Below are 56467 nucleotides of genomic sequence, written 5' to 3'. Positions count from 1 at the left end.
CGGCTACGCCCTCGTACAGCCCAGTGAGCTCATGCCGCCGCAGGGTGCGCAGATCGGCCAGGGCCTGGCCGCCCAGTACGGCTTCGGCCAGCACGGCGCCCACGCGCAGAACCAGGGCAACATCTGGACCAACTGAGGTCCGGCCGACGCACGGCATGCGTAAGGGGCGGTCACCAAGGGTGACCGCCCCTTACCTCTGCTTCCGAAGGCGCATGCTTTTACAGCCGCGCCAGCGTGCGCCGCACCAGCTGGACGACCGACTCGTCGGCCACCTCCGCGACCTCGTCGTACGCGAACCAGCGCAGGTCCAGCGACTCGTCGCTGATCGCCTCGACCGCGCCCTGCGGCACCAGCGCCGCGTACTGCACGTCCAGGTGCCAGTTGCAGGGGGCCGGGATCGGGTGCCGGTCCAGGCGCACCGGGCCGCCGGGCAGCAGCGTCAGACCCGCGATGCCGGACTCCTCGGTGGCCTCCCGCAGGGCCGCCTCCTCCACGGTGGCGTCACCGGGCTCGCAGTGGCCGCCCATCTGCAGCCACATGCCCAGCTTGCGGTGCAGGGTGAGCAGCACCTTGCCGCGCTCGGGGTCGATCACCAGGGCGCTCGCGGTGACGTGGCCGGCCTCGCACGGCTTCCACATGCCGTCCGGATGGGCCGCCAGGTGGTCCAGGTAGACGCCGCGCAGCTCGTCCTGGTCCGCGTACTCCTTCAGCACGCGGACCGCGTTCTCGTGCAGGCTCACTTCTTCTCGTCACCCTCGCCCCGGGCGTCGCCCTCGTCGCCCTCCGCCGGCTCCTGCGTGCCCTTGCCCTGCGCGGCCTCGCCGAGCATCTTGTCCAGCTCGGAGAAGTCCAGGTGCTCGCGGTGCACGAAGCCGTCCGGGTCGTCCAGGTCGGCGGCCGTGGGCAGCATGTCCGGGTGCTCCCACAGGGCGTCGCGGCCCTCGGTGCCCCGGGCGTCGGCCAGCGACGCCCACAGCCGCGAGGCGTCCCGCAGCCGGCGCGGGCGCAGCTCCAGGCCGATCAGGGTGGCGAAGGTCTGCTCCGCCGGGCCGCCGGAGGCGCGGCGGCGGCGCAGGGTCTCGCGCAGCGCGCCGGCCGACGGCAGGTGGGGCTGGGCCGCAGCGTGCACGACCGCGTCCACCCAGCCCTCGACGAGCGCCAGCGCGGTCTCCAGGCGGGCCAGGGCGGCCTTCTGCTCCGGGCTGTCCTCCGGCTGGAACATGCCCTGCTGCAGGGCCTCCTGCATCTGCTCCGGGTGCGTCGGGTCGAGCTGGCCCACGACGTCCTCGAGCTTGGCCGTGTCGACCTTGATGCCGCGGGCGTAGCCCTCGACCGCGCCGAACAGGTGCGAGCGCAGCCACGGCACGTGGGCGAAGAGCCGCTGGTGGGCGGCCTCGCGCAGGGCCAGGTACAGCCGCACCTCGTCCTGCGGGACGCCCAGGCCCGCGCCCAGCGCCTCGATGTTCACCGGCAGCAGCGCGGCCTTGCCGGGCGGGGTCAGCGGCAGGCCGATGTCGGTCGAACCGACGACCTCGCCGGCGAGCACGCCCACGGCCTGGCCGATCTGGGTGCCGAACATCGCGCCGCCCATGCTGCGCATCATGCCCAGCAGCGGGCCCGCCATGGCCTGCATCTCCTCGGGCAGCACCTCGCCCATGGCCGCGCCGACGCGCTCGGCGACCGGGTCGACCAGGTCCCGCCACACGGGCAGGGTCGCCTCGACCCACTCCGCGCGGCTCCAGGCCACGGCGCTGCCCGCGCCCGAGGGCAGCGAGGTCACGCCGTCCAGCCACAGGTCGGCCAGGCGCACGGCCTCCTCGACCGCCGACCGCTCGCCGGCCGTGACGCTGGCGTCCTTGCTGCCGCCGGCGGTGCCCTGGGCCACCGTCTGGCGGGCGATCTGCTTGGCCATGTCCCAGTTCACCGGGCCGCCCTCGTAGGAGAGCATCTGGCCGAGCTGCTGGAAGGCGGCGCCGAGATCGTTGGGGTTCATGGAGCCGAACATCGCGGCGAACGGATTGTCCGCACCGCCGGCCGCGCCGAACCCGAAGGGATTCGCGGGCCCCTGGCCGCCTCCCTGGCCACCGCCCTTCTTCTTGCCGTCGTCGCCGTTCTCCGGCTCCTCCGGCGGAAGACCGAATCCGAATGGGGTGTCACTCACGGGTTTCCTCGGCTCGTAGGGCCACCGGCTCCGGACCGGCGGCGAATGCCCGACAACACCACCAAGCGTAGACACCCCGCCGCTATCCGGGCTTGGTGCTCCGCCCGCCCGGGGCCTGCGGCAGGATGGACGTCACCTGGTCCGTACGCGTCACGAAGAACGTGGCGTGCACGTACTGAAGACAACCGCTGGAGACGCCCGGTGAGTTCCCCCGACCGAGAAGCCGACCGAGAAGTTCGCGCAGCGCGAAACGGTTCCGCGCCCGACGACGCGCTGCGCACGTCCGCCGTGCCCGCGCCCGGCCCGGGCCGCGACGGCCGCCGCCCGGTGGTCGCGGTCACCGGCGCCGCCCGCGGCGTCGGCGCCCTGCTCACGCGGCGCCTGGCCGCGTCCGAGGAGATCAAGCACCTGATCGCCATCGACGAGCGCCGCGGCGACGTCACCGAGGCGCAGTGGCACGTGCTGGACGTGCGCGACCCGGCGATCGCCGAGCGGCTGCGCGGCGCCGACGTGGTCGTCCACCTCGCGCTCGACCTCGACCTGGAGGGCGACCCGGCCGCCCGTACCGCCTACAACGTGCGCGGCACCCAGACCGTGCTCACCGCCGCCGCGGCGGCCGGTGTGCACCGGGTGGTGCTGTGCACCTCCGCCATGGTCTACGGCGCCCGGCCCGACAACGACGTGCCGCTGTCGGAGGACGCCGAGCTGCGGGCCACCGCCGAGGCGACCGGCGTGGGGGACCTGCTGGAGATAGAGCGGCTGGCCAGGCGTGCGCCCCGGGCGCACCCCGGCCTGAACGTCACAGTGCTGCGGCCCGCCGTCCTGGTCGGCGGCACGGACACCGCCCTGACCCGCTACTTCGAGTCGCCCCGCCTGCTGGTCGTCGCCGGCTCCCGGCCCGCCTGGCAGTTCTGCCACGTCGAGGATCTGGTGAGCGCCCTGGAGTTCGCCGCGCTGGAGAAGGCCGAGGGCGAGCTGGCCGTCGGCTGCGACGGCTGGCTGGAGCAGGAGGAGGTCGAGGAGCTCAGCGGGATCCGGCGCATGGAGCTGCCCTCGGCCGTCGCCCTCGGCGCCGCCTCCCGGCTGCACCGCCTGGGCCTGACCCCCTCCCCGGCGGGCGACCTGGAGTACACGATGCACCCCTGGGTCGTCAGCGGCCACCGGCTGCACGACGCGGGCTGGCGGCCCCGCTGGACCAACGAGGAGGTCCTCGCGGAGCTCCTGGAGGAGGTCGCGGGCCGGCGCACGGTCGCGGGCCGCCGCCTGGGCCGCAAGGACGCCACCGCCGCGGGCGCCGCGGGCGCGACCGTGGCCCTGCTGGGCACCGCCGCGCTGGTGCGCCGGGCCCGCAAGGCCCGCCGCCGGCTCTAGACGGGCTCCAGAGGGGCCCCAGGGGAGTTCCAGGGGGCGCGCGGGGGAAAAGGGGGAGCGGGGGATTCGTACGATGGGCGCCATGGCGCCTACCCCCCACCATCCCGGCGAGCTCGCCGCCGACGACCCCGTCCGACTGCTCGCGGTGCGGGAGACCCCGCTCTCCCTGGACGAGGTCTTCGCGGCCGTGGGGGATCCCGCGGCCGGCGGCACCGCGCTGTTCGTGGGCACCGTGCGGGACCACGACGGCGGCGCGGACGTCGCCGCGCTCGGCTACTCCGCCCACCCCACCGCCGAGGCCGAGCTGCGCAAGGTGGCCGAGAAGGTGGCGGGGGACTTCCCCGTACGGGCCCTGGCCGCCGTGCACCGGGTCGGCGAGCTGGCCGTGGGCGACCTGGCGGTCGTGGTCGCCGTGTCGTGCGCGCACCGGGCGGAGGCGTTCGCCGCGTGCCGGCAGCTGATCGACGACCTCAAGGCGACCGTGCCGATCTGGAAGCACCAGCGGTTCAGCGACGGCACGGAGGAGTGGGTGGGCGCGTAGCGGGAGGCCTGAACGGCTGGATCTGTGTCAAAGTCGCCCACGAACGGGCCCTGCCTGGTTGCGTAACCGGGCCCCCGGCGTAAGCGTTGAGACCGAAGATGACTAATCTGCTCATCACTTCAGTTGCGATTGCGTGAGGGGTCGGAGGCCGGCATGGCGGCGCTCGCTTGGTTGCTGATTCCCGTGGTGGCGGCCCTTGCCGCCGCCCTGTGGGGAAGCTGGGCGGCCCGGAACCGCAAGACCGGCGATGTCGCGGAACTGGCCGGTTATGCAAAGTTCCGAGAGGCGATGGAGCGGACCGAGTCCGGATCCGGCTCGGCGGGCTAGCCGCGGGCCGGGGGCGGGCCGGGGGCGGGCGATTTCCGCACCCGGAAGCCCACCTGCCCCGTACGGACCGCCCCAGCAGTGGACTGCCGGACCCGTCCCGTACTGTCGTTCCATGCCCCGCCGCACCGCGACGATGCTCGCGTCCCTCCTGATGCTGATCGCGCTGCTCTGCGCAGGCGTGCTGATCCCCGTGCCCTACGCGGAGATGTCCCCGGGCCCGACGGTCAACACCCTCGGCGAGCACGGGGGCGAGCCGGTCCTGCAGATCTCCGGGCACAAGACGTACCCCACCAGTGGCCACCTCAACATGACCACGGTCCGCGTGACCGGCTCGCAGTACCGGATGAACCTGGTGGAGGCCGTCTACGGCTGGCTGGCCCACGACAACCTCGTCGTGCCGCACAGCACGCTCTACCCGGAGGACAAGTCGCCGGACGAGCTGAACCAGGAGACGGCGGAGGAGTTCAGCCAGTCGCAGGAGAGCGCCAAGGTCGCGGCCCTGAAGCAGCTGAACATCCCCGTCGGCACGCGCGTGATCGTCTCCTCGGTGGTCAAGGGCAGCCCGGCCGAGGGCACGCTGCACGCCGGTGACGTCATCCGGTCCGTGGACGGTACGCGGATCGAGCAGCCCGGCGACGTGGCCAAGCAGGTCACCCGGCACAAGCCGGGCGAGAAGGTGACCTTCGTGATCGTGCCCGCCAAGGAGGCGGCCGCGGCCGAGAAGGAGAAGCGCGAGCCCAGGGGCGAGCAGAGCGTCACCCTCGTCACGGGCAAGGCGCCGGACGACAACCGGGCGATCGTCGGCATCCAGGCCGGGACGGACCACACCTTCCCGTTCACGATCAACATCAAGCTGGCGGACGTGGGCGGCCCGAGCGCCGGCCTCATGTTCGCGCTGGGGATAGTCGACAAGCTCACGCCCGAGGACCTCACGGGCGGCAAGTTCGTCGCCGGCACCGGCACCATCGACGACGACGGCAAGGTCGGCCCGATCGGCGGCGTGGAGATGAAGACGGTCGGAGCCCGCTCCAAGGGCGCCCAGTACTTCCTGACGCCCAAGGACAACTGCGCGGCCGCCGCCAAGGACACCCCCTCGGGCCTGACCCTGGTCAAGGTGGACACGATCAAGGACGCGCTGGCGTCCCTGGAGAAGATCCGCAAGGGGGACCGGGCCGGCCTGCCGCAGTGCACGGCAGGCTAGCGGCCCACTGAAGGGGGGCTCCCGTCAGTCCGCGACCGTCAGTCCGCGAAGGTGGCGGCGAGGGCGTCGGCCAGGCCCGGCACCAGGTCGGCGCCGGTGAGGACCTCCTTGGCGGAGTCCTTCTCGCGCAGCCGCACGGCGGACTCGCGGGCGCCGTCGCGCAGCACCGCGACGGTCATCCGCACCTCCTGGCGGTCGGGGTGCTTGGCCACCCACTGGGCCAGCTGCTTCTCGCTGAGGTCGTGCGGAACGGACGCCTCGGCCGACGGCGGCAGCATCAGCCGCTCCACGGTCAGGGCGCAGCCCGCCACCGCGTCGGGCCAGGCGATCGTGGCGAGGAACTCGTCGAGCGCCGTGCCGGCCGGCAGCTCCTCCTGCTCGACGGGGGTGTAGGAGACGGCGGTGGAGGCCGCGGTGGAGTCGAGGCCGAGCTGGGCGGCCAGGCCGGGCTCCTGGGCCCGCAGCCTGGCGGTGTCGACCAGGGCGAACAGCCGTGCGGGCTGGTCCCAGCCGAGACCCGCGGTGTACTCGTCGATCTCGAGCACGGCACGGGTCAGCGGGCTGGCCGCCATGGGGACGTCGGGCTCCTGGGAGCCGGGAAGGTTCGAACCGGTATTGCTGGACATGGTCAATATCGTGCCCTGAGAGAGGCCGAAAACGGGAACCGAGTAAAGCCTCGGTAAGTTGCCACAGTGGGTCCTACTATCACCGGGGCCTTCAATCCCAGCTCCACCGACAGCGAACTTCGAGGTGCGCACCTTGGCTTTCCAGATGCCGGACCGCGGCGGAGGCCCGTCAGGGCCACGGATCAGAGTCGGCCGGCCCTCACGGCGCGTCCGGACCCTGCTGATGACCTTGGGCGTGCTGGCCGGCCTGGCCCTGCTCTTCGTCATGTTCGCCGGGTTCTGGACGGACTGGCTGTGGTACCGGTCGGTGGACTACTCGTCGGTCTTCACCACCACCCTCGGCACGAAGATCGGCTTGTTCGCCGTCTTCGGCCTGCTGATGGCGCTGGCCGTCGGCCTGAACATCTGGCTCGCGCACCGGCTGCGGCCGCCGCTGAGCGCGATGTCGGTGGAGCAGCAGAGCCTCGACCGCTACCGGATGGGCATCGCCCCGTACAAGAAGTGGGTGCTGCTGGCGGTCACCGCGCTCGTCGGCCTGGTCGCGGGGGCCTCGGCCGCCGGCCAGTGGCGCACCTGGCTGCAGTGGATCAACGGGGTCTCGTTCGGGCAGCGGGACCCGCAGTTCCACAAGGACATCTCCTTCTACACCTTCGACCTGCCCTGGTACCGGTTCCTGCTGAGCTTCGGCTTCGCGGCCACCGTGCTGTCTCTGATCGCCGCCGCCCTGGTGCACTACCTCTACGGCGGGCTGCGGCTGACCAGCCCCGGCCACCGGGCCACCGCGGCGGCCACCGGCCACCTGTCCGTGCTGCTGGGCGTCTTCGTCACGCTCAAGGCCGTCGCCTACTGGCTGGACCGCTACGGGCTCGCGGTGAAGTCCAGCGGGCTGAAGTCCACCGACGGCTGGACGGGTCTGCGGTACGTGGACGCCAACGCCTATCTGCCGGCGAAGACGATCCTGTTCATCATCGCGCTGATCTGTGCGGTGCTGTTCTTCGCCACCCTGTGGCGGCGCACCTGGCAGCTGCCGGTGATCGGCTTCGGCCTGATGGTGCTCTCGGCGGTGCTCATCGGCGGGCTCTACCCGGCGATCGTGCAGAAGTTCCAGGTGCAGCCGAACGAGCAGGCCAAGGAAGCGCCGTACATCAAGAAGAACATCGCGGCCACGCGCGAGGCGTACGGCATCGACGGCTCCGAGGTGCAGGACTACGCGGGCCGCAGCGACCTGCAGGGCAAGGACAAGCAGAAGCTGCGCGACGCCGCCGACTCCACCGCCAGCATCCGGCTGCTCGACCCCAACATCGTCTCGCCCACCTTCCAGCAGCTCCAGCAGGTCAAGGGCTACTACCAGTTCCCGTCCACGCTGGACGTCGACCGCTACAAGGTCGACGGCAAGGAGCAGGACACGGTCATCGGTCTGCGCGAGCTGAACATCAACGGCATTCCCGAGCGCAACTGGATCAACGACCACTTCAAGTACACCCACGGCTACGGCGCCATCACCGCCAAGGGCACCACGGCCGTCGGCGAGGGCGACCCGGACTTCACCGAGTCCAACCTGCCGACCAAGGGCAAGCTCGGCACGTACGAGCAGCGGGTGTATTACGGCGAGAAGACCACCCAGTACTCGATCGTCGGCGGCCCGCAGAAGGAGCTGGACTACTCCGGCGACAAGGGCGAGAAGAGCTACAGCTATCAGGGCAGGAGCGGGGTCAGCCTGTCCAACCCGGTCAACCGGGCCGCGTACGCGGTGGCCTTCGGCGAACCGCAGATCCTGTATTCGGGCGCCATCGGCGACGGTTCGCGGATTCTGTACAACCGCACGCCCAAGGAGCGCGTCGAAGCCGTCGCCCCGTGGCTGACGATCGACGGCGACGCCTATCCGGCGGTCGTCGACGGGCGCATCCAGTGGATCGTGGACGCCTACACCACGACCAACGGATATCCGTACGCCTCGCGCACCACGCTCGGTGACACCACCGCCGACTCGCTGACCACCGGGCAGCGCGCCGTCGTCGCCCAGCAGAACCAGGTCAACTACATCCGCAACTCGGTCAAGGCCACGGTCGACGCCTACGACGGCACGGTCACGCTCTACCAGTGGGACACCAAGGACCCGGTGCTCAAGACCTGGATGAAGGCCTTCCCCGGCACGGTGAAGGCCAAGAGCGAGATCAGCAAGGGTCTGCTGGACCACCTGCGCTACCCGCAGGACCTGTTCAAGGTGCAGCGCGAGCTGCTGACCCGCTACCACGTCACCAAGGCCGACACCTTCTACACGGGCAGCGAGCGCTGGGAGGTGCCGGACGACCCGACCAACAAGTCCGGCAATGCCGTCCCGCCGTTCTACCTGAGCATGCGGATGCCGGGTCAGCAGGCGCAGTCGTTCTCCCTGACCACGACGTTCACGCCCAAGGGCCGTGAGAACCTCGGTGCCTTCATGGCGGTGGACGCCGATGCGACCAGTGCCGATTACGGGAAGATCCGCATTCTGAAGCTGCCGTCGGAAACGACGACGTCGGGTCCGCAGCAGGTGCAGAGCAAGTTCAACGGCGATCCCGAGATCGCCAATAAGATCAATATTCTGAAGCGCGGCGATTCCGAGATCGAGTACGGAAATCTGCTGACCGTGCCGCTGGACGACGGGCTGCTGTACGTCGAGCCGGTCTATGTGCGCGGTGCGGGGTCCAACTTCCCGCGGCTGAAGAAGGTGTTGGTCACCTACGGCAACAAGACCGCCTTCGAGGACGACCTCGCCACCGCGCTCGACGCCGTGTTCGAGGTCAAGGGCGCCAAGCCCGGCACCCAGCCGCCCACCCCCGGCACCACCCAGCCGCCGGCGGCCAACCCCTCGGTCAAGGAAGCCGTCAAGGCCGCGCAGGACGCCTTCGACGCCGGCCAGAAGGCGCTCGACAAGAAGGACTGGACGGCCTACGGCAAGGCCCAGGAGGACCTCAAGGCAGCCCTCGACCGGCTCGCCAAGGCCGAGCAGGCCGCCGAGGCCGGTGGCGCCAAGCCCGGCAGCTGATCCGCCGCGGCCCCGCCCCGCGCCGTGGTACGGTTGTTCCACAACGGCGCGGGGTGGAGCAGCTCGGTAGCTCGCTGGGCTCATAACCCAGAGGTCGCAGGTTCAAATCCTGTCCCCGCTACTGAAGGACAAGGCCCGGAGTTCTCGCAACTCCGGGCCTTGTCGCATGCCGGGCCGGCCCGCTCGCCGCGGCCGGCCCCCGCCCGCCCGGGCGTTGGGGGCGCACGGGAGCCCGCGGCCCGCCACGCGGCGGACTGTGCGGGTTGTGTGCGGGGGTTTTGATTAGAGTTTGGAGCACCGCCGTGTCGGGAAGTCGGGAAGTCGACAAAACGCTGAAGTGACCTCACTGGCTGCGGTATTCCAGGTGTACGCAGGTTGCGGGAGTGCGACGATGGGACTTATGGGGGACAGGGCGAGGCTGTTGAGCACCCGTCGGCTTGTAGCGGCTCCCGGCAACGGGAGCCAGACGCCAGAGCAGGACCCGTCGCCGTACGCCCTGGGCGGCACCGCCCTGGCCACGGCCCCGGACCGCACCGCGACCGCGGCGGCCCCCGCCGCACCGGAGGCGGCCGAACCCCGCGCACCACAGAACCCCCGGGACCCCCGGGCCCCCCAGGACACAGCCTGCGCCACCGAGGCCGCCGACCTGGAGCTGGAGACCGCCCGCCGCCGCGCCGCCGAGTCCGGCGACCCCGCGTCGCTGAGCATGCTCGGCGCCCTGCTGCTGCGCCGCGGCGACCTCGACGGCGCCGAGCGCCACCTGCGCGCCGCCACCGCCGCCGGGGACCGCTCCGCCGCCAACAACCTCGGCGTCCTGCTGCACCAGCGCGGCTACGCCGACGAGGCCGCCGGCTGGTGGCGGGTCGCCGCCGTCGCCGGCTCCGCCGCGGCCGCCCACGCCCTCGGCCGCTACCACCGCGAGCGCGGCGACGAGCCCGCCGCCGAGTACTGGCTGCGGCAGTCCGCCGAGTCCGGGCACGCCCTCGGCGCGTACGCCCTCGCCGACCTGCTGGAGCACCGCAGCGACGTGGGCGCCGAGCGCTGGTTCCGCGCCGCCGCCGAGCGCGGCCACCGCGAGGCCGCCTACCGGCTCGCCCGCATACTCGACGGACGCTCGCCGCGGCCCCCGGCCGACGACGTCTGCGAGGGCCTGGCCGCCTCCCTCGGCCCGGCCACCCGCAACCGGCGGATCTCCGCCGGCGGCGGCGACACCTCCGTGCGCGAGCTGCGCGCCGCGGCCGCCGGCCGCCAGGACGGCCCGGCCGGCGAGGCCGAGCAGTGGTACCGGCAGGCCGCGGCCCGCGGCCACCGCCGCGCCGCCCTGCACCTGGGCACCCTGCTGGAGGGCCGGGGCGAGACCCAGGAGGCCGCCCGCTGGTACCTGACCTCCGCCAAGGACGGGGAGCCGCGCGCCGCCTGCGCCCTCGGCTTCCTGCTGCGCGACGCCGGCGACACCGACAGCGCCGCCGTGTGGTGGCGCCGCGCCGCCCAGGAGGGCGACGGCAACGCCGCCAACGCCCTGGGCGCCCTGCACGCCGACCGCGGCGAGCCCCAGCAGGCCGAGCGCTGGTACCGCGAGGCCCTCGACGCCGGCGACATCAACGGCGCGTACAACCTCGGGCTGCTGTGCGCCGAGCAGGGCCGCACCGCCCAGGCCGAGCAGTGGTACCGCCGCGCCGCCTACGCCGGGCACCGCGAGGCCGCCAACGCGCTGGCCGTCCTGCTGATGCAGGGCGGCGACGCCGCCGGGGCCGAGCCGTGGTTCTCCAAGGCGGCCGAGGCCGGCAGCGTGGACGCGGCCTTCAACCTCGGCATCCTCTACGCCGGCCGGGGCGAGGAGCACCTGGCCCTGGAGTGGTACGAGCGGGCCGCCGCGGCCGGCCACACCGAGGCCGCGCTGCAGGTCGCCATGGCCGTGCTGCGCGACGGCGGGCCGGGCGGCACCGAGGAGGCCGAGCGCCATCTGCGGGTCGCCGTGCAGGGCGGCAGCGCGGAGGCCGCCTTCCGGCTGGGCGCGCTGCTCGACCGCGACGACGAGCGCGGCGGCGAGAGCGAGCAGTGGTACGAGCGGGCCGCCCGCCAGGGCCACCGGCGCGCCCAGGTGCGCCTGGGGATGCTGGTGGCCGAGCGGGGCGACACCGCCGGGGCCGCGCACTGGTACCGGGAGGCCGCCGAGGCCGGCAGCCGCAACGGCGCCTTCAACCTGGGGCTGCTGCTGGCCCGCGAGGGCAGCGAGCCGGAGGCGGCGATGTGGTGGACGCGGGCGGCCGAGGCCGGCCACGGCCGGGCCGCCCTGCGCCTCGCCCTCCTCGCGGCCCGGCGCGGCGACCTCTCGGCCGGCAGGCAGTGGTGCGCGCGGGCAGTGGAGCTGGGCCCGGCGGAGGTCGCCGAGCGCGCGGCGCGGCTGCGGGACGCCCTGCAGCAGGAGCTGTCCGCCTGAGCGCCGGCGGGCGGTGTTTGCGCCGGGAGTCACGGACGGGTTAAGGTGGGACTACCGACGCGGGGTGGAGCAGCTCGGTAGCTCGCTGGGCTCATAACCCAGAGGTCGCAGGTTCAAATCCTGTCCCCGCTACTGAAGGCCAAGGGCCCGGATCCAAGGATCCGGGCCCTTTGTCGTGCCCTTATGCCGTCATGCCCTTATGTGGTCGTGCCCTTATGCCGTCCGCCCCCCCGGCGCCCCGGTCAGGGCGCCGCGCAGGACGGGCAGATTCCGCGGTAGGTCACTTCGACCGCCGACACCTCGAAGCCGAAGCGCTCGTCGGTGGGCAGCCCGGCCAGCAGGTCGCCGGCGGGGTGGACGTCGCGGATCGTGCCGCACCGCGAGCACACCAGGTGCTGGTGCGCGTGGTGGGCGTTGGGGTCGTAGCGCTTCGCGCGGCCGTCCGTGCTCACCTCGAGGACCTCGCCCAGCGAGACCAGCTCGCCCAGGGTGTTGTACACCGTCGCGCGCGAGATCTCCGGCAGCAGCTCGGCCGCCTTGGCGTGTACTTCGTCGGCGGTGTAGTGCACGTGGTCCCCGTCGAGCACTTCGGCGACGACGCGTCGCTGCGCGGTCAGCCGCCAGCCGCGTCCCCGGAGCCTTTCCAGCAGGTCACTCATGCCATTCACCTATCAGTCAGATAGGACCAAGCGTAGCAGCGGCGCCTGTCCACCCCTGGATCCCGTTTTTGTGTGGGAAGCATCTTGACTTAGACATAGTCCAATGTAGGATCGATCTCGGCTCAGGCCAAGGGGGTCCCACCCCCGGATCCCGGCGGGGCCGGTAGAGACGATGAGACGACGGAGGCGTAGGTGTCGGTGCAGGGCGAGACGACGACGGGCCCGCTGACCACGGAGTCCGGTGCTCCGGTCGCGGACAACCAGAACAGCGAGACGGCGGGTCTCGGCGGCCCCATGCTCATCCAGGACCAGCTGCTGCTGGAGAAGCTCGCGCACTTCAACCGCGAGCGGATCCCGGAGCGCGTGGTGCACGCCCGCGGCGCCGGGGCGTACGGCACCTTCACCGTGACCGCCGACGTCACGCGCTGGACGCGGGCGAACTTCCTCTCCGAGGTCGGCAAGCAGACCGAGGTCTTCCTGCGCTTCTCCACCGTCGCCGGCAACCTCGGCGCGGCCGACGCGGTGCGCGACCCCCGCGGCTTCGCGCTGAAGTTCTACACCGAAGAGGGCAACTACGACCTCGTCGGCAACAACACCCCGGTGTTCTTCATCAAGGACGCCATCAAGTTCCCCGACTTCATCCACACCCAGAAGCGCGACCCGTACACCGGCTCGCAGGAGGCGGACAACGTCTGGGACTTCTGGGGTCACTCGCCGGAGTCCACCCACCAGGTGACCTGGCTGTTCGGCGACCGCGGCATCCCCGCCTCGTACCGCCACATGAACGGCTACGGCTCGCACACCTTCCAGTGGAACAACGAGGCCGGCGAGGCCTTCTGGGTGAAGTACCACTTCAAGACCGACCAGGGCATCAAGAACCTCACCCAGGACGAGGCCAACAAGCTCGCCGGCGAGGACCCCGACAGCCACCAGCGCGACCTGCGCGAGGCCATCGAGCGCGGCGAGTTCCCGACCTGGACCGTGCAGGTGCAGATCATGCCGGCGGACGAGGCGGCCACCTACCGCTTCAACCCGTTCGACCTCACCAAGGTCTGGCCGCACGAGGACTACCCGCCGATCGAGATCGGCAAGCTGGAGCTCAACCGCAACCCGGAGAACATCTTCGCCGAGGTCGAGCAGTCGATCTTCAGCCCCGCCCACTTCGTGCCGGGCATCGGCCCCTCCCCGGACAAGATGCTCCAGGGCCGCCTCTTCGCCTACGGTGACGCCCACCGCTACCGCGTCGGCATCAACGCCGACCACCTGCCGGTCAACCGTCCGCACGCGACCGAGGCGCGCACCTACGGCCGTGACGGCCTGCTGTACGACGGCCGGCACAAGGGCACGAAGAACTACGAGCCCAACAGCTTCGGCGGCCCGGCCCAGACCGACCGCCCGCTGTGGCAGCCGGTCGCCGTCACCGGCGCCACCGGCAACCTCGCCGCTCCCTCGCACGCCGAGGACAACGACTTCGTCCAGGCCGGCAACCTCTACCGCCTGATGTCCGAGGACGAGAAGGAGCGCCTGATCGCCAACCTCGCCGGCTTCATCGCCAAGGTGTCGCGCGACGACATCATCGAGCGGGCGATCAACAACTTCCGCCAGGCGGACCCCGACTACGGCAAGCGGTTGGAGGCCGCGGTCCAGGCCCTGCGCGGCTGACAACCACTGGACGCTTGCCGTAAGAAACCGAAGAGGCCGGACGCCATGGGGCTCCGGCCTCTTCGGCCTTTTCCCTTCCGGGTTGCTTTTCCGGGGCGCCTCAGGCGGTGACCGCGGGGGCCTGGGCGCGGCCACGCAGGGGCAGCCAGCAGCGGATGATGTCGCGGACCGAGACCACGCCCACGGCCTCGTGCCGGTCCAGGACGATCAGATGGCGGAACTCGCCGCGCGACATCGCGGCCGCGGCCTCCTCCAGCGTCCAGTCGGGGGCTGCGAAGACCACGTCGGTGGTGGTGTGTCCGTGGGCCGTCTCGTGGTCGGGGTCGCGCCCCGCCCCGAGCGCGTTGAGGATGTCGCGCTCGGTGAGGATGCCGAGGCCGCTGGTGTCGGGGTCGAGGACGACGGCGGCGCCCACCCTGCGGGCGGACATCAGCCGGGCCGCCTGCCGGAGGGTGTGGGCGGGCCCTATGGTCAGGACCACCGTGCTCATGGCGTCGCGGACGAGCATGGTTGCAAGCCACCTCCTGGAGGAGCGAGGGCTTCACATGTTCACAAGCCTGTGGCCGTCATCGTCACATGCCCCGGGAGGGCGGACAAGGTCTTCAGAAGGCTGAATTTTGCCAGATTTTTACGACCATATGATGGGTTTAAGAACCCGGCGGTCGCAAATAGTTGAGCAGTTCGTCGTGCAGCAATCCGTTCGACGCCGCCGCGTTGCCGCTGTGCGGTCCCGGACGCCCGTCCAGGCCGGTGAAGCGACCGCCGGCCTCCTCCACGATGACGACGTTCGCCGCCATGTCCCACAGGGACAGCTCCGGCTCCGCACAGATGTCCACCGAGCCCTCGGCGACCATCATGTAGGGCCAGAAGTCGCCGTAGCCGCGCGTGCGCCAGCAGTCCCGGGTGAGGTTCAGGAAGCCCGGCAGCATGCCGCGCTCCTCCCACCCGGACAGCGACGAGTACGCGAACGACGCGTCGTCGATCCGCTCCACCCGCGAGACCTGCAGCCGGCTGGCGGACGTCAGACTGCGCCCGGTGAAGGCGCCCGATCCCTTCGCCGCCCACCAGCGCCGCCCGAGCGCCGGCGCCGAGACCAGTCCGACCACCGGCTGGTAGCCGCCCTGCTCCATCACCATCAGGGAGATCAGCGTGGCCCAGACCGGCACCCCGCGCACGTAGTTCTTGGTGCCGTCGATCGGGTCGATCACCCAGCGCCGCGGACCCGCGCCCTCGCTGCCGAACTCCTCGCCCAGCACGGCGTCCCGCGGGCGGGCACGCTGCAGCTGGCCGCGGATCAGCTCCTCGGCGGCCTTGTCCGCCTCGCTCACCGGTGTCATGTCCGGTTTGGTGTCGACCTTCAGGTCGAGGGCCTTGAACCGGTCCATGGTGGCCGCGTCGGCGGCGTCCGCCAGGACGTGGGCCAGACGCAGATCATCGTGGTAGTCGGACATGTAACGCACACTACCTGCGGCCGGGGCGGGGGCGCGTGCGCGGCGCGGCCGGCCGGGCCTCTTGACACCCTCTGGCGCTGCGTCAATTCTGTGGGCTGCCCCAACCGTCGTGCGGCCCCGCGGCCGAGGAGGCGACGATGCCCGCGGCACGAGAGCTCTTGCTGGACGCGGCCTTCACGGCACTCGCCGCCCGGCCCTGGCACGGGGTCCGGATGGTGGACGTCGCGGCCGCCGCCGGTGTGTCCCGCCAGACCCTCTACAACGAGTTCGGCAGCAAGGACGGGCTCGCCCGCGCCCTGGTGCGCCGCGAGGCGGAGGCCTTCCTCACCGGTGTCGAGCGCACCCTGAGCGACGCCGCGGCCCGCGCCGGCACCGACGCCGGTGACGCCCTGGCGGCCGCGGCCCTGTGGACGCTGCGCGCGGCCCGCGGCAACCCGTTCGTACGCGCCGCCCTGACCGGCTGCCGCGGCGACCGCCTGCCACCCGCCGCCGCACCCCCCTTACCGGGGCCGCGCACGCCGCGCGACGCGCGGCCCTTCCGCGGCGCCCCGCCCACCCCCGCCGCGCTCGCCGAGCGGATCCGCGTCAGCGCGGTGACCGCCCTCGGCGGCCCGCCGCAGCACCCCGAGGAGCTCCCGGAGGCCGGCGAGTGCGCCCTGTGCCGGGCCTGCGAGGCCGCCGTCCGGCTGACCCTGTCGTACGTCGTCGCCCCCGCCGCCTCGGACGACGAGGCCGCCGGCGAGGTCGCCCGGCTGACCCGGGCGCTGCTCGCGCCGGACAGGCCGTAGGCGTGACCGGCGGATCGTGCAGCGCCCCTTCGGGCGCGCTCAGTGCGAGGAGCCGGACAGCTGCAGTCCGATCACCCCGACGATCACCAGGCTGATCGAGACGATCTTGAGCGTGGAGACCAGGTCGCCGAGGAAGACCATGCCGTAAATGGCCGTACCGGCCGCGCCGATGCCCGTCCACACGGCGTACGCCGGCCCCACGTCGAGCTTGCGCAGGGAGAGCGTGAGCAGGCCGAAGCTGCCGAGGGCGAAGCAGGCGAAGGCGATCGTGGGCCACAGCCGGGTGAAGCCGTGCGAGAGCTTCAGACAGACGGCGAAGCCGGTCTCCAGCAGCCCGGCGACGACGACCAGCAGCCACGCCATCAGTTTGCCTCCCGTTCCGCGGACCGCCGCGCGGTCCCGGTGCCGGGCGCGCCCTTGCATGCCCTTGCCAGCGGCGGACACTCGCAAACGTAGGCGATCAGTCGCCTTCGCGCCGCTCCCGGGTCGCCAGCAGCCGGCGCAGGGAGTACAGCCGCTGCGGGTCGGCGTGCCCGTCGGCCACCCACTCGTCCAGCGCGCAGTCCGGCTCGTCGTGGCTGCAGGCGCGCGGGCAGTTCTCCGCGCCCGGCTCCAGGTCGGGGAAGGCGTGGATGACGCGGGCCGGGTCGACGTGGTGCAGGCCGAACGAGCGGACGCCGGGGGTGTCGATGACCCAGCCCGAGTCGTCCGGCAGCGGCAGGGCCAGCGCCGAGGTGGTGGTGTGCCGGCCCCGGCCGGTGACCTTGTTGACGTGGCCGGTGGCCCGCTGCCGGTCCGGCACCAGGGCGTTGACCAGCGTCGTCTTGCCGACGCCGGAGTGCCCGACGAAGGCGGTCAGACGGCCCGTCAGCCGCTCGCGGACGCGGTCGGCCGCGTCCCCGCTCGCCAGCTCCTCGCGGTTGGTGACCACGTACGGCACGCCGAGGGAGCCGTAGGACTCCATGAGCTTCTCAGCCGGCGCCAGGTCCGACTTGGTCAGCACCAGCAGCGGTTCCAGCCCCGCGTCGTAGGCGGCGACCAGGCAGCGGTCGATCAGCCGGGGCCGCGGCTCGGGGTCGGCGAGCGCGGTGACGATGGCCAGTTGGTCGGCGTTGGCGACGACCACCCGCTCGAACGGGTCGTCGTCGTCGGCCGTGCGGCGCAGCACCGAGCTGCGTTCCTCGACCCGCACGATCCGGGCGAGGGTGTCCTTGGCGCCGCTGAGGTCGCCGACGACCGCCACCCGGTCGCCGACCACGACGCCCTTGCGGCCCAGTTCGCGCGCCTTCATCGCCATGATGGTGCGGTCCTCGACGAGGACGGTCAGCCGGCCGCGGTCGACGGTGAGGACGAAGCCCTCGGCGGCGTCCTCGTGTTTGGGGCGGATGTTGGTGCGGGGGCGGTTGCCCTTGCGGTTGGGGCGTACGCGGACGTCGTCCTCGTCGGTGTGCTTGCCGTAGCGGCGCATGGTGCTTCCAGGTCTCTTCAGCTTCTCGGCGCCGCCGTCGCCCCCGCGACGGAACCGAGCATCCCGGTCCACAGCCCCGGGAAGTCGGGCAGGGTCTTGGCGGTGGTGGCGACGTTCTCCACCCGGACGCCGTCCACGACGAGGCCGAGCACGGCCGCCGCGGTGGCCAGCCGGTGGTCCTCGTAGGTGTGGAAGACACCGCCGTGCAGCGGACGGGGCCGGATGTGCAGCCCGTCCTCGGTCTCGGTGACGTCGCCGCCGAGCTCGTTGATCTCCTTGGCCAGGGCTGCCAGCCGGTCGGTCTCGTGCAGGCGCAGATGGGCGATGCCGCGCAGGACGGACTCGGAGTCCGCCAGCGCCGCGACCGCCGCGATCACCGGGGTGAGCTCGCCGACCTCGTGCAGGTCGGCGTCGATGCCGGTGATCCGGCCCGTTCCGGTGAAGGTCAGGCCCGCCTCGGTCAGCTCGCAGCGGCCGCCCATGGCGGTGAAGATCTCGCGCAGCGAGTCGCCCGGCTGGGTGGTGCGCTCCGGCCAGTCGGTGACGGTGACCCGGCCGCCGGTGATCAGGGCGGCGGCCAGGAACGGCGCCGCGTTCGACAGGTCGGGCTCGATGACCAGGTCGCGGCCGAGCAGGGCGCTGGGGGAGACCCGCCAGACGTTCGGCTCGCCCCCGGATTCGGGGGTGTCGACCTGGGCGCCGGCCGCGCGCAGCATCTCCACGGTCATGCGGATGTGCGGCAGCGACGGCAGGGTGGGGCCGGTGTGGCGGACCTCGACGCCCTGGTTGAAGCGCGGGCCCGACAGCAGCAGGGCGCTGACGAACTGCGAGGACGAGGAGGCGTCGACCTCCACCGGGCCGCCGTCCAGGGCGCCGGCGCCGTGCACGGTCAGCGGCAGTGCGCCGCGCTCGTTGTCGTCGATGCGGGCGCCCAGGGCGCGCAGCGCGTCGATCACGCCGTGCAGGGGGCGCTCGTAGCTGCGGGGGTCGCCGTCGAAGCGCACCGGCCCGTCGGCGAGCGCGGCGACCGGCGGCAGGAAGCGCATCACGGTGCCGGCGTTGCCGACGTCGACGGTGGCCGGGCCGTGCAGCTGGGCCGGGATGACCCGCCAGGCCTCGCCGGTGCCGTCGGGGCCGACTCCCTCCTCGATGCCCACGCCCATGGCGCGCAGCGCGTCGGCCATCAGGACGGTGTCGCGCGAGCGCAGCGGGCGGCGCAGCCAGCCGGGCTCGGCGGCGAGGGCGGCCAGCACCAGGGCGCGGTTGGTGACCGACTTCGAGCCGGGCACGGTGACGGTGGCGTCGACGGCCCCGGTCGCGAGGGGAGCGGGCCAGAGGTCGGGGTGCGCGGGGCTCTCGGTCATGCCTTTACCTTACTGACGTTCCGCGCGGGGTTCGGCCCCGGCGTTCACGGGCCGGTCATGCGCCCCTCACAAGCCTCGCAGGTCTCACAGGTCGAGCAGGCCTCACAGGCCGAGCAGCCAGCGTCCGCCCCCCGTCAGGGCGCACAGGGCGACGAGGTGGAACATCGCGAGCCACACCACGGCCGGCACGTTGGTCAGCCGGGCGAGCTGGTCGGCGTCGGAGTCGGCGGCGCCGCCGTGCCGCCGCTTGCGCTGCAGCTCGAAGGCCGGCCGCACCCCGCCGAGCAGCAGGAACCACACCACCCCGTACGCGAACGCCGCCTGCACCGGGGGCCCGGTCAGCCAGGAGACCAGGACGAAGGACGCCCCGGCCAGCACCACCGTCAGGGCCCCGTAGGCGTTGCGGATCATCACGAGCACGGCGGCCAGCAGGGCGGTCGCGCCCCACAGCAGGGCGGTGATGTGCCCGGCCGCCAGCAGCCAGGCGCCGGCCAGGCCCAGCAGCGAGGGGGCGGGGTAGCCGGCGGCCGCGGTCAGGACCATGCCGAGGCCGGTCGGCCGGCCTCGGGAGACGGTCAGTCCGGAGGTGTCGGAGTGCAGCCGGATGCCGTCCAGGCGCCGCCCGCTGAGCACGGCCACCAGGGCGTGACCACCCTCGTGGGCGATCGTCACGGCGTTACGGGTGATGCGCCAGACGCGGAAGGGCATGACAGCGGCGAGGGCTATGAGCCCGGTGACGAGAACCAGCCAGAGGGACGGGTGCGGCTGGGTGCCGACGACGCGGCTCCACAGGCCGGTGGCACTGGTACTGCTGTCCATTTCTGGGCCGCTCCTTGCGTCGTCGTGGCAGTGTGGCACTCATGTGCGGTCGATATGCGGCGAGCCGGCGGGCGGAGGACCTGGCCGGGCTCTTCGAGGTGGAGAAGTGGGAACCGGAGGAGACGCTCGCTCCGGACTGGAACGTGGCGCCGACGAAGAGCGTCCACGTGGTGCTCGAGCGTCCCTTGAAAGACGCCGCGGACCGGCGTCCGGTTCGGCAGCTCAGAGCGCTGCGCTGGGGCCTGGTCCCGTCCTGGGCCAGGAGCCCGGAGGGCGCCGCGCGGATGATCAACGCCCGGGCCGAGACCGTGCACGAGAAGCCCTCCTTCCGCAGCGCCTTCGCCTCCCGGCGCTGCCTGCTGCCCGCCGACGGCTACTACGAGTGGGTCACCGGCGCCCAGGAGCGGGAGCTGGAGGAGCAGGGCCGCCGCAAGCGCACCCGCAAGCAGCCGTACTTCGTCAGGCCCGTCGACGGCTCGGTGATGGCGATGGCCGGGCTGTACGAGTTCTGGCGCGACCCCACCCTGCCGCCGGACCACCCCCAGGCGTGGTGGGCGACCTGCTCCGTGATCACCACCGAGGCGCACAGCGAACCCTTCGCCGCCACCGGGGCCGCCGGAGCCGCAGAGGAGCCCGGGCCGCGCTCGCTCGCCGAGATCCACCCCCGTATGCCGCTCCTGCTCACCCCCGACCGGTGGGCGGCCTGGCTGGACCCGGCGAACACCGACGTCGAGGCCCTGCGCGGGCTGCTGGAGCCGCCGCCCGCCGGACTCCTGCGGGCCCACCCGGTCGCCACGGCCGTCAGCGACGTGCGCAACAACGGGCCGGAGCTGCTGACGGAGCTGCCGGCACCGCAGGAGGCGATGCTCTTCTGACGGGCAACGCTGTTCCGACCGGCAACGCTGTTCCGACCGGACCGCGGGGCAGGATGGGGTCGTGACCACGAAGATCGCAGTGACCGTGCAGGACGTCGACACCCCCGTGGGCGAGGCCCGCATCCACTGGCACCTGGCCCCCGCCGCGGCCCGCCTCGTGCTCGCCCTCGGACACGGCGCCGGCGGCGGGGTGGAGGCGCGCGACCTGCAGGCGCTCGCGGCCGCGCTGCCCGCCGAAGGGGTGGGCGTGGCCCTGGTCGAGCAGCCCTGGCGGGTGGCGGGCAAGCGCGTGGCGCCCGCGCCGAAGACGCTCGACGCGGCGTGGCGCGCGGTGTGGCCCGCTCTCACCGCCCCCGGCCTGCCCGTCGTGGCCGGCGGCCGCAGTGCCGGGGCCCGCGTCGCCTGCCGTACCGCTGGGGAGCTCGGCGCCGCCGCCGTGCTCGCCCTGAGCTTCCCCCTGCACCCGCCGGGCCGGCCCGAGAACTCCCGCGCCGAGGAGCTGACCGGCGCGGGCGTGCCCGTCCTCGTGGTGCAGGGCGCCCGTGACCCGTTCGGGCGCCCCGAGGAGTTCCCCGCGGGCACCGAGCCCGTCGCGGTGCCCTGGGGGGACCACGGCTTCGCGGTGCCGAAGAAGGCGGACGTCACCCAGGAGGAGGCGCTGGCGGGAATCGTCCGTGCGGTCGGAATGTGGCTCAGGGCGATCTGACGGCCGCCGGCCCCATGCGGCAGCTGACCAGCGCAACCCCGGACGAGACCGCGGAAACGAAACCGTACCGCCGGGAATGATCCGCGGGCCGGTGCTGTTGTTGCGTCTGACACGCGTACGCAGTGCTGCAACCGGCAAGACGAAGGAATGGGAGCTCGCCAGCATGGGTTCGATCGCATGCCCGTCCCGCCCGCAGACGGCCGACCTGGACTGGGCGGTGCTGAGGGTGGCCCAGCCGGCTGCGGCTGGAGCGGCGGGCGCGCCGGATCGTCGTCTATTCTCCGATTCGAGCGGGTCCGGTGCGGGCGCTGCCATGGCATTGGAGGAGGAGGTGGGTCCGGTCACTGGGACCGACGCGGAGAACACCGCGAGCGGACGCGGCGCCGAGACCGATGCGGAGCGCAATGCCCGTTTCGAGCGCGACGCGCTGACCTACCTCGACCAGATGTACTCCGCCGCGCTGCGCATGACGAGGAACGCCGCCGACGCCGAGGACCTCGTGCAGGAGACGTATGCCAAGGCGTACGCGTCGTTCCACCAGTTCCGTGACGGCACCAACCTCAAGGCGTGGCTGTACCGCATCCTGACCAACACCTTCATCAACTCGTACCGCAAGAAGCAGCGCGAGCCGCTGCGCAGCGCGTCCGAGGAGATCGAGGACTGGCAGCTGGCCCGCGCCGAGTCGCACATGTCGACCGGACTGCGCTCGGCGGAGTCCCAGGCGCTCGACCACCTGCCCGACTCCGATGTCAAGGAGGCCCTCCAGGCCATTCCCGAGGAGTTCCGCATAGCGGTCTACCTCGCGGACGTCGAGGGGTTTGCCTACAAGGAGATCGCGGACATCATGGGTACCCCCATCGGCACGGTGATGTCCCGGCTGCACCGCGGTCGCCGGCAGCTGCGCGGGCTGCTGGAGGACTACGCCCGCGAGCGCGGCCTGGTGCCGGCGGGGGCCGGTTCCGCGCCGAACGGTTCCGACGAGTCGCACAACCGGAAAGGGTCGGACTCATGAGCTGCGGAGACCCGCACGAGACGGACTGCTCTGAAGTCCTCGACCACCTCTACGAATTTCTCGACCACGAGATGCCGGCCGGCGAGTGCGCCAAGTTCGAGGTGCACATCGACGAGTGCTCGCCCTGCCTGGAGAAGTACGGCCTGGAGCAGGCGGTCAAGAAGCTCGTCAAGCGCTGCTGCGGCCACGACGACGTGCCGGCCGACCTCCGCTCCAAGGTGATGGGGCGCATCGAGCTGATCCGCTCGGGCGCCTCCGTGCCCGAGCGCGACGTGGTCGCCGAGGCCCGCGCGGAGGCGGCCGAGGCCGCCGGCCGGCAGGACTGAACCGCCCGCAGAGCGGAACGCGGCAGAGCAGGACGCGGCGGAGCATGACGCGGCGCACGCCGCCGCCGGGCGCCATCGTCCGCCGCAGGCACTGATCCAAAACACCGCACCCGGGAACGTCACCCGAACGGACGGCGCAATACCCTCAGGGCGGCTCCGAGGGCTCCGCGGAGCCTATTCTCACCGTCCAGACGCCACGCCGACGGTCGGGGAGGACGCGCCATGGGGCCACTTCCGGCGGCGGCCCGCGCGTACATCGCGTGTGCCGTGCTCGCCGCCGCGCTGTGCGCCGCGCCCGCCGTACGCGATCCGTCCGCCGTCCCCTGGTCCTCGGTCGTCCTGCTGGCCGCCGCCGGCGCCGCCTGCGAACTCCTGCCGCGCTGCAGGCTGGCCCTGCCCCTCCTGCTCGCCGGCGCCTTCCTGCTGCCGCCGCAGGCCGCGGGCCTGGTCGCGGTGCCCGGCGCGCTGGCCGCCCGGGACGTCCGCCCCCCGGCGCGCGTACGCCGGCTGTGGCACGCCGCCCAGTACGCGCTCGCCACCGGCGCCGCCTCCTTCGCCTACGGGCTCGCCGGCCCCCGTCTGGTGACCGCCCCCGGCTTCCCCGCCGCCCTGCTGCCGGCCCTGGCCGCCGCCCTCGTCCTGGCCGCCGTGGTCGCCGCCCTCGACGGCGGCGTCCTCGTCACCGCCGAGGGCCGCTCCCCGCGCACCGCCTGGCGCACCCCGCTGCCCGAGGCCCTGCTGCCGGCGCTGCTCTGCGGCCCGACCGCGCTGCTCATGGCCGTGCTGTGGCACAGCCCCTACGGGCCCCCGGCCGCCCTGCTGGTGCTGCTCCCCATGGCCCTGTCCTCCTGGGTCCTCGACCGCTGCCACCGCGAGCGCGCCGCCCACCGGGCCACCGTGCGCGCCCTGGTGCAGGCCGTCGACCTCAAGGACCGCTACACCCGCGGCCACAGCGAGCGCGTGGGCCGCGCCGCCGTGCTGATCGCCCGCGAGCTGGGCTTCACCGGCGCCCGCCTGGAGGCGCTGCGCTTCGCCGGCACCCTGCACGACATCGGCAAGCTGGGCGTGCCCACCCGGGTGCTGCGCAAGGACGGCCCGCTGACCCCCGAGGAGCGCCGGGTCATCGAACTGCACCCCGAGTACGGGCACGAGATGGTGCGCGGCATCGGCTTCCTCGACGAGGCCCGCGCCGCGATCCTGCACCACCACGAGCGCCTGGACGGCACCGGCTACCCGCACGGCCTGAAGGGCCACCAGATCCCCGAGGCCGCCCGGGTGGTCTCCGTCGCCGACGCCTTCGACGCGATGACCTCGACCCGCAGCTACAGCAGGGCCCGGCCGGTCCCGGCCGCCCTCGCCGAGCTGCGCCGCTGCGCCGGCTCGCACTTCGACCCGCGCATGGTTGCCGCCCTGTGCCGGGCCCTGGACCGGCACGGATGGCGTACCGGAACCCCGGTTCCGGTCAGCCGAAACGTCCCTGTTGATCAGCGTTCGATCACGGCCGGGATCACGGGCGAGATCACTGCTGAGATCCCCTCCGACATCACCACCGACATCACGGCCGAGATCACCGCCGCCCCCGGGCCGGCCCCCTCCGCCGGCGGCCCCCGGTGACCCGGCCCCCGCCGGCCGCGGCCGCGCCCAGGGCCTGCGCCGGCGTGCCCCTCGTCCGGTGCGTGCACGCCACCGCCGGCGCGGCCGCCGTGGCCGCGCTGGCCTGGACCGCCTGGCGCGGTCTCGCCCAGCCGCACATTGCCCTCGCCTACGGGGTGCTGATCGCGCTGGGGGAGGCCGCCCGGCGCCCCCGCCCCGCCGCCGGGATGCGCGAGAGTGCGCCCCTCGGCTCGGCGGGCACCCTGGCGTACGCCCTGCTCGGCGAGGTGGGCGGGGAGCCCACCTCGCACGGCGCGCCCCAGGTCGTGGCCGTCGTCCTCGGCGCCACCCTCGCCGGTGCGGTCGGCCGCCCGCCCGCCGCGGACCGGCTCGCCCGCCGGGTGCTCGGCGCCGGGTTCGCCGCCGTCTGCTTCCAGCCGCTGCACGCCTGCGGGGCGCTCGACCGGTGGCCCGCGCACAGCCCGTACTACGCGCTGTTCCTGCTGTTCCTGCTCGCCCTGACCACCCTGTACGACGCCGTGCTCGCCGCCGCCCTGGCGTGCGCCCGCGGCGCGGGGGCGTACGGAGCGGCCCTGCGCGAGGAGCTGCGCGCCGTGCCCGGGACCGGGTGGGCCATCGGGGCCGGCGGCGTCGTCCTCGCGCTGGCCGTGGCGGCGGCCGGCCTGTGGGCGCTGCCCGTCCTGTGCCTGCCGCTGCTGGTCACCCAGCTCTCCGCGCACCGCTACGAGGCGGTGCGGGCCACCCGCCGGCAGACGGTCGCCTCCCTGGCCCGCACCACCGAGATCGCGGGCTACACGGCCGCCGGCCACGCCCGGCGCGTGGCGCTCCTGGCCCGGGCCGTGGGCCGGGAGCTGGGCCTGTCCCGGACCGACCTCGCCGTCCTGGAGGACGCGGCGCTGATGCACGACATCGGCCAGCTCTCGCTGGTCGACCCGGTGCCCGCCGGCGCCACCGAGCCGCTGCCCGCCGAGGAGCGCCGCCGCATCGCCCGGCTCGGGGGCGCGGTCGTGCGCAGGACCGGGGTCCCCCCGGAAGTCGCACTGGTGGTCGAACAACAGGCGGAGCCGTACCGGCAGCAGCCGCTCCCCGCGCGCATCGTCCGTACGGTCAACGCCTACGACGACCTGGCCAGGGACCCCGCGTGCGGCCCCCTGCGCGCGCTGGAGCGCCTGCGCCTGGCGACCGCGCACGACCACGAGCCCAGGGTGGTGGAGGCGCTCGCCGGGGTGCTCGCCCGGGGCGGCTCCGCGCCGCCGGGCCCCTGAGCGCACCGCCGAACGCGACTGGCCCGCCGAACCCGCGGGTAATGAGCGGGCGTCCGGAGGGGCATGGTTGGATGCGAAGAAGAAACGAGAATGGCGAGAACGCAGAAGACGCGTAATTCGGGGGGTGTCGTGCGCGCCGTCATCGGCAAGAAGGCCAAGAGGACATCCGGGGCGGGCACGGCAGCGCTCCCCGGTACGCACGCGGTGTGGCGGGCGGTCCCCGTGCGGGACGGCGGCCCCCACCCGGTCCATCCGGCGTGGTTGCACGCACAAACCGGCAGGCGGGAATCGTGAGGATCTTCGGCAGGGTGCGGCACCGGCCTTCCGCCTCGTGGCGGCAGGCCACCGACCGTGCCTTCACGCTCATCGGCGACGGCCGTTACGAGGACGCGGGCGCGTTGCTCACCCGCGCCGCCGACATGGAGCCGTGGCTGTCCGAGTCGTGGTTCAACCTCGCGCTGCTGCACAAGTTCCGGCACGACTGGGAACAGGCCCGCGCCGCGGGCCTGCGTGCGGTGGCGCTGCTGGAGCGGGAGACGGGCGCCCCCGACTGGTGGAACGTGGGCATCGCCGCCACCGCCCTGCAGGACTGGCCGCTGGCCCGGCGCGCCTGGCAGGCGTACGGCCTGAAGGTACCCGGCGAGGGCGGACCGGCCGGGGAGCCGGCCGGCATGGAGCTGGGCAGCGCGGCGGTGCGGCTCTCCCCGGAGGGCGAGGCGGAGGTCGTCTGGGGCCGCCGCCTGGACCCGGCCCGCATCGAGGTGCTCTCCATCCCGCTGCCGTCCTCCGGCCGCCGCTGGGGCGAGGTCGTGCTGCACGACGGCGTCCCGCACGGCGAGCGGGTGACCGCTGCCGGGCCCTCCTACCCCGTCTTCGACGAGATCGAGCTGTGGGCGCCCTCGCCCGTGCCGACGTGGGTGGTGCTCCTGGAGGCCGCCACCGAGGCCGACCGCGACGCCCTGGAGCGCCTCGCGGCCGACGCCGGCTTCGCCGCCGAGGACTGGTCCTCCTCCGTGCGCCTGCTGTGCCGCACCTGTTCGGAGAGCCGGATGCCCAGCGACGAGGGCGACGGCGAGCACCTGGACCCGCACGACCACAGCGAGCCCGGCCACCCCGGCCCGCTGGGCCACCGCACGGCGGGCTCCGGATCCGGCTCGCTGTGGGTGCCCGAGCGCGAGTGCGGCATCGCCGCCCCGCCCGGCCTGGTGCGCGGCCTGCTGGACGGCTGGGTGGCCGACAGCCCGGACACCCGCGAATGGCGGGATCTCGAAGAGGTCTGCTGAGCCGCCGCCCCGCCCCCTTACCCTGTATGGGGCCCAGTGGATACAGGGCAAGATATTGCTTTCTGGTTGTGAGAGAGGCATACGGCGGACATGGCGCAGCAAGAGACCGAGCACCGGGCGACCGGAGAGTTCATCGACGACGTGACGGACGCCGAGAAGCGTGAGGCGGAGCACCGCGAGCGCGGCACCTCGCACCCGATCACGGTCGTCGGCAACCCCGTCCTGCACAACGAGTGCAAGGACGTCACCGAGTTCGACGACAAGCTCGCCCGGCTCATCGACGACATGTTCGCCAGCCAGCGCACCGCCGAGGGCGTGGGCCTGGCCGCCAACCAGATCGGCGTGGACCTGAAGGTCTTCGTCTACGACTGCCCCGACGACGAGGGCGTCCGCCACGTCGGCCACGTCGTCAACCCCGTCCTGGACGAACTGCCGGCCGAGCGCCGCGTCCTGGACGACTCCAACGAGGGCTGCCTGTCCGTGCCCACGGCGTACGCCCCGCTGGCCCGCCCCGACTACGCCGTCGTGCGCGGCCAGGACATGCACGGCAACCCGATCGCCGTCGAGGGCACCGGCTACTTCGCCCGCTGCCTGCAGCACGAGACGGACCACCTCTACGGCCGCCTCTACATCGACCGCCTCTCCAAGCGCGAGCGCAAGGACGCCCTGCGTCAGATGGCCGAGGGCACCCCGCGCTACCCGGTCGTCCCCAACGACTAGTCGGTACGACGAAAAGGCCCGTACGGATCGCTCCGTACGGGCCCTTTCGTCGTGTGACGGGAACGTGTGACTAGAACTCGTCGTCGAAGGAGACCGAGCCCTCGACCGCCACCTGGTACGCGGAGGCGCGGCGCTCGAAGAAGTTGGTCAGCTCCTGGACGTTCTGCAGCTCCATGAAGGAGAACGGGTTCTCCGAGCCGAACACCGGGGGGAAGCCCAGGCGCTGCAGGCGCTGGTCGGCGACGCACTGCAGGTACTCGCGCATGGAGTCGGTGTTCATGCCGGGCAGGCCGTCGCCGCACAGGTCGCGGGCGAACTGCAGCTCGCACTCGACGGCCTCCTTGAGCATGTCGGTGACCTGCTGCTGGAGTTCGTCGTCGAAGAGGTCCGGCTCCTCCTCGCGGACGGTGTCCACGACGGAGAACGCGAAGTCCATGTGCATGGACTCGTCGCGGAAGACCCAGTTGGTGCCGGTCGCCAGGCCGTGCAGCAGGCCGCGGCTGCGGAACCAGTAGACGTAGGCGAAGGCGCCGTAGAAGAACAGGCCCTCGATGCACGCCGCGAAGCAGATCAGGTTGAGCAGGAAGCGACGGCGGTCGGCCTTCGTCTGCAGGCTCTCCAGCTTCTCGACCTCGTTGATCCACTTGAAGCAGAACTGCGCCTTCTCGCGGATGGAGGGGATGTTCTCCACGGCCGCGAAGGCGGCGGCGCGGTCGTCCGGGTCGGGCAGGTAGGTGTCGAGCAGCGTCAGGTAGAACTGGACGTGCACGGCCTCCTCGAACAGCTGCCGCGACAGGTACAGGCGCGCCTCGGGCGAGTTGATGTGCTTGTACAGCGTCAGCACGAGGTTGTTCGCCACGATCGAGTCGCCGGTCGCGAAGAAGGCGACCAGGCGGCCGATCATGTGCTGCTCACCCGGGGAGAGCTTGGCGAGGTCGGCGACGTCCGAGTGGAGGTCGACCTCCTCGACGGTCCAGGTGTTCTTGATCGCGTCGCGGTAGCGGTCGTAGAAGTCCGGGTACCGCATGGGGCGCAGGGTCAGCTCGAAGCCCGGGTCGAGCAGGTTCTTGGGGCGGTCGTCGGATGCCGTGGTCATTACTGGCAGGCCTCGCAGGACTCGGGGTTCTCAAGGGAGCAGGCGATGGCGTCCGCGTCGGGCGCGGCCTGCTGCACGGGGATGGTCGTGGCGGCACCGGCACTCGCGCCGGAGGCGGCGCGGGCGATGCGGGTGGCCGGGCGGGAGCGCAGGTAGTACGTCGTCTTGATGCCCTGCTTCCAGGCGTACGCGTACATCGAGCTGAGCTTGCCGATGGTCGGCGAGGCCATGAACAGGTTCAGCGACTGGCTCTGGTCCAGGTACGGCGTACGGGCCGCGGCCATGTCGATCAGGGCGCGCTGCGGGATCTCCCAGGCCGTGCGGTACAGGTCGCGGACGTCCTGCGGGATCCACTTCATGTCCTGGATGGAGCCGTTGGCCTCGGTCATGGCCTCGCGGGTGGCGCGGTCCCACACGCCCAGCTCCTTGAGGTCGTTCACCAGGTAGGTGTTGACCTGCAGGAACTCACCCGAGAGCGTCTCGCGCTTGAACAGGTTCGACACCTGCGGCTCGATGCACTCGTACACGCCCGCGATGGAGGCGATGGTGGCCGTCGGCGCGATGGCCAGCAGCAGGGAGTTGCGCATGCCGACCGCGGCGATGCGGGCGCGCAGCGCCTCCCAGCGGTCCTCCCACGCGGCGACGGCGTTGGGGTAGTGGTCCGGGTGCAGCACGCCGCGGGCGGTGCGGGTGGCCTCCCAGGCCGGGTGCGGGCCGTGCCGCTCGGCGAGGTCGGCGGACGCCTCGTACGCGGCGAGCATGATCCGCTCGGAGATCTTGGTGGACAGCTCCTTCGCCTCGGCCGAGTCGAAGGGCAGGCGCAGGCGGAAGAAGACGTCCTGCAGACCCATCAGACCCAGGCCCACCGGGCGCCAGCGGCTGTTGGAGCGGCCGGCCTGCTCGGTCGGGTAGAAGTTGATGTCCACGACGCGGTCGAGGAAGGTGACGGCCGTGCGGACGGTCGCGTCGAGCTTCTCCCAGTCCATGTCGCCGTCGGCGCCCAGGTGCTGCGCCAGGTTGACCGAACCGAGGTTGCACACGGCCGTCTCGCCGTCGTTCGTGACCTCGAGGATCTCGGTGCACAGGTTCGAGGAGTGGACGACCGCGCCCTTCTCGGCCGTCTGGTTGGCCGTGCGGTTGGCGGCGTCCTTGAACGTCATCCAGCCGTTGCCGGTCTGCGCCAGGGTGCGCATCATCCGGGCGTACAGCACGCGCGCGGGGATGGTGCGGACGGCCTTGCCCTCGGCCTCGTAGCGGCGGTAGGCGGCGTCGAACTCGTCGCCGTACAGGTCGACCAGGTCGGGCGTGTCGGCGGGGGAGAACAGCGACCAGTCGGCGTCGGCCTCGACGCGGCGCATGAACTCGTCCGGGATCCAGTGCGCGATGTTCAGGTTGTGGGTGCGGCGGGCCTCCTCACCGGTGTTGTCCCGCAGCTCCAGGAACTCCTCGATGTCCGCGTGCCAGGTCTCCAGGTACACGCAGGCGGCGCCCTTGCGGCGGCCGCCCTGGTTCACCGCGGCGACGGAGGCGTCCAGGGTGCGCAGGAACGGCACGATGCCGTTGGAGTGGCCGTTGGTGCCGCGGATGAGCGAGCCGCGGGAGCGGATGCGCGAGTACGACAGGCCGATGCCGCCCGCGTGCTTGGAGAGCCGGGCGACCTGGTGGTAGCGGTCGTAGATCGAGTCCAGCTCGTCCAGCGGGGAGTCCAGCAGGTAGCAGGACGACATCTGCGGGTGGCGGGTGCCGGAGTTGAAGAGCGTGGGGGAGGAGGGGAGGTACGACAGCGTGCTGGTGAGCCGGTACAGCGCCGCCACGTCCTCCAGGGCCCGCTCGCTGTGGTCCTCGGCCAGGCCGCAGGCCACGCGCAGCAGGAAGTGCTGCGGCGTCTCGATCACGTCGCGGTGGATCGGGTGGCGCAGCAGGTAACGGCTGTGCAGGGTGCGCAGGCCGAAGTAGCCGAAGCGGTCGTCGGCGCCGTCGGCCAGGGCCGCCTCCACGAGCGCGTCCAGGCGCGCGGCGTGGGTGGCGACGAAGGCGGCCGTGTCGTCGGCGATGAGGCCCTCGCGGTGGCCCACGGCGACCGAGGCGGAGAAGGAGGTGGCGCCCTGGCCGGCCGCCTCCTCGGCGATGGCGCGGGTGAGCAGGCGGGCGGCGAGCTTGGAGTACTCCGGCTCCTCGGCGATCAGGCCGGCGGCCGCCTCGGTGGCGAGGGAGCGCAGCTCCGCCTCGTCCGCCGCGGCGCTGCGGCCGCGCAGCGCGGCGGCGGCGACCTTGCCCGGGTCGGTGGCGGGCAGATCGGCGGTGAGGTCCGTCAGGGCACGCAGCAGCGCGGTCCCGGGGCCGTCGGCCGCTTCCGCGTTCGCTGAGACGGGACCTGCAACCGGATCTGCGGGCGCGATGGTCACGAGTGGCTCTCCTCGCTCGGCTGTGGTGGCCGGGCGGGTGCGCGCGACGGTCGCGTACGGGCACGTCCGACTCGGAACTCGGGAGCGTGCCGCGCAGCGTCCGCCGGCCCAACCCGCGAGGCCCGGACGTGTTCAACGCCCATGGCCGAGCCCGGGGCGGGCTCGGTGGTGGGCGCGCTGCCGGCAGGTCCTCGGACTGGTGGTGCGGTGTTTGTGCGCACTCGTTCACCGTTGCGGGACAGTTCCGGATTTGCACCGGATTCCCCTGCGGCGACAGCGAGCACGAGCATACATCTAGTGCCGGGCCTCGCACGCGCCCCCACATGTTGTGTCGGCGCGTCATGAGGTGGTTGCGGAATGTGGTAGGGGAGGCGTCCTTGCAGGCAAGAGCCGGACGGGCTGCGCCGCAGCCCGTCCGGCTCTTGGTGGTCTCTTGACGGAGTCTTCCGGAGGAGTTTCCCGTCGGGCGGGGGTCGGGTGGGGTTCAGCCCGCCGCGGGCGCCTCCACGGTGGCCGGCGGCAGCTTCTCCTGCACGCCGGGGTCGCCCGCATCGGCCGTGTAGTCCGACGGCCGCGTGAGGTCGACCCCGTCCGGCGCCCCCACCGCCCGCAGGACGAGTGTGGCGACCACCGCCACCAGCACGTTGACCACGAACGCCGTCAGGCCGATGTACCCCTTCTCCCCGATGAGCGGAATGAGGTTGGTATTGCCGAAATGGTCCTGCGTGGCGCTGGGTGTCGCGTACGCCCGCCACGTCCCGTACGCCATGCCCGCGGCCCACCCCGCCAGCAGGCCCCAGCGGTGGAACCAGCGCGTGAAGAGCCCGCCCACCAGCGCGGGCACGGTCTGCAGGATCCAGATGCCGCCGAGCAGCTGGAAGTTGATGGCGACCGTTTTGTCCATCGTCAGCACGAAGGCGAGGGCGCCGACCTTGACCAGCAGGGATGCGATCTTGGACACCTTCGCCTCGTGCTCGGGCGTGGCGTCCGGCTTCAGGAAGTCCTTGTAGATGTTGCGGGTGAACAGGTTCGCCGCGGCGATCGACATGATCGCCGCCGGCACCAGCGCCCCGATGCCGATGGCGGCGAACGCCACGCCCGTGAACCAGTCGGGGAACATGTCCTCGAACAGCTGGGGGATCGCCAGCTGCCCGTTCTTCACCTTCACCCCGGCGGCGATCGCCATGAAGCCGAGCATGGCCAGCAGGCCGAGCATGAGGGAATACAGCGGCAGGATGGTGGTGTTGCGGCGGATGACGTTGCGGTTCTTGCTGGAGAGCACCGCGGTCACCGAGTGCGGGTAGAGGAAGAGGGCCATGGCGGAGCCGAGGGCGAGGGTCGCGTACGCCCACTGCGCATCGGATCCGGTCACGAGCGCACCGCGCGGTTTGCCGGTGGCCGGATTCTCGGTTGCGAACGCCTTGGCCGCCTTGGCGAAGATCTCGTCGAAGCCGCCGAGCCGCATCGGGATGTAGATGATGGCGACCGCGATGACGATGTAGATGAGGGCGTCCTTGACGAACGCGATCAGCGCCGGCGCGCGCAGCCCGGAGGAGTAGGTGTAGGCGGCCAGGACGCCGAAGGCGATCAGCAGCGGCAGGTCCTTGACGAACCAGTTGGCACTCTCGCCGCCGCCCACGCCCAGGACGTCCAGTACCGCCTGGATTCCCACCAGTTGCAGCGCGATGTACGGCATGGTGGCCAGGATGCCGGTGACGGCCAGGGCGACGGACAGGCCGCGGGAACCGAACCGGCCCCGGACGAAGTCCGAAGAGGTGACGTAGCCGTGCCGGTGCGAGACCGACCACAGGCGCGGCAGGAAGGTGAAGACGAGCGGATAACAAAGGATGGTGTACGGCACGGCGAAGAATCCGGCCGCTCCGCCCGCATAGACGGCGGCCGGGACGGCGACGAAGGTATAGGCCGTGTAGAGGTCGCCGCCCAGCAGGAACCAGGTGATCCAGGTACCGAAGGAGCGGCCGCCCAGCCCCCACTCGTCGAGGCTGTCGGCGCTCTCCGCCTTTCGCCAGCGCGCGGCCCAGAAGCCCATGACCGTCACGGCCAGGAAGAAGAAGACGAAGACGGTCAGTGCCACACCGTTGACCCCTTCCTTCACTTCGATTCACCTCCCTTGAGCAGGCGTTCGCGACGGCGAACGAGGACATAGGCGATCGTGGTCAGCAGCGTCGCGATGAGCACCCACAACATCTGGTACCAGTAGAAAAAGGGAATACCGATGAAGGCCGGGGAGACGCGGGCGTAGGAGTCGACCCACAGCATGGCCACGAAGGGGATGGCCAGGCAGATCCCGGCGACGATCAGGGGTGCCGGGGAGGCGGTCGCGCGCGTGCGCGGGCCGTCCGCGGCCGTATGGGCAACCGGTCGTCCGGCTTGTTGCTCGGGGGGTTCCGACATCAGTGGCTCCGTCCCTGGGTGCGATCACATGTGTAATGCGCTGGAAATCTAGGGGAGCTCCTGCCCGGCGTCACCCCTCTTCCGCATATCGGGACGCCGGCCGTCGACGGAATGTCGTCTTCCGTTGCCTCGCCGCAATGGACTGGACCAGCTGATCGTCAACTGTCAACTCTTGTCCAGGATTTGACAAGAATTTTTATCTCCCCTCCTGGGGTAATGCACTGGTAAAGTGCTGGTCGCAGCAAGCTCTTGATCCGACCCGACCACACCGCGCCCCGGCGAAGAGCCGCAGTGGCGCAGGAGGCAGGCCCATCATGAAGTCACTGATCGACAAGGCCCGGTCCTTCGCGACCACCCACGTGGCCGACCCCCGGTACGCCGAGGCCTTCCGGGCCCTGGAAGCAGGGCAGTCCCCGGAGGTCCTCTTCATCACGTGCTCCGATTCGCGCGTGGTGCCCGCGCTCATCACCGGCGCACGCCCCGGCGAGCTGTTCGAACTGCGCACCGCCGGCAACGTCGTTCCCCCCTATCCCACCAGCGGCGGCTCCACGGGAGAGGCGGCCACCATCGAGTACGCCGTGAGCGTCCTCGGCGTCCGCGACGTCGTCGTCTGCGGGCACTCCCACTGCGGCGCGGTGGGAGCCGTCGTCCGCGGCGAGGACCTCTCGGGCGTCCCGGCCGTGCGCGAGTGGCTCGACCGCTCGGTGCCGCCGCACGCCCCGGTCCGTACGGTCGCCCCGGACGCGCCGGACGTCGCCACCGCCGTACAGGCCCACGCCGTCGCCCAGTTGGAGACGCTGCGCGCCTATCCCTGCATCGGCGAGCGGATGGCGGACGGCGACCTGGCGCTGCACGCCTGGTACTACGAAGTGCACACGGGCGCGGTGAGAGTGCACCGGCCCGAGGAGGGCCTCCTGGCGTTCGGACCCCTGTGACCCGGCCCGACACGAAGACCGAGGGATCCTCACCCATGTACTCCGCTTCCTCCTCCACCGCCTCCTCCGCCTCCTCCGCTTTCTCTGCTTTCAAGAACCCGGCCGTCCTGCGCCAGGACGTCCTGGCCTCGCTCGTCGTCTTCCTCGTGGCCCTGCCGCTGTGCGTCGGCGTGGCCGTGGCGTCGGGCGTGCCCGCCGAGCTGGGCCTGATAACCGGCATAGTCGGCGGGCTCCTCGTCGGCCTGATGCCGGGCAGCACCATGCAGGTCAGCGGGCCGGCCGCGGGTCTGACCGTGCTCGTCTTCGAGGCCGTCCGGGAGTTCGGCCTCGGCATGCTCGGCGCGATCGTGCTGCTCACCGGCGTGCTCCAGATAGGGCTGGGCGCCGTGCGGTTCGGCCGCTGGTTCCGGGCCATCTCCGTCTCGGTCGTCCAGGGCATGCTGGCCGGCATCGGGCTCGTCCTGATCTTCGGCCAGCTGTACACGATGGCCGGCGTCAAACAGCCGCGCTCCGGGCTCGAAAAGATCTCCGGCGTTCCGGGGCTGGTCGCCGACATCGCCACCAGCAGCACCGCGCTGACCGCCTTCGCCGTGGGCCTGGGCACCGTCGCCGTCCTCGTCGGCTGGAAGAAGCTGCCGGCCAAGGCCCAGTTGGTGCCCGCCCCGCTCGCAGCCGTCGCCCTGGCCACCGCCGTCAGCGCGGGCTTCGGTCTCGACGTCGCCAAGGTCAAGGTCCAAGGGCTCCTCGACGCCGTCCAGCCGCCCGGCCTGAACGACCTGACCTCCCTCGGCAGCGCCGGCGTCGTGGGCACGGTCGTCGCCTTCACGCTCATCGCCTCCGCCGAGTCGCTGTTCAGTGCGGCGGCGGTCGACCGCATGCACGACGGCCCGCGCACCCAGTACGACAAGGAGCTGATCGCCCAGGGCGTGGGCAACGCCGTGTGCGGCGCCCTCGGCGCCCTGCCGATGACCGCCGTCATCGTCCGCAGCTCCGCCAACGTCCAGGCCGGCGCGCGGACGAAGCTCTCCCGCATCCTGCACGGCGCCTGGCTGCTGCTGTTCACCGCACTGCTGCCCACGGCGATCGGGGTCATCCCGCTCGCGGCCCTGGCCGGCGTCCTGGTGCACGCGGGCTGCAAGCTGATACCGGTCAAGGAGATCGGCCCGCTGTGGCGCAAGCACCGCGGTGAGGCGGCCGTCCTCGCCGTCACGGCGATCGCCATCGTGACGACCAGCATGTTCGAGGGCGTCGTCCTCGGCCTGGTGCTGGCCGTGGCCAAGTCCGCCTGGGAGACCTCGCACGTCCAGGTCGACGTCCGGGAGCTCACCGGCGGCCGGATGGTCGTCACCCTCACCGGCAACGCCACCTTCCTGCGGCTGCCGCGCATCCTGGAGACGCTGGAGGCACTGCCCAAGGACCGGCCCATCGAGCTGGACCTGTCGGCGGTGCGCCATCTGGACCACGCCTGCCGCACGGCTCTGGAGAACTGGTCCGTCCGCCACAACGACAGCGGTACGGAGCCGGTGTTGATGAAGGAGCCGGTCTTCAAGGCGTAGGCGCTCGGTGAGGGCTGCCCGTCGGTGCGAGGCCGGCGGGCAGCTCCGCCATGCCCAACTCCAGTGCCTACAGGGGGTATTGAGCGGCTCGTACCGCATGGCACTTCATTGACACTCCATTGGCCAAGCCTTTACCTTCGGTGTGGCGGTGCATAAGCAAGCACATCGCCGCATTCCTTGCATTCGTTGCATTCTTGACCAACCCGGAGGTTCTCCATGGAGCAGCTGATCAAGAAGATGGCGCAGGACGAGGTCTGGAAGGGCTGGGTGGCCGCCAACTCCGCCCAGGGCGCGAAGGACGGCTGCATCAGTGCGGCCCCGAAGGCCGGCTGCATCAGCGTCGCCGGCAAGACCGGCTGCATTTCCTGAACCGGCCCCACTGCAGCGACCGGAGCGGGCCGCCGGGGCCACGGCGCCCCGACGGCCCGCTCCACCGTCCTCGCCCCGGAAGGTGGCCATGAACGCCATGAATGCCGTGAACGCCATGAATGCCATGAATGCCATGAACGGTCAGCCGTCGCCCGACGTCGTCGACCGCGTGCGGGACATCCCGGTCTACCGCGCCTCGGTCGACCGAGGACACTTCCCCATCCTGGAGAAGCCCGAGATAGCGCGCGGATTCCCCGACAACTGGATGACACCGCAGCTGGCGCGGGCCCTTGAGACCGGCGAGGCGGAGTTCGTGCTCTCGACGGGCACCAACCACGCCCGGATGCAGCTCATCCGGCCCCCGTACTTCCTGCTGCGCTCCTACTACCGGCTGTGGAGCGAGCACCCCGACATCGGCTGGACGTGGCACGAGGGCTGCCGTCGCGTCTCCCTGACCACCGTCCTGGCCACGGAACACGTGGCGCGGGTCAACGCCGCCAAGCGGGGCGCCGCGCCCGGGCCCGTACCGCCGCTGGACCAGCGGTGGCTGGACGACCGCACGCTCTACCTCAACCTCCGCCTCGACCCCGCCCTCTGGGACCGCGCCGACGTCGAGCGGATGCTCGCCGAGGTGCGGGCCGTCGGCGCGGCCCACCCCCACGGCGGCTACCACCTCGACTGCTCGGCCCATCACCTCGCCCACCTCGTGCGCAAGGTCGAGCAATGGGGGCTGCGGGATGCGCTGCCGCGCCCGTCCAGCATCATCCACGCCTACGAGTACGCGCCGCGCAACGTACGCCGTTACCTGCGCGCGTATTTCGACTGCCCGGTCATCGACCTCTTCGGCAGCACCGAACTCGGCTACCTCTACTACAGCGACCGGCACGGCCGGTACCGGCCCTACCTGGACGACATGAGCGTCGAGCTGATCCCCGTCGCACCCGGCAGCTCCATCCACAGCCTCATCGTCACCAGCGTCCGCAACCCGTACATGCCGCTCGTGCGCTACCGCTCCGGCGACTGCGTCCGCACGCTCGACGGCACCCCCGACCCCGGGCGCATCGCCGCCTTCTGCGGCCGGGAGAAGGAACTGCTCGCCACCCCGCACGGCCCGGTGGCGCACGCCGACCTCGACAACCGCGTCGCGGCGGTGTCGGACCGCGTGTTCCTCCACCAGCTGCAACTCACGGGCGAAACCGACTGCCGGCTGGCGTACACGACGTTCGACGGGCAACCGCTGGACGCTTCCGCAGCCACAGCCCTGGAACGGTCCGTGGCCGACCTGACCGGGCGGCGCTGCTCGCTCGTGCACCGCACCCACATCCCCATCGGCGCGTCCGGCAAGTACGCCTGGCTCGCCACCGATGCAGGACAGGAAGCCCCATGAGCACACCCCGGCACACGAGCCCCGCCGACCTCCGCGCCCGGCTCGGCGAGGACCTCCACGAGGAAGTCGTGCAGTACGTCACCCACCGGACGGGGCACGAGCGGGCGTACGCCGAACGCCAGGTCCTGGAATGCCTGCGCTACCTCTATCTCGTCTCCCGCCACCGCGAGCGGCTCGGCGGGCTCTTCCTGCCGGTCGAGCAGGAGATCGACGAGGTCTGGCACTACCTGATCCTGCAGACCCGCGAATACCGCGAACTGTGCGAGGAGCGCCTGCCGGGACGTTTCCTCATCCACCACCGCAGCGTCGCCTACGAGACCCACACGGGCAACGGCGAAGGCGGCCGCGAGCAGGCGATCGAGGAAGCGCTGCGCTGGATACCCCTGTACTGCGCCGAGTTCGGCCCCTTCGACGAAGGAGCACTGCCGCACTGGACCGTCGTGCGCTTCCTCCACGAGCGGATGGACATGACGCTCGCGCAGATCTCCGCACTCGCACCGCTCGCGGCCGCGTGACCGCCCGGCAGGCCGAAGCCCCCGAGCAGCGGCGCATCCTCGCCGTCCTGGTGATCTCCCAGGTACTCAGCGGCGCGGGCCTGGCCGCCGGCATCACCGTCGGAGCCCTGCTCGCCGAGGACCTGCTCGGCTCGGCCGGCCCCGCCGGCCTGCCCACCGCGCTCCACACCGCCGGCGCGGCCCTCGGAGCGGTGGCCATCGGCCGGCTGTCCCAGCGCCTGGGCCGCCGCCCGGGCCTGGCCCTCGGCCATGCCACGGCGGCCGCCGGCAGCCTGGGCGTCGTGGCCGCGGCGAGCGCCCGCAGCGCGGCCCTGCTCTTCACCGCCCTGTTCGTCTACGGCGCCGGCACCGCCACCAACCTGCTCGCCCGCTACGCCGGCGCCGACCTCGCCGCCCCGGCCCGGCGCGGGCGCGCGGTCAGCACGATCCTGCTCGCCACGACCTTCGGGGCGGTCGTCGGCCCCAACCTGGCCGGAGTCACCGGCGAGGTCGCCCACGCCTGGGGCCTGCACCGCCTGACCGGCCCCTTCCTCCTGGCGGCGGCCTCCTACGCAGCGGCCGGGGTCGTCCTGGCGCTCCTGCTGCGGCCCGACCCGCTGCTGAGGGCAAGGGAGTTGACGCCGCAAGGGCCGCCGGAGCCGGCAGCCGCGCGCACCCTCACCCCGGGAGTCGTCACGGGCACCGCGGTGATGATCACCGGCCAGCTCGTGATGGTCGCGGTCATGGCGATGACGCCCGTCCACATGACCGGCCACGGGCACGGCACCCAGGCGGCGGGCCTGGTCATCGCGGTGCACGTGGCGGCGATGTTCCTGCCGTCCCCGCTGTCGGGGCTGCTGGTCGACCGCATCGGCAGCCTGCGGGTGGCGGCCGCCTCCGGAGTCGTCCTGGCGGCCGCCGGACTGCTCGCCGCCCTGGCCCCGCCGGACCGCGTCCCGGCCCTCGCCGTGGCCCTCGCCCTCCTGGGCCTGGGCTGGAACCTGTCGCTGGTCAGCGGCACGGCCATCGTCACCGACGCCGTACCGCTGACCGCCCGCGCCTCCGTCCAGGGCCTGGCCGACGTGGGCATGGCCATCGCCGGCAGCACCGGCGGCCTGCTCTCGGGCCTGGTCGTCGCAACCGGCGGCTACCCGGCCCTGGCGGCCGGCGGCGCAGTACTGGCCCTGGCGACCCTGCCGATCGCCGTCGCGGCTTCTCAGCCCCGACGCCGCTGACGCGCCACCAGGAGCATCCCCCCACCGGCGGCGAGGGCAACGGCACTCCCCCCGACGGCCCACGGCAGCGCGGCACCGGCACCGGTGGCGGCCATCTCGCCACCGGCGGCGGGCGCCGCCTTGGTGCCGGAGCCCTGCTTACCGGCGCTGTCGACCACGGGCTCGGCCGTGCTGCTGCCACGGCCGCGGTCGCCGCTGGACGATGCGCCGTCCTTCTTCTCCTTCTCCCGCTTCTCCCGCTGCTCCTTCTCCTTCTCCTGGGCTTCCTTGGCGGCCTTCGCGTCGGCCTCGTCCTTGGCGCGCGCCTCGTACTGCCCCACTTCGAGGAAGCGCCGCACGTCCTCGGGCGTCCCCTTGAGCGCCTTCTTGGCGGCTTCCCGCACGGCAGGCCCACCGACGCTCAGAACCTGAACGGCCCGAACCCGATCGTCCGCAAGCCGCGCCCGCTCGTACCCGGTCTCCAGGAACTTCACCCGGTCCTCGGGCGTCCCGTTCATCGCCTTCTCAGCGGCTTCCCGCACACCCGGACCGACGTCCTTGCCCGCGCCGAGAATCCGCAGGATGGCCACACGGTTGTCCTCGTCGCGGGCCTTGTACTGCCCGGTGGCAAGGAAGGCCCGCATGTCCTCGGGCGTCCCGGCGAGCGCCTTCTCGGCCGCCGCCTTGAGCCCACGACCGATGTTCGGTTCGCCCAGGACCTTCAGGATCGCAGCCTTGTCCTCTTCGGCCTGCTTGGCCTCGGCCCCCTTGTCAGGCACGGAAACCCCGGCCTCCTTACCACCCTCGGCGGCAACGGCGGGGGAGGAGAAGAGAACGGCCGGCGCCAGCGCGGCGGCAACGACGGCGGCGGAAACACGAGTCAACCTCACGGGAATGCATCAACCTTTATGTAAGAGATCAAGAAAACAACCCATCAAGGGTATGTCAACGAAACTACCGGCGGGCACCAGGTTTGCCATGGAGTCAAGTTATTCTTGCTCGTATGGAAGATTCGACGGAGTACCGCTCGGAAGTCAGAGGCTATGCGCGAGCCATGCTGAGCGGATCCATGCAGCCTTACGATGCCGCCTTGGAGATCTGGGGTCGCTCGGGCCGGCAGTGGCCGGGGGACGACGGAGACGAGGCTTGTTACTCCCTGCAGCTCATCTGGGGCGCTCTCACCGACCTGGTCGAGATCGAACCGGCTGGCGAGAAGGCGAGGATCGAGGCCCAAATGGTCGAGGCGGCCCGGGAATGGCTGACCGTAGAAGGCGACAAGAGCGCGGAAGATCGCTACTTCGACCGGTGGCTTCATGACGTGCTGGGCTACGAGAGGCCTGGCACCACCGAGACCTGAAGCAGATTGCATCGTCTTCAGTGCGCAGGTGCCCTGCCGGATGTCTTCCGGCAGGGCACCTGCGTCTATTCAGTCATCCAGTCGTTACCGGTAACTGTCTTCCGGGCGCAGCCTACTTTTTCTTGGGAAGATGCACCTTGAGATGGGCTTGCTTCTTTGATGAGGGGTTGGCCGGGAAGATGTCGATCGTCGCTCCGCCCGAGTCGGACTCCTTACGCCATTGGATCACGGTCTTGTCACCGAGGATGTAGACATCGGGGATCTTGTCTCCTCGGCTGGGCAAACGCTTTGCATCGCACCCGCAGCCGGTGGTCCAATCATCGAACGTGGTGCGCAGCTCGTCAGTGGTCTCCCGCGTCCGCACGGTCGAGTTTTCACCCTTGGGCAATTCCTTGAACTTACTCGACCACTTGCAGGTGTGAGTGTTGTGAACCAGGACCGGGGTGTTCCCCGCCGCCACGTAATAGGTGTGGATTCCGCTGACGGAGAGGTTGTAGACCTTCTGGGGTGCAGTCCACGCCTCGACGGCCGTTACCTTGACCCAGGACCCGGACGAGGTACGAAGCATCGCCCCAGGCTTGACCTCGCCTGCATCAGTCCAGGCCTGCTGGTCCTCCAGCCAGAAGGGGTGCCCCTCGGTCGCGGTGATCGTTTCAGTGGCGTCACCCTCGTTGCCGTCGGTGTCGACCGTGAGCCTGACCAAGTGCTTCTGACCGTTACCGGTGATGACATCATCAACAGGTCGGGCTTCGGTCCGGCCCGCGGCGGGGTCGGTGGCAAGGACCTTCTCTCCGACCTTGACGTCCTTGATCGGCTTGGCGGAGCCGTCGGCCATCAGGACCGGTGTGTCGGGCGTGAAGCTGTTACCGGGAACGGGGCACGGCGGGTCCCACTTCCTCCCACCGCTGAAGGCCTTCTTGATGAAGCCCCAGATCTTCTTGCCGCCCTTTGCCGCCTTGCCCCCGTTGGCGGCGCCGGCGCCCGGGGCGATACCCAAGCAGGAGGTAGCGGCGTCGACCTTCTGTCCCTCGGCCCCGTACCAGACGCAGTTCCCCGCGTTGGCCGCGTTGCTGAGCCAGGGCACGTTCGTGCTGCCGGCGGCGTCGAGCAGCAGATGTCCGCCGTCCTTGGCGAACTGCCCCCAGTCGATCTTTCCTTCCTGCGCCACGAAAGCCTCACGCAGGCGGTTGATCTCCTCCAGCTCCTTCTGGTCCTCCGCGTTCTGACGCCGCTTCGCAGCCTCCTTGTGCTCAAGGTCGAGATAGGCGGTCATGGCATCCGTGGCGGCCTTGTCGGCCGCGGCGGAGTCCTTGCCGGCCGCCTCGGCGGAGGCGCGGGCCTCACTCGCGGCGGTCCAGGCCTCGTCGGCCGAGCCACGCGCGGCGCGGGCCGAGTTCTCGGCCAGGGCGGCGGAGACCTCCGCCTCGTCCGCGGCGCGCTGGGCGTCTGCCTCGGCGGCGCGGGCCTGGCGCGCCGACTCGGCGGCCTGCGCGGCCGACGCCTCGGCTTCCTTTGCGGACTGTGCGGCCTGTTTGGCGTACTTGTCGGCTTCCAGGGCGGACGCCGCAGCCTGCTTGGCGTACCTGTCAGCATCGTCGGCAGCCTTGGCGGCGCGGGCCGCCGACTCGCCGGCCTTGGCAGCATTCTGCTGTGCCGTGGCCGCGATGCCCGCGGCCTCGGCGATCAGACGCTCGACCTGGGCGACGTGCGTGGCGGCGAGCTTGTCCTTGCGCTGGGCCATGTACTGGCCCGACACGATGAAGTCGTGCAGGAGCTGCGGTGGGCCTTCGAGGGCGATCCTTGCTGCGGCCTTGAGCTCGGGACCACCGGTGCTGATCAGCTGCATGGCACGGACCCGCTCATCGGCTCCACGCGCCGTGTACTGCCCCTTGTTCAGGAACTCCTGCAGCTTGGCGGGGGAACCGTCCTTCAGGGCTTGCTTGGCCGCCTCCTTCACTGACGGACCGCCGAGGCTGTTGACCTGCATCACCTTGACCCGGTAAGCAGCTGCCGCAACGTTGTGCTGCCCGGACACCAGGAACTCGTGAGTTGCTTCGGTTCCCTCCTCGAGCGCCTTCTCCGCCGCCTGGCGGACCGGCTCCGAGACACCGTCCTCCGCCACGTGCTCGACGCGGGCGTACTCGTCCTGCGCCAGCGCGGCCTTCCAGCCGTTGCGTACATAGTCACGCACTGCCTGATCGGAGCCTGCGAGGGCAACCTCAGCAGCGGCCTGGCTCCAGGGACCGCCCGTCCGCAAGGTCAGCATCGCCACCTTGCGTCCCTTGACAGCCACGTCATTGAGATCGACGCTCGACGCAGCGGCTTCACCGGCCAGACGGGTCGCCTCCGTGGCAAGCTCCTTGGCCTCCTTGGCGGAGCGCTCCTCTTCGGCCTGGCGCTCGTCGTCGGCTGCCTTGAGGTCCTTGGCCTGCTCGATTGCGGCTGCAGTGCGGGTCTTCAGGTCCTCGGCCTCGGTCTTGCGTGCCAGATCGTGGACCTCGCGGGCCTTCTTCACTGCGGCGGTCGCCTCGTCAGCGGCGTCCTTGGCGGCCTTCGCGTGCTTTTTGGACTCGTCGGCGGCCTTGGCCGCCTCGCCGGCATGCTTGGCAGCTTCGTCCGCAGCCTCCGCGGCTGCCCGGGCGTGCTTGGCAGCGGAAGTGGCAGCGTTGCGTGCCTCGTATGCGGCGCTCGCGGCTTGACGCGCAAGGGCTGAGGCCGCATTGGCCGCACGAGTCGCCTCACGGGCATGTCGCCTGGCCTGAGCTGCTGCGGCAGCGGCCTCTTCCGAGTGCGCTCCGGCCGCGTCCGCAAAACCGCTGGCCTCGGACGCGGCGTTGGCTGCCTCGTCCGCGTTGGCGCCGGCGCTGGCCGCCGCGTCGGCCGCGTTGGCGGCTTCGTTCGCCGCGACACCTGCGTACTCGGAGGCCTCGGCAGCCTTTTCGGCGCCCTTGGCGGCAGTACGGGCATCTTCGGCGGCCTTGCGCGCCGCAGATGCGTTGGAGGCATCCGACGCCGCGTCCGCCGCAGCACTGCGCGCACGGGCCGCGGCTTGAGCCGCGCCCGCAGCAGCGGCCGCAGCCTGTGAGGCAGCGCTCGCGGCGATGCGTGCGGAGGCATTGGCCGCCCGGGCTGCGCTGATCGCCTGCTGAGCGGCTTGGGCGGCGCCCTTCGCCGCGTCCGCCGCGCGGCTGGCCGCGCCGGCGGCCTTGTTCGCATCCTTACGAGCGGCTTCGGTTTCCTTCGCCGCCTTCTGAGCGGCTTCCTTGGCGAGCTGGGCCGCGGCGACCGCACGGTCCGACGCGGCCTTGGCGGCCTCGGTCTCACGCTTGGCCAGTACGCCGGCTTCCTTGGCCAGATCCGCCAGCTGCTCCACGGTGGCACGTTCCTGGTCCCGGTCGCGGGCGACGTACTGGCCCACCTCCAGGAATTCCTTGGCGTCCTCGGGGGAGCCCTTCAGGGCGACCTTGGCCGCCTCCTTGGTTGCGGGGCCACCGGTGCTGAGGATCTGCATGATGCGGACACGGTCGTCCGCTCGCTGAGCGGAGTGCTGCGTCTTGTTGAGGAACTCGCGTACGTCGTCGGGCGAGCCGTTGAGGGCAGCCTTGCCGACCTCCCGCACGCTCGGTCCTGCAGTGCTCATGACCTGGAAGGCCTGAATCCGCTGGTCTGCTTCGAGCGGCTTCTCCCAGCCGTCCTTCACGAAGTCTCGTAGGTCCTGGGGTGACCCGTTCAGGGCCCGCTTCGCCGCCTCGCGCACGTTGCTGCCGCCGAGGGAGAGGATCTGCATCGTTTCGACGCGGTCGTCCTGACGAGCTGCCAGGTCCTTCTCATTGTCGAGGAAGCGCTTTACGTCCGCATCCGTGCCCAGCAATGCGGCTTCGGCCACCGCCTTGACAGCCGGGCCCCCTTCTTTCCAATAGCCGACGACGCGACCGCGGTCGGTCGCCGGAATGGGGCCGGCATCTCTGCTTTCCTCGCCCGGTTCTGCGGCACCGGCGGGACTCGTCCCAACGACGCCCGCCACGAGTGTCAGCGGCAGTATGCCTGCACACAACGCACGTATACCACGCGGCCATGTTCTACCCGCTCCGTTCGAGCGGACTCTGCGCCTCACGAAGTGCGCCTTTCTTGGTAGTTGCTTGCTGCCCAGATCGGCGGGGCGAGCATAACCGCCTCGATTGGCCGCGAGGGGTGCGTCAGCCGGTCGAACAACCTCATTCCAAGATCGTTAATAACGTCGAGGCCGGAGGATTGGCGGGTGTGTGGACCCTGGACGGTTCCAGGCATTGTGTCCGACTTGTGATCGAGTACCCCTCTTAACTCGCCTTGGTCTGTCGATGGTAGGTTCCATACCTGCCCTTTACCTGGGCTTCGCACGCGGCTTGCATCTGTTGCCGCATACACCTGGAAGGAATGTCTGGTGATCTTTAGTGCGCGCAGAATGCTGCTCGCCGGTGTCGTCGGCGCAGTCGCGGCCGCTACGGCCGTTTGCACCCTGACTGCTGCCGAGGCTGCCCCTCAGGCCGAGGATCGCGTCGTTCAGCAGTCCGGTGCGACGGATGTGACGCCGCCTTCGGCGGTGGAGGACTTCGGTTACCCGGGTGCGGACAAGATCCTCAGGGAAAAGGGCCTCAAGCTGATCAAGGGTGACGGACACATCGTTCTGACCGAGTGTTCCAGCTCGTGGAGCATGAAGGTCGAGGCCAACAGAGACCTCAACACCGTTGAGCACTGTTTCAAGGTGACGGGGAAGAAGGGGTACCTCTCCCTGGAGCTTCCGAGGTTCTTCGGCCTCTGGAACGAGGACCATGAGGTGAAGGCCACGATCACCACTGAAGGGAAGACGAAGACCGTCGACGTCCCTAAGGACGAGGTGACGTCTTTCGGTGAAGGTGACGCGAGCACCGGCTCGAAGAAGGCCACCCTGCTCGAGCTCCGCGTGACTGGTTGATCCAACTCCACTCACCGCGTCATCGACTCGCCCCCGCTAGATCATTTTTGACTCACCGCGTTCTGAGGAATTGAATCGTGTTTCGCACAGCTCCACGCACCGTGTGGACAGCAGGAATTCTCACGGCCACTGTTGGGGCCGGCGTGCTGACCGCTGCCCCCGCGAATGCCGTCGTCGGTGACGTCGCCAAGAGCGGAACGTACGCCTTCACCGCGAAGCTCGACATCGGTGGCGGCAAGCGCAGCTGTACTGCTGCTCTGGTCGAAAAGCAGTGGCTCGTCACCGCCACTAGTTGCTTCGCAGACGACTCCGCTCAGGGCGGCAAGGTGGCCCCCGGAGCCCCCAAGCTGAAGACGACCGCCACCATCGGTCGTACCGACCTCTCCGATGGCGCCGGTCAGGTCCAGGACGTCGTGGAGCTCGTCCCGCGCGAGGACCGCGACCTGGTGATGGCCAGGTTGGCCAAGCCCGTCACCGGCGTCACTCCCGCCGAAATCGGCTTCAAGCCGCTCGCGCAGGGCGAGGAGCTGCGTGTCGTCGGCTATGGCCGTACCAAGGACGAGTGGGTGCCGGACAAGCTGCACTCGGCGAAGTTCACCGTCGGTGCCCTGCGGGACGGGGCGGTCGAGCTGGCCGGAGCGAGCGCTGAGGCCGCCGTCTGCAAGGGCGACACCGGTGGTCCCGCCTTCCGTGAGGTCGGGGGCCGCTACGAGCTCGTCGGCGTCAACAGCGCTTCCTGGCAGGGCGGCTGTTTCGGCAATGAGGACGAGACCCGCAAGGGTGCCGTCGAGGCGCGGGTCGACGACATTGCCGGGTGGGTTCAGTCCGTGTCCTCGCGTACGCTGCTGCCGCGCTCGAACTGGAAGTACGCCGCCCACACCGCGTCCGGCTACTTCACCGGCGACTCCCACAACGGCAAGCGCCGCATGGACCTGTTCGTCGTCTGGCAGGACGGCGAGGCCACGCTCTTCCAGGGTGCCGACCACGACGATGCGAAGCAGCCCTTCTCCGCCGAGTACAAGATCGCCGACAAGGGCAGCTACTGGCGGGACGCCCGCGCCGTCACCGGTGGCCGGTTCACCGAGAGCGGTTCCGACGGCATCACGGTGCGCTGGGCCAGCGGCAAACTCTCGACGTACACCCACGTCGACGAGAAGGGTGTCCACGACGAGAAGACCCTTGCCCGCAGCGACTCGTGGAAGAACGCCCGTCTCATCACGGCCGGTCGTTTCACCGCCAACGCCCTGCGCGACGATCTGCTCGTGCTGTGGGAGGACGGCTCCACGTCGATGTACTCCGACACCGACGTCAACGGGGTGAAGAAGGAGAGCCAGCTGACGAAGGCGGACAACGGCTGGAAGAACGCCGTGTCCATCGCCGCCGGTGAGTTCACCGGCAATAAGACAGCCGACCTCCTCATCCGCTGGAACGACGGTCAGGCGCAGCTCTTCCCGGGTGTCGACACCGACGGGTACCACGGCAGCCGGATCACCGTCCGGCCCGTCGGTTCGGCGTGGAAGAACACCCGGACGCTGACGGTGGGTTCCTTCACCGCCCCCGGCAAGGCTCCCAACGACCTCCTCATCGGGTGGAACGACGGCAACGTCAGCTACTACCCGGGCATCGACGCCGGCGGTACGCACGGCGAGGTCCAGCTCGTCGGCTGAGTCCGGCGCTCCCTCATGTGTCCGGTCGCCGCCGCCTCCCCGCGGCGGCGACCGGATCTGTGACTCTCGAGGAAAGACACATGAACCGCACTCGTTCGCGCGCAGCGTGGGCAGCCGGCCTTCTCACCACTGTCGTCGCGGCCGGCGCACTGGGTACGGCCCCCGCACACGCCGTCATCGGCGACGTGGCCAAGGACGGCCAGTACGTTTCCACCGTCGAACTCGACATCGGTGAAGGCCTGCGTGCCTGCACCGGCACGCTCGTGGACGAGCAGTGGGTGCTGACCGCCGCCAGCTGCTTCGCCGACACCGCGCAGCCGGGCGGCAAGGTCACCGCAGGCGCGCCCCAGATGAAGACCCGGGCGACCGTCGGCCGGGCGGACCTCGCCACCGAGACCGGGCAGGTGCGGGACGTCGTCGAGCTCGTCCCGCGTGACGACCGCGACCTCGTCATGGCACGGCTCGCCGCTCCCGTCGCCGGTGCCGAGCCCGCAGCACTCGCTGCCGCCGCTCCCGCCAAGGGCGACGTCCTGCGGGCCGCCGGCTACGGCCGTACGAAGGACGAGTGGGTGCCGGACCGCGTGCACTCGGGTGCCTTCGGCGTCGATGCCGTGAAGGGCACCGGCCTCGACATCACCGGCAAGGACGGGGCCGTTTGCAAGGGCGACACCGGCGGGCCGGTGTTCCGGGAGCGTGACGGACGCCAGGAGCTGGTGGCCGTCAGCAGCACCTCCTGGCAGGGCGGCTGCTTCGGCAACGAGGGCGAGACCCGCAAGGGTGCCGTCGCCAGCCGGGTCGACGACGTCGCCTTCTGGATCCAGCAGGTGCGTGGTCTGCCGAAGCGCTACGCGACGACCACCGGTGACTTCGACGGTGACGGCAAGGCCGACGTCGCCATGCTGACCGACTACGGTCCGGCGAAGGACGGCCGGGGCCGTGCGGCGCTGTGGGTCCACACCGCCACCGGCGAAGGGTTCCGGGAGCCGCGCGCCGTGTGGGACACCGGCTCCGACAGCTGGCGGTGGGACGCCGTCAAGCTGACGTCCGGTGACTTCAACGGTGACGGGAAGACCGACATCGGAGCCCTGTACAACTACGGCAGGACCGCCGACGGCCTCAACCGGACCGGTCTGTTCACCTTCACCAGCAACGGCAACGGCTTCAACGCACCCGTAAGGGCCTGGGAGAGCGGTTCCAGCACCTGGAAGAGCTGGAACTGGGATGCCAGCAAGGTCGCAGCCGGCGACTTCGACGGCGACGGAAAGACCGACATCGCCGTCCTGTACAACTACGGCAAGAGCGGATCCCGCAACGAAAGCGGCCTGCTGACCTTCACCAGCACCGGCAGCGGCTTCGCCGAGCCCCGCAAGGCGTGGGAGAGCGGCTCCACCAGCTGGAACTGGAACAGCAGCAAGATGGTCGCCGGTGACTTCAACGGTGACGGCAAGAGCGACATCGCCGTCCTCTACGGCAACGGCACGACCTCGGACAGCCGCAACGAGACGGCGCTGTGGCTCATCGCCGACAACAGCAACGGCTTCGTCGAGCACCGCAAGGTCTGGAACAGCCTGACCTGGGAGGGCCGCAGCTGGAGCTGGGAGGCCAGCAAGGTCGTGGCCGGCGACTTCGACGGTGACGGCAAGGCCGACATCGCCGTCCTGTACAACTACGGCCCGGTCTCCGGCAAGAACAAGACGGGCCTGTGGGTCTTCTCCGGCACCAAGGACGGCCTCACCGACCCGCGAAAGGTCTGGGAGAGCGGCACCTCGGTCGACAGCTGGACCTGGGAAGCGAGTGAGCTCGCCGCCGGTGACTTCAACGGTGACGGCAAGGCCGACATCAGCGTCACGTACGACTACGGGCAGGGCGCCGACGGCCGTACGGCGACCGGACTGTGGACCTTCACCAGCAACGGGAGCGGCTTCAACGCTCCCGTGAAGGTCTGGAACAGCGGTCTCAAGCGCTGATCCGTCCCGTGGGGCCGGCGCCCGGAGCGCCGGCCCCGCAACCCGTTCACCAGCAATCCCAGGACACCGCACCCCATGAAGTTCGTACCGGTGAAGCTCGCCCCCGCCTTTCTCCTCACCCGCCGTGCCCGCCGGGGGCTGTGCGGGGCCGCGCTCGCCGCCTCGTTGACGACGGCCGCCGGGGCGGGGCCGCTCACCGCCGATGCCCGGCCGGCCGCGCCCGGGCCGGACAGCGCGCAGGCGGCGCCGTCCAGGGGCGTGCCCGACCTTGTGCTGCCGGACCTGCGCAAGTCCGCTGGATCCGGGCTGTCCACCGGTGGTGAAGCCGGTATTCCGGCCACCGCGTTGGACGCGTACAAGAAGGCCGCCCAGGCGCTGGCCGCGAGCCAGCCGGGGTGTCGCATCCCGTGGGAGCTGGTCGCGGGGATCGGGCGGGTGGAGTCCGTGCACGCTTCCGGTTACGGGCTGCGCACCGACGGGTCGACGGAGCGGCCGATCCGGGGGCCGCGGCTGGACGGGAAGCAGTTCGCGCTCATCCGCGACACCGACGGCGGGCGCTGGGACGGGGACACGGAATACGACCGTGCCGTCGGCCCCACCCAGTTCATCCCCTCCACCTGGGTCACCTGGGGCGCCGACGGCAACGGCGACGGGGTCAAGGACCCCAACAACATTTACGACGCCGCCCTCGGCACCGCCCGGTACCTCTGCGCGGGCGACCGGAACCTCACGGACCTCGCCGACCTCGACAAGGCGATCCTCAGCTACAACAACTCGCGGGAATACGTCAACGCCGTCCTGCAGTGGATGCGGACGTACCAGGGCAGCAAGGTCACCGCCCTTCCCGACGATGCCCCGGCCGTTCCACACCACCCCGACCCGGCGGACGGGCGGTCCGGGGCTCCCACCCGCGTGGTCGTACGGACCGCGGCGACCACCGCGTCCGTTGAGAAGCCGACGCCGACGCCGACGCCGAAGCCGACGCCGGTGCCCACGCCCGAGCCCCGGCCCGAGCCCGACGTCCGTACCGTCACCCGTCTTGTTGCTCTCGGGGAGCAGAGCCGCGACGCCGAGACCGGACAGGACCTCGACCAGGTCGCGCGCGTCCGGGCGAGCAACGCCCGCGGCGACGCCGTCGCCGGAGCCGACGTCACCTTCGAGATCGTCGGGGCCGCCACGGATGCCCGGTTCCCCGAGCACGGTGACGCCACGACCGTCACCGTCACCACCGACGCCCAGGGCATCGCCGTCGCGCCGCGGCTGCGCGTCGGTGACCGGCCGGGCGGTTTCGTCGTCAGGGCCGGCACCGCCGGCAAGGAGGTGACATTCCGGGTGAACGCCCGGCTGTCCGCCACCGCCACCGCCGATACCCTGGCACGGGTCGGTGAACAGGCCCTGACAGCGCCGGCGAACGGCGCCTTCGCCGAGGGTCTGCGGGTCAAGGCCACCCGCTACGGCCAGGCCGCCCTCGGCACCGTCCTCACCGCCACCTTCCTCACGAGCAAGGACAACGCCGCCGAGAACACCCTCGGCCCGTACTTCACCGACGCCTCCGGCAAGGCCGTCCGCACCCTCGTGCTGCCGCCACCCGGCACCGATGGCGTGATCGCCCTGCCGGCGATCCACGCCGACGGGCACCCGGGCACGTACGTGCTGCGGCTCGCCACCGCCGACGGCGTCGTCCTGGACGTCGAGCTCACCGTCACCGCGTGAGCGTCACTGCCCCGCGTTCTCCGCGCTGTTGAGGGCCATGACCATCACCGCGCCCGTCATGACGAGGCGGTCGGTCAGGGCGTCGAGTTCGCGGCGTTGTTCGTGGGGGAGGTGCCACTCCTCCCACCAGGTGGTCTGTTCCTGGGTCGGGGGTGCCTGCCATTCGGCGGCCCAGTCCTGGGCGAGGCGGGCGGCCAGGGGGGTGGCCGTGCGGGCCAGGGTGGCGTAGGCGGTGAGGAGGGCCACCATGTGGCCGTCGGCGAGCCAGGGGCGCCAGCCGGCCAGGAAGGCGTCGGCGAGCTGGGCGACGTCCTCCAGCCAGAGCACGTGCTGGGTCACCCAGCCCTGGGGCGAGGGGGAGGGCGGCATGGCCGGAAGCAGGCGGGGATCCAGGGCGTCGCGGTGGGCCAGGAAGTCCCGGGCGAGACTCAGTTCGAGGTCGGCGGGGGTCCAGGTGCCCTGGTGGAGGGCGCTGGCGGCGGCATCGACGGCTTCGACGGCGTGGCTCATTCCGATACCGTACGCGCTTGGCGTCAGCGGCCGCGGCGGGCCTGGCGGCCGGCGGCCAGCCAGGCCGTGCGCAGCCGTTCGTAGACGTCGCGCTCGGCGCTGGTGAGGGTGCGTCCGGCGCGGGCGGCCAGGAAGGTGCGGATCTCGGCGTTGAGCTGCTCCGGGGTCGGGGGCGTGAGCGTGTTGCAGGACATGGCCACAGGCTACGAGGGCCCACTGACACCGGGTGCCACTGTGCGTGCATGTTTGCGGAACGCTCATCGAATGGTCATGAAGGGCCCCCGGCCCCTTAGTCCTTCCTTATGCCGGAAGCCTCACTCCTCCCCCGGGCCCCCGGCCCGGGTCGGCCGTCGCCGTCATTCCTCCGCCGGCCTGCGCAGCCGCGCCACGAACTTGTAGCGGTCCCCGCGGTAGACCGAGCGCACCCATTCCACCGGGTTGCCCTCCGCGTCCAGCGAGTGGCGGGAGAGCATCAGCATGGGCAGGCCCACGTCCGTGCCGAGCAGGCCGGCCTCGCGGGGGGTGGCCAGGGAGGTTTCGATGGTCTCCTCGGCCTCGGCGAGGCGGACGTCGTAGACCTCGGCCAGTGCGGTGTAGAGCGAGGTGTACTTGACCAGGTTGCGGCGCAGCGCCGGGAAGCGCTTGGCCGACAGGTGGGTGGTCTCGATGGCCATCGGTTCGCCGCTGGCCAGCCGGAGCCGTTCGATGCGCAGGACGCGGCCGCCGGCGGTGATGTCCAGGAGTGCGGCGAGGCGGTCGTCGGCGGTGACGTAGCCGATGTCGAGCAGCTGCGAGGTGGGCTCCAGGCCCTGGGCGCGCATGTCCTCCGTGTAGGAGGTCAGTTGGAGGGCCTGGGAGACCTTGGGTTTGGCCACGAAGGTGCCCTTGCCCTGGATGCGCTCCAGCCGGCCCTCGACGACGAGCTCCTGCAGGGCCTGGCGCACGGTCGTGCGCGAGGTGTCGAACTCGGAGGCGAGGGTGCGTTCGGGGGGCACGGGGGTGCCGGGGGGCATGGTTTCGGTCATGTCCAGCAAGTGCCGTTTGAGGCGGTAATACTTGGGAATGCGCGCGGTCCGCGCGCCTCCCGCGCCGCCGCTCTCCGCCGTACCGCCCTCGGTCGCCATGGCGTGCCTTCCCGACTCCGATGGTCCTGCTGCCGTCACCGGCTCCTCCGTCCGTAGCGGTCACATGGTGGCACGGGCATGGCCCGGGATGGCCGGAGATGCCCCCGGCCGGTGCCGAGGTGTCGGTCCGGTAACGGAGCCGAGGCGACTCTTATACACCCTTGACACCCCAAAAGGTCTAGGCCAAGCTGCGGGCACTGGTCTAAACCATTAAAGACCACAGTCGGTCCTTGAGGGAGAGTGCCGTGAAGCGAGGGCTCATAGCGGCGACGGGTGTCGCGGCCATGCTGGTGAGTGTTGCTGCCTGTGGGTCCAGCGACAGCGACAAGGAAAAGGCCGCGGACGGTTCCAAGGGCAAGACCCTCACCGTCTGGTTGATGGATGGCTCGAATCCGGCGGGTTGGACCAAGGCCGTCCAGGCCGAGTTCGAACAGAAGACCGGGGCGAAGCTGGACATCCAGGTCCAGAAGTGGAACGGGATCCAGCAGAAGATCACCACCGCCCTCTCCGAGTCCAACCCGCCGGACGTCCTGGAGATCGGCAACACCCAGACCCCCTCCTACGCCCAGACCGGCGGCCTCGCCGAGCTCGACGACCTGAAGAAGGAGATCGGCGCGGGCTGGACCGAGTCCCTCAACAAGGCGGCCGTCTTCGAGGGCAAGCAGTACGCCGCCCCCTGGTACGCCGCCAACCGCGTGGTCATCTACAACAAGCGCATCTGGGCGGACGCCGGCATCAAGGACGTGCCGAAGACGCGCGAGGAGTTCTTCAAGGACCTGGAGGCCATCCAGAAGAAGGGCGACGCCGAGCCGCTCTACCTTCCCGGCCAGAACTGGTACTTCTTCGACGGCCTGACCATCGGCACCGGCGCCGACCTGGTGAAGAAGGACGGCAAGAAGTACGTCTCCAACCTCGCCGACCCCAAGGTCGGCAAGGCCATGGAGATCTACAAGCAGTACCAGGCCTTCAGCAAGGCCCCCAAGGACAAGGACGAGGCCACCCCGCAGCAGGCCGACGTCTTCGCCAAGGGCAAGACGGGCGCGTTCATCGGCATGGGCTGGGAGGCCCAGACGGCGATCAAGGCCAACCCGCAGATCGAGAAGGAGATCGGCTACTTCACCATCCCCGGTGAGAGCGCCGACAAGCCCGAGGGCGTCTTCCTCGGCGGCTCCAACCTCGCCGTCGCCGAGGGCAGCAAGAAGAAGGACCTCGCCCAGGAGTTCCTGAAGATCGCGCTCTCCGACAAGAACGAGGCGGCACTCGCCAAGGAGGTCGGCTCGATCCCCAACAAGGACGCGCTGCTGACCAACCTCAAGGGCAACGCCGCCGCCGAGGCCGCCGCGCCGGCCGCCAAGGGCGGCGGCACCACGCCGCTGATCCCCGAGTGGGCCAACGTCGAGAACGCGCCCAACCCGGTCAAGGCGTACATGACGGCCGTCCTCGAAGGAAAGTCCCCGGCCGACGCCGCCCAGCAGGTCGAGGCCGAGATGAACAAGCGCCTCAGCCAGAAGCAGTAGCTCAGAAGCAGTAGCCCAGAAGCAGGAGCTCACAAGCAGGAGAGCGGCGGATCCGGCCCGGGCCCTCGGGCCCGGGCCGGCTCCGCATACCCACGCACCACCGTTCCACAGATCCACAGATCCACAGGTCCACAGGGAGAAGGCGGACGACGATGTCAGCGCAGATCGAGGAGGTGCCGGCCACCGCGCCCGCGCCTCGGACCGGCAAGGGCACCGCGCCGCCGCCCCGCCGCGGCCGTGAGCGCGCTGCCGGCAGCGTGCCGTACCTGCTGATCCTGCCCACCGTCGCGCTGACCGTGCTGCTGCTCGGCTGGACGATGGTCAAGAACGGCCTGCTGTCGCTGCAGAACCTCAACAAGCGCCAGCTGATCCGGCACGTCACCGAGTGGACCGGCCTCGACAACTACTCCGACGTGCTGCGCAGCACCGAGTTCTGGCACGTCACCGGCCGGACGGTGCTCTTCACGGCCGCCAACGTCGCCCTGATCATGGTGCTCGGCTGTCTGATCGGCCTGCTGCTGGCCCGGCTGGGCGGCAAGGCCCGCCTGCTGCTCTCGCTCGGCCTGGTCCTGGCCTGGGCGATGCCGGTCGTCGCCGCGACCACGGTCTTCCAGTGGCTGTTCGACCAGCGCTTCGGCGTCGTGAACTACCTGCTCGACACCCTCGGCGCGCACTCCATGGCCGGCTACAACTGGACCAGCGGACAGCTGTCCACGTTCTTCGTCATCACCGTGCTGATCGTCTGGCAGTCGATCCCCTTCGTGGCGATCAACCTCTACGCGGCGACGACCACCATCCCCAAGGAGCTGTACGAGGCGGCCTCCCTGGACGGCGCGGGCACCTGGAAGAAGTTCACCTCCGTGACCTTCCCCTTCCTCAAGCCCTTCTTCCTCGCCACGACCTTCCTCGAGGTCATCTGGGTCTTCAAGGCGTTCACCCAGGTCTTCGCCATCAACGAGGGCGGCCCCGACCGGCTCACCGAGACCCTGCCGGTGTACGCCTTCGCCGAGGGCATGGGCAGCCAGCACTTCGGCATGGGCGCCGCCATCTCCATCCTGACCATCGTGATCCTGCTGGGCCTGACCGCCTACTACCTGCGCCTGGTGCTCAAGCAAGAGGAGGACGACCTGTGAGGCGCCCGCTGATCGGCCGCGTCTGGCCGCCCGTGACGGCGTGCGTCCTGTTCGTCGTCTTCGCCTTCCCCGTCTACTGGATGTTCGCCACGGCCTTCAAGGCCAACAAGGACATCGTCGGCGACACCCCCGTCTGGTTCCCGGCCAGCCCCACCTTCGAGCACTTCGACAAGGCGGTGGCGGCGGACGGCTTCTGGACGTTCGTGGGCAACTCCCTCACCGTCACCCTGGTCGCCGTCGGGCTCTCGCTCGTCATCGCGCTGCTGGCGTCCTTCGCCATCGCGCGCATGCGCTTCAAGGGCCGCAAGGGTTTCGTCCTGGTGATGATGATGGCGCAGATGGCCCCCTGGGAGGTCATGACCATCGCGTACTACATGATCGTGCGCGACGCGGACATGCTCAACAGCCTGCCGCCGCTGATCGCCATCTACACCGTCATGGTGCTGCCCTTCACCGTCCTGACGCTGCGCGGCTACGTCGCCGCCGTGCCCAAGGAGCTGGAGGAGTCCGCCATGGTCGACGGCTGCACCCGGCTCCAGGCTTTCCGGAAGGTGATCTTCCCGCTGCTGGCGCCGGGCGTCATGGCCACGTCGCTGTTCGGCTTCATCACCGTGTGGAATGAATTCCCGATGGTCCTCATCCTCAACAAGGACCCGGGCGCACAGACGCTCCCGCTGTGGATCACCGGATTCCGCACCACCTTCGGCGACGACTGGGGCGCCACCATGGCCGCCTCCTCGCTCTTCGCCGTACCGATCCTCGTCCTCTTCGTCATCCTGCAGCGCAAGGCGGTCGGAGGCCTCACCTCCGGCGCAGTGAAGGGCTAGGGCGTGTCCGGTGGATCTCCGTCACGCGGCACCACGACGCCCCGTAGGGGCGCGGGGCAGCGTCGATCTGCGGCTGCCGCCGCGTGGGCGCGATCGGCCACGACGGCCCGCAGCCGACGCGCA

General features: G+C 71.1%; 50 protein-coding genes, 2 tRNA genes and 1 riboswitch (1 of these 53 cut by a window edge). Of the genes, 33 read left to right on the top strand and 19 right to left on the bottom strand.

Annotation, left to right across the window (positions count from 1 at the left end; all coding sequences use genetic code 11):
- Nucleotides 1-136, top strand: the 3' portion of a protein-coding gene (locus ABD361_RS25030; RefSeq protein ID WP_344438200.1) for an AIM24 family protein. 623 nt of this gene lie to the left of the window's left edge; only the last 136 of its 759 coding nucleotides appear in the window; the start codon falls outside the window, past its left edge; it ends in the stop codon at nucleotides 134-136.
- An 82-nt stretch (nucleotides 137-218) separates the two neighbouring features.
- Here the strand turns inward: ABD361_RS25030 and ABD361_RS25025 are convergent, their stop codons facing one another.
- Nucleotides 219-740: an NUDIX hydrolase gene (locus ABD361_RS25025; RefSeq protein ID WP_344438198.1), complete on the bottom strand. Its 522-nt coding sequence runs from the start codon at nucleotides 738-740 to the stop codon at nucleotides 219-221.
- Entirely contained in the window at nucleotides 737-2161 is a 1425-nt protein-coding gene (locus ABD361_RS25020; RefSeq protein WP_344438196.1) for a zinc-dependent metalloprotease, read from the bottom strand. The genes ABD361_RS25025 and ABD361_RS25020 overlap by 4 nt, the downstream gene beginning before the upstream one ends.
- Nucleotides 2162-2362: 201 nt before the next feature.
- On the opposite strand from ABD361_RS25020, the gene ABD361_RS25015 reads away from it, so the two are divergent.
- From ABD361_RS25015 to ABD361_RS25000, 4 genes are all read left to right on the top strand, one after another.
- Nucleotides 2363-3532: an SDR family oxidoreductase gene (locus ABD361_RS25015; protein WP_344438194.1), complete on the top strand. Its 1170-nt coding sequence runs from the start codon at nucleotides 2363-2365 to the stop codon at nucleotides 3530-3532.
- An 82-nt stretch (nucleotides 3533-3614) separates the two neighbouring features.
- On the top strand, nucleotides 3615-4073 hold the full coding sequence (locus ABD361_RS25010; protein ID WP_344438192.1) for a molybdenum cofactor biosynthesis protein MoaE: 459 nt from the start codon (nucleotides 3615-3617) through the stop codon (nucleotides 4071-4073).
- Nucleotides 4074-4226: 153 nt separating this feature from the next.
- Nucleotides 4227-4400 (top strand): hypothetical protein, encoded by a 174-nt coding sequence (locus ABD361_RS25005; protein ID WP_344438190.1) that lies wholly within the window; start codon nucleotides 4227-4229, stop codon nucleotides 4398-4400.
- A 112-nt stretch (nucleotides 4401-4512) separates the two neighbouring features.
- Nucleotides 4513-5601, top strand: a complete 1089-nt coding sequence (locus tag ABD361_RS25000; protein WP_344438188.1) for a YlbL family protein — start codon at nucleotides 4513-4515, stop codon at nucleotides 5599-5601.
- Between the two features lie 38 nt (nucleotides 5602-5639).
- Here ABD361_RS25000 and ABD361_RS24995 read toward each other — a convergent pair whose 3' ends face one another.
- On the bottom strand, nucleotides 5640-6227 hold the full coding sequence (locus ABD361_RS24995; RefSeq protein WP_344438186.1) for a PPA1309 family protein: 588 nt from the start codon (nucleotides 6225-6227) through the stop codon (nucleotides 5640-5642).
- Nucleotides 6228-6372: 145 nt separating this feature from the next.
- Here ABD361_RS24995 and ABD361_RS24990 point away from each other — a divergent pair, with 145 nt between their 5' ends.
- From ABD361_RS24990 to ABD361_RS24975, 4 genes are all read left to right on the top strand, one after another.
- Nucleotides 6373-9255, top strand: coding sequence for a UPF0182 family membrane protein (locus tag ABD361_RS24990; protein ID WP_344438311.1), 2883 nt, complete (start codon nucleotides 6373-6375; stop codon nucleotides 9253-9255).
- A gap of 47 nt (nucleotides 9256-9302) precedes the next feature.
- A tRNA-Met gene (locus tag ABD361_RS24985) sits at nucleotides 9303-9376 on the top strand.
- Between the two features lie 270 nt (nucleotides 9377-9646).
- Nucleotides 9647-11695: a tetratricopeptide repeat protein gene (locus ABD361_RS24980; protein ID WP_344438183.1), complete on the top strand. Its 2049-nt coding sequence runs from the start codon at nucleotides 9647-9649 to the stop codon at nucleotides 11693-11695.
- A gap of 58 nt (nucleotides 11696-11753) precedes the next feature.
- Nucleotides 11754-11827 (top strand) — tRNA-Met (locus tag ABD361_RS24975).
- 110 nt (nucleotides 11828-11937) lie between these two features.
- Here the strand turns inward: ABD361_RS24975 and ABD361_RS24970 are convergent.
- Nucleotides 11938-12354 carry a Fur family transcriptional regulator gene (locus tag ABD361_RS24970; protein WP_344438181.1) on the bottom strand — a complete coding sequence of 139 codons (417 nt, stop codon included), beginning with the start codon at nucleotides 12352-12354 and terminating at the stop codon, nucleotides 11938-11940.
- 192 nt (nucleotides 12355-12546) lie between these two features.
- Here ABD361_RS24970 and ABD361_RS24965 point away from each other — a divergent pair, with 192 nt between their 5' ends.
- Nucleotides 12547-14016, top strand: a complete 1470-nt coding sequence (locus ABD361_RS24965) for a catalase (protein WP_344438179.1) — start codon at nucleotides 12547-12549, stop codon at nucleotides 14014-14016.
- Nucleotides 14017-14116: 100 nt separating this feature from the next.
- Here ABD361_RS24965 and ABD361_RS24960 read toward each other — a convergent pair whose 3' ends face one another.
- The gene (locus ABD361_RS24960) at nucleotides 14117-14524 is read right to left on the bottom strand and encodes a CBS domain-containing protein (protein WP_344438176.1); all 408 of its coding nucleotides are present in this window, start codon (nucleotides 14522-14524) and stop codon (nucleotides 14117-14119) included.
- Nucleotides 14525-14663: 139 nt separating this feature from the next.
- Entirely contained in the window at nucleotides 14664-15467 is an 804-nt protein-coding gene (gene hisN, locus ABD361_RS24955) for a histidinol-phosphatase (protein WP_344438174.1), read from the bottom strand.
- A gap of 137 nt (nucleotides 15468-15604) precedes the next feature.
- Between hisN and ABD361_RS24950 the strand changes: the two genes are divergently transcribed.
- Nucleotides 15605-16255, top strand: coding sequence for a TetR/AcrR family transcriptional regulator (locus ABD361_RS24950; RefSeq protein WP_344438171.1), 651 nt, complete (start codon nucleotides 15605-15607; stop codon nucleotides 16253-16255).
- Between the two features lie 39 nt (nucleotides 16256-16294).
- On the opposite strand, the gene ABD361_RS24945 is transcribed toward ABD361_RS24950, so the two are convergent.
- From ABD361_RS24945 to ABD361_RS24930, 4 genes are all read right to left on the bottom strand, one after another.
- Nucleotides 16295-16618, bottom strand: a complete 324-nt coding sequence (locus ABD361_RS24945) for a DMT family transporter (RefSeq protein WP_344438169.1) — start codon at nucleotides 16616-16618, stop codon at nucleotides 16295-16297.
- A 97-nt stretch (nucleotides 16619-16715) separates the two neighbouring features.
- On the bottom strand, nucleotides 16716-17723 hold the full coding sequence (rsgA, locus tag ABD361_RS24940; protein ID WP_344438167.1) for a ribosome small subunit-dependent GTPase A: 1008 nt from the start codon (nucleotides 17721-17723) through the stop codon (nucleotides 16716-16718).
- A 17-nt stretch (nucleotides 17724-17740) separates the two neighbouring features.
- The gene (gene aroA, locus ABD361_RS24935; protein WP_344438166.1) at nucleotides 17741-19087 is read right to left on the bottom strand and encodes a 3-phosphoshikimate 1-carboxyvinyltransferase; all 1347 of its coding nucleotides are present in this window, start codon (nucleotides 19085-19087) and stop codon (nucleotides 17741-17743) included.
- A gap of 102 nt (nucleotides 19088-19189) precedes the next feature.
- On the bottom strand, nucleotides 19190-19906 hold the full coding sequence (locus tag ABD361_RS24930) for a M50 family metallopeptidase (RefSeq protein ID WP_344438165.1): 717 nt from the start codon (nucleotides 19904-19906) through the stop codon (nucleotides 19190-19192).
- 41 nt (nucleotides 19907-19947) lie between these two features.
- Here ABD361_RS24930 and ABD361_RS24925 point away from each other — a divergent pair, with 41 nt between their 5' ends.
- The 8 genes from ABD361_RS24925 (at nucleotide 19948) to def (ending at nucleotide 27707) form a co-directional block, all read left to right on the top strand.
- Entirely contained in the window at nucleotides 19948-20781 is an 834-nt protein-coding gene (locus tag ABD361_RS24925) for an SOS response-associated peptidase (RefSeq protein ID WP_344438164.1), read from the top strand.
- Between the two features lie 61 nt (nucleotides 20782-20842).
- A complete protein-coding gene (locus ABD361_RS24920; RefSeq protein WP_344438163.1) occupies nucleotides 20843-21487 on the top strand; it encodes an alpha/beta hydrolase family protein in 645 nt (214 codons plus the stop codon).
- A gap of 331 nt (nucleotides 21488-21818) precedes the next feature.
- Nucleotides 21819-22499: a sigma-70 family RNA polymerase sigma factor gene (locus ABD361_RS24915; protein WP_425583318.1), complete on the top strand. Its 681-nt coding sequence runs from the start codon at nucleotides 21819-21821 to the stop codon at nucleotides 22497-22499.
- Nucleotides 22496-22825: a mycothiol system anti-sigma-R factor gene (gene rsrA, locus ABD361_RS24910; RefSeq protein WP_344438161.1), complete on the top strand. Its 330-nt coding sequence runs from the start codon at nucleotides 22496-22498 to the stop codon at nucleotides 22823-22825. The genes ABD361_RS24915 and rsrA overlap by 4 nt, the downstream gene beginning before the upstream one ends.
- Nucleotides 22826-23047: 222 nt before the next feature.
- Nucleotides 23048-24439 carry an HD-GYP domain-containing protein gene (locus ABD361_RS24905; RefSeq protein ID WP_344438159.1) on the top strand — a complete coding sequence of 464 codons (1392 nt, stop codon included), beginning with the start codon at nucleotides 23048-23050 and terminating at the stop codon, nucleotides 24437-24439.
- Between the two features lie 62 nt (nucleotides 24440-24501).
- The gene (locus tag ABD361_RS24900; protein WP_344438158.1) at nucleotides 24502-25704 is read left to right on the top strand and encodes an HD-GYP domain-containing protein; all 1203 of its coding nucleotides are present in this window, start codon (nucleotides 24502-24504) and stop codon (nucleotides 25702-25704) included.
- Between the two features lie 290 nt (nucleotides 25705-25994).
- Nucleotides 25995-26987, top strand: coding sequence for a tetratricopeptide repeat protein (locus ABD361_RS24895; RefSeq protein WP_344438157.1), 993 nt, complete (start codon nucleotides 25995-25997; stop codon nucleotides 26985-26987).
- 90 nt (nucleotides 26988-27077) lie between these two features.
- On the top strand, nucleotides 27078-27707 hold the full coding sequence (gene def, locus ABD361_RS24890; RefSeq protein WP_344438156.1) for a peptide deformylase: 630 nt from the start codon (nucleotides 27078-27080) through the stop codon (nucleotides 27705-27707).
- Between the two features lie 70 nt (nucleotides 27708-27777).
- On the opposite strand, the gene ABD361_RS24885 is transcribed toward def, so the two are convergent.
- The 4 genes from ABD361_RS24885 to ABD361_RS24870 form a co-directional block, all read right to left on the bottom strand.
- Complete coding sequence (locus tag ABD361_RS24885) at nucleotides 27778-28803, bottom strand: ribonucleotide-diphosphate reductase subunit beta (protein WP_344438155.1); 1026 nt, start codon at nucleotides 28801-28803, stop codon at nucleotides 27778-27780.
- On the bottom strand, nucleotides 28803-31208 hold the full coding sequence (locus ABD361_RS24880) for a ribonucleoside-diphosphate reductase subunit alpha (protein WP_344438153.1): 2406 nt from the start codon (nucleotides 31206-31208) through the stop codon (nucleotides 28803-28805). Before ABD361_RS24880 ends, ABD361_RS24885 begins: the two co-directional genes overlap by 1 nt.
- A 165-nt stretch (nucleotides 31209-31373) precedes the next feature.
- Nucleotides 31374-31498: riboswitch (cobalamin riboswitch) on the bottom strand.
- A 194-nt stretch (nucleotides 31499-31692) separates the two neighbouring features.
- Nucleotides 31693-33324 (bottom strand): monocarboxylate uptake permease MctP, encoded by a 1632-nt coding sequence (mctP, locus tag ABD361_RS24875; protein WP_344438152.1) that lies wholly within the window; start codon nucleotides 33322-33324, stop codon nucleotides 31693-31695.
- On the bottom strand, nucleotides 33321-33623 hold the full coding sequence (locus ABD361_RS24870; protein ID WP_344438150.1) for a DUF3311 domain-containing protein: 303 nt from the start codon (nucleotides 33621-33623) through the stop codon (nucleotides 33321-33323). The genes mctP and ABD361_RS24870 overlap by 4 nt, the downstream gene beginning before the upstream one ends.
- Nucleotides 33624-33937: 314 nt before the next feature.
- Between ABD361_RS24870 and ABD361_RS24865 the strand changes: the two genes are divergently transcribed.
- From ABD361_RS24865 to ABD361_RS24840, 6 genes are all read left to right on the top strand, one after another.
- Nucleotides 33938-34558 carry a carbonic anhydrase gene (locus ABD361_RS24865; protein WP_344438148.1) on the top strand — a complete coding sequence of 207 codons (621 nt, stop codon included), beginning with the start codon at nucleotides 33938-33940 and terminating at the stop codon, nucleotides 34556-34558.
- Nucleotides 34559-34593: 35 nt separating this feature from the next.
- Nucleotides 34594-36114 (top strand): SulP family inorganic anion transporter, encoded by a 1521-nt coding sequence (locus tag ABD361_RS24860; RefSeq protein WP_344438146.1) that lies wholly within the window; start codon nucleotides 34594-34596, stop codon nucleotides 36112-36114.
- Nucleotides 36115-36330: 216 nt separating this feature from the next.
- Nucleotides 36331-36483, top strand: coding sequence for a hypothetical protein (locus ABD361_RS24855; RefSeq protein WP_344438144.1), 153 nt, complete (start codon nucleotides 36331-36333; stop codon nucleotides 36481-36483).
- Nucleotides 36484-36616: 133 nt separating this feature from the next.
- Nucleotides 36617-37870 carry a phenylacetate--CoA ligase family protein gene (locus tag ABD361_RS24850; protein WP_344438308.1) on the top strand — a complete coding sequence of 418 codons (1254 nt, stop codon included), beginning with the start codon at nucleotides 36617-36619 and terminating at the stop codon, nucleotides 37868-37870.
- The gene (locus tag ABD361_RS24845) at nucleotides 37867-38385 is read left to right on the top strand and encodes a glycine-rich domain-containing protein (protein WP_344438142.1); all 519 of its coding nucleotides are present in this window, start codon (nucleotides 37867-37869) and stop codon (nucleotides 38383-38385) included. Before ABD361_RS24850 ends, ABD361_RS24845 begins: the two co-directional genes overlap by 4 nt.
- The gene (locus ABD361_RS24840; RefSeq protein ID WP_344438140.1) at nucleotides 38382-39599 is read left to right on the top strand and encodes an MFS transporter; all 1218 of its coding nucleotides are present in this window, start codon (nucleotides 38382-38384) and stop codon (nucleotides 39597-39599) included. Before ABD361_RS24845 ends, ABD361_RS24840 begins: the two co-directional genes overlap by 4 nt.
- Here ABD361_RS24840 and ABD361_RS24835 read toward each other — a convergent pair.
- The gene (locus ABD361_RS24835) at nucleotides 39581-40357 is read right to left on the bottom strand and encodes an ALF repeat-containing protein (RefSeq protein ID WP_344438138.1); all 777 of its coding nucleotides are present in this window, start codon (nucleotides 40355-40357) and stop codon (nucleotides 39581-39583) included. The genes ABD361_RS24840 and ABD361_RS24835 overlap by 19 nt on opposite strands.
- Before the next feature lie 224 nt (nucleotides 40358-40581).
- On the opposite strand from ABD361_RS24835, the gene ABD361_RS24830 reads away from it, so the two are divergent.
- Nucleotides 40582-40935: a hypothetical protein gene (locus tag ABD361_RS24830; RefSeq protein WP_344438136.1), complete on the top strand. Its 354-nt coding sequence runs from the start codon at nucleotides 40582-40584 to the stop codon at nucleotides 40933-40935.
- Between the two features lie 112 nt (nucleotides 40936-41047).
- Here ABD361_RS24830 and ABD361_RS24825 read toward each other — a convergent pair whose 3' ends face one another.
- On the bottom strand, nucleotides 41048-44959 hold the full coding sequence (locus ABD361_RS24825) for a polymorphic toxin-type HINT domain-containing protein (RefSeq protein WP_344438135.1): 3912 nt from the start codon (nucleotides 44957-44959) through the stop codon (nucleotides 41048-41050).
- Between the two features lie 417 nt (nucleotides 44960-45376).
- Here ABD361_RS24825 and ABD361_RS24820 point away from each other — a divergent pair, with 417 nt between their 5' ends.
- From ABD361_RS24820 to ABD361_RS24805, 4 genes are all read left to right on the top strand, one after another.
- Nucleotides 45377-45886: a hypothetical protein gene (locus ABD361_RS24820; protein ID WP_344438133.1), complete on the top strand. Its 510-nt coding sequence runs from the start codon at nucleotides 45377-45379 to the stop codon at nucleotides 45884-45886.
- A 143-nt stretch (nucleotides 45887-46029) separates the two neighbouring features.
- Nucleotides 46030-47553: a S1 family peptidase gene (locus tag ABD361_RS24815; RefSeq protein ID WP_344438131.1), complete on the top strand. Its 1524-nt coding sequence runs from the start codon at nucleotides 46030-46032 to the stop codon at nucleotides 47551-47553.
- Between the two features lie 80 nt (nucleotides 47554-47633).
- Nucleotides 47634-49520 carry an FG-GAP-like repeat-containing protein gene (locus ABD361_RS24810; RefSeq protein ID WP_344438129.1) on the top strand — a complete coding sequence of 629 codons (1887 nt, stop codon included), beginning with the start codon at nucleotides 47634-47636 and terminating at the stop codon, nucleotides 49518-49520.
- Between the two features lie 75 nt (nucleotides 49521-49595).
- On the top strand, nucleotides 49596-51233 hold the full coding sequence (locus ABD361_RS24805; protein WP_344438127.1) for a lytic transglycosylase domain-containing protein: 1638 nt from the start codon (nucleotides 49596-49598) through the stop codon (nucleotides 51231-51233).
- A gap of 3 nt (nucleotides 51234-51236) precedes the next feature.
- Here the strand turns inward: ABD361_RS24805 and ABD361_RS24800 are convergent, their stop codons facing one another.
- From ABD361_RS24800 to ABD361_RS24790, 3 genes are all read right to left on the bottom strand, one after another.
- Nucleotides 51237-51743, bottom strand: a complete 507-nt coding sequence (locus tag ABD361_RS24800) for a hypothetical protein (protein ID WP_344438124.1) — start codon at nucleotides 51741-51743, stop codon at nucleotides 51237-51239.
- A 23-nt stretch (nucleotides 51744-51766) separates the two neighbouring features.
- Nucleotides 51767-51937 (bottom strand): hypothetical protein, encoded by a 171-nt coding sequence (locus tag ABD361_RS24795; RefSeq protein WP_344438123.1) that lies wholly within the window; start codon nucleotides 51935-51937, stop codon nucleotides 51767-51769.
- A gap of 162 nt (nucleotides 51938-52099) precedes the next feature.
- Complete coding sequence (locus ABD361_RS24790) at nucleotides 52100-52867, bottom strand: GntR family transcriptional regulator (protein ID WP_344438121.1); 768 nt, start codon at nucleotides 52865-52867, stop codon at nucleotides 52100-52102.
- Nucleotides 52868-53112: 245 nt separating this feature from the next.
- On the opposite strand from ABD361_RS24790, the gene ABD361_RS24785 reads away from it, so the two are divergent.
- From ABD361_RS24785 to ABD361_RS24775, 3 genes are all read left to right on the top strand, one after another.
- Nucleotides 53113-54384, top strand: a complete 1272-nt coding sequence (locus ABD361_RS24785) for an extracellular solute-binding protein (RefSeq protein WP_344438119.1) — start codon at nucleotides 53113-53115, stop codon at nucleotides 54382-54384.
- A gap of 152 nt (nucleotides 54385-54536) precedes the next feature.
- Entirely contained in the window at nucleotides 54537-55517 is a 981-nt protein-coding gene (locus tag ABD361_RS24780) for a carbohydrate ABC transporter permease (RefSeq protein WP_344438117.1), read from the top strand.
- Entirely contained in the window at nucleotides 55514-56344 is an 831-nt protein-coding gene (locus tag ABD361_RS24775) for a carbohydrate ABC transporter permease (RefSeq protein ID WP_344438115.1), read from the top strand. Before ABD361_RS24780 ends, ABD361_RS24775 begins: the two co-directional genes overlap by 4 nt.
- Nucleotides 56345-56467: the final 123 nt, after the last annotated feature.

The sequence above is a fragment of the Streptomyces luteosporeus genome, assembly GCF_039532865.1.
Lineage (GTDB): Bacteria > Actinomycetota > Actinomycetes > Streptomycetales > Streptomycetaceae > Streptomyces > Streptomyces luteosporeus.
Note: the sequence above shows the minus strand (reverse complement) of the source record. Positions and strands in the feature narration are given on the sequence as shown.

What these genes read in the sequence shown, in the direction of transcription:
- ABD361_RS25010 (WP_344438192.1), top strand. Translation starts at nt 3,615, where the DNA reads ATGGCGCCTACCCCCCACCATCCCGGCGAGCTCGCCGCCGACGACCCC.
- ABD361_RS25005 (WP_344438190.1), top strand. Translation starts at nt 4,227, where the DNA reads ATGGCGGCGCTCGCTTGGTTGCTGATTCCCGTGGTGGCGGCCCTTGCC.
- ABD361_RS25000 (WP_344438188.1), top strand. Translation starts at nt 4,513, where the DNA reads ATGCCCCGCCGCACCGCGACGATGCTCGCGTCCCTCCTGATGCTGATC.
- ABD361_RS24995 (WP_344438186.1), bottom strand. Translation starts at nt 6,227, where the DNA reads ATGTCCAGCAATACCGGTTCGAACCTTCCCGGCTCCCAGGAGCCCGAC.
- ABD361_RS24990 (WP_344438311.1), top strand. Translation starts at nt 6,373, where the DNA reads ATGCCGGACCGCGGCGGAGGCCCGTCAGGGCCACGGATCAGAGTCGGC.
- ABD361_RS24980 (WP_344438183.1), top strand. Translation starts at nt 9,647, where the DNA reads ATGGGACTTATGGGGGACAGGGCGAGGCTGTTGAGCACCCGTCGGCTT.
- ABD361_RS24970 (WP_344438181.1), bottom strand. Translation starts at nt 12,354, where the DNA reads ATGAGTGACCTGCTGGAAAGGCTCCGGGGACGCGGCTGGCGGCTGACC.
- ABD361_RS24960 (WP_344438176.1), bottom strand. Translation starts at nt 14,524, where the DNA reads ATGCTCGTCCGCGACGCCATGAGCACGGTGGTCCTGACCATAGGGCCC.
- hisN (WP_344438174.1), bottom strand. Translation starts at nt 15,467, where the DNA reads ATGTCCGACTACCACGATGATCTGCGTCTGGCCCACGTCCTGGCGGAC.
- ABD361_RS24950 (WP_344438171.1), top strand. Translation starts at nt 15,605, where the DNA reads ATGCCCGCGGCACGAGAGCTCTTGCTGGACGCGGCCTTCACGGCACTC.
- ABD361_RS24945 (WP_344438169.1), bottom strand. Translation starts at nt 16,618, where the DNA reads ATGGCGTGGCTGCTGGTCGTCGTCGCCGGGCTGCTGGAGACCGGCTTC.
- rsgA (WP_344438167.1), bottom strand. Translation starts at nt 17,723, where the DNA reads ATGCGCCGCTACGGCAAGCACACCGACGAGGACGACGTCCGCGTACGC.
- aroA (WP_344438166.1), bottom strand. Translation starts at nt 19,087, where the DNA reads ATGACCGAGAGCCCCGCGCACCCCGACCTCTGGCCCGCTCCCCTCGCG.
- ABD361_RS24930 (WP_344438165.1), bottom strand. Translation starts at nt 19,906, where the DNA reads ATGGACAGCAGTACCAGTGCCACCGGCCTGTGGAGCCGCGTCGTCGGC.
- ABD361_RS24925 (WP_344438164.1), top strand. Translation starts at nt 19,948, where the DNA reads ATGTGCGGTCGATATGCGGCGAGCCGGCGGGCGGAGGACCTGGCCGGG.
- rsrA (WP_344438161.1), top strand. Translation starts at nt 22,496, where the DNA reads ATGAGCTGCGGAGACCCGCACGAGACGGACTGCTCTGAAGTCCTCGAC.
- ABD361_RS24905 (WP_344438159.1), top strand. Translation starts at nt 23,048, where the DNA reads ATGGGGCCACTTCCGGCGGCGGCCCGCGCGTACATCGCGTGTGCCGTG.
- def (WP_344438156.1), top strand. Translation starts at nt 27,078, where the DNA reads ATGGCGCAGCAAGAGACCGAGCACCGGGCGACCGGAGAGTTCATCGAC.
- ABD361_RS24885 (WP_344438155.1), bottom strand. Translation starts at nt 28,803, where the DNA reads ATGACCACGGCATCCGACGACCGCCCCAAGAACCTGCTCGACCCGGGC.
- ABD361_RS24870 (WP_344438150.1), bottom strand. Translation starts at nt 33,623, where the DNA reads ATGTCGGAACCCCCCGAGCAACAAGCCGGACGACCGGTTGCCCATACG.
- ABD361_RS24865 (WP_344438148.1), top strand. Translation starts at nt 33,938, where the DNA reads ATGAAGTCACTGATCGACAAGGCCCGGTCCTTCGCGACCACCCACGTG.
- ABD361_RS24860 (WP_344438146.1), top strand. Translation starts at nt 34,594, where the DNA reads ATGTACTCCGCTTCCTCCTCCACCGCCTCCTCCGCCTCCTCCGCTTTC.
- ABD361_RS24855 (WP_344438144.1), top strand. Translation starts at nt 36,331, where the DNA reads ATGGAGCAGCTGATCAAGAAGATGGCGCAGGACGAGGTCTGGAAGGGC.
- ABD361_RS24850 (WP_344438308.1), top strand. Translation starts at nt 36,617, where the DNA reads ATGAACGGTCAGCCGTCGCCCGACGTCGTCGACCGCGTGCGGGACATC.
- ABD361_RS24845 (WP_344438142.1), top strand. Translation starts at nt 37,867, where the DNA reads ATGAGCACACCCCGGCACACGAGCCCCGCCGACCTCCGCGCCCGGCTC.
- ABD361_RS24830 (WP_344438136.1), top strand. Translation starts at nt 40,582, where the DNA reads ATGGAAGATTCGACGGAGTACCGCTCGGAAGTCAGAGGCTATGCGCGA.
- ABD361_RS24820 (WP_344438133.1), top strand. Translation starts at nt 45,377, where the DNA reads ATGCTGCTCGCCGGTGTCGTCGGCGCAGTCGCGGCCGCTACGGCCGTT.
- ABD361_RS24810 (WP_344438129.1), top strand. Translation starts at nt 47,634, where the DNA reads ATGAACCGCACTCGTTCGCGCGCAGCGTGGGCAGCCGGCCTTCTCACC.
- ABD361_RS24805 (WP_344438127.1), top strand. Translation starts at nt 49,596, where the DNA reads ATGAAGTTCGTACCGGTGAAGCTCGCCCCCGCCTTTCTCCTCACCCGC.
- ABD361_RS24800 (WP_344438124.1), bottom strand. Translation starts at nt 51,743, where the DNA reads ATGAGCCACGCCGTCGAAGCCGTCGATGCCGCCGCCAGCGCCCTCCAC.
- ABD361_RS24795 (WP_344438123.1), bottom strand. Translation starts at nt 51,937, where the DNA reads ATGTCCTGCAACACGCTCACGCCCCCGACCCCGGAGCAGCTCAACGCC.
- ABD361_RS24790 (WP_344438121.1), bottom strand. Translation starts at nt 52,867, where the DNA reads ATGGCGACCGAGGGCGGTACGGCGGAGAGCGGCGGCGCGGGAGGCGCG.
- ABD361_RS24780 (WP_344438117.1), top strand. Translation starts at nt 54,537, where the DNA reads ATGTCAGCGCAGATCGAGGAGGTGCCGGCCACCGCGCCCGCGCCTCGG.